Source organism: Streptomyces sp. NPDC025784 (assembly GCF_055558435.1).
Genome location: NZ_JBVHMN010000004.1, coordinates 244,377 through 301,797, shown reverse-complemented (window position 1 = coordinate 301,797; position 57,421 = coordinate 244,377). Strand labels below are relative to the sequence as shown.

The window sequence follows — 57,421 nt, the reverse complement described above, 5'->3', positions numbered from 1 at the left end:
CCGCCGACGGCATGCTCGGGGTCGCGGCCCCCGAGCGCGGGATCACGCCAACTGCACGACCTCTTTCGGGCGCACTTCGCGGGCGAAACGTGGAGTTAACCGCGCAAACGACTCGGCGGGTTAACGTACTTGTACGCGCCGACTCCCGGCGGCGCGAACCGCCGGAAGGGGGGCGCATGTTACGAGGCAGGACGGCCCGGACCCTGTTCACGGCGCTCGCCGCCGTGCTGATCCTCCTGCAACTCCTCGGCCCCGCCGACACGTTCGCATCCGCGCACAGGGGTGAGACCGTCGCCTGTGCCGAGACCGAGCATCCGCACAAGGCCGCTCCGGCCCCCGGCGCCCGTCGGCACGCCCGCGACGAGGACCTCGTACCCGAACCGCCGTCGCACCCCCTGTCGGTGGACGGCCCCGCGGCCACGCACTCCCCCGTCCCGGGCGCCGCCTCGCGCCCCGGCATGCCGAGATCCCCGGCCGCGCACTCCCCGGAGGGGCTTCAGGTCTTCCGATGCTGAGCGGAGCGATTCCCCCCACGCTCCGTTGTGCAAGCCGACGCGCCCACAGGGCGCGCCAGGAGGATCCGACATGCAACCCCTCATCGACCACGCCCGCTCCATCGGCCGGCGGCCCGAGGACTTCGCCTCGCTCGCCCACGGCCATTCACCGCGGGTCCTGTTCCCCACCTCCGACTCCAGGGTCGTCCCGGCCCTGATCACCGGCGTCCGTCCCGGGCAGCTGTTCGAGCTGCGCACCGCGGGCGGCACCGTCCCTCCCCCCACCCCGGACCGGCCGGCCCAAGCGGCCCGCACCGGTGCCGTACGCGCGCACCTGCCGGACAGCGACACCTTCGAGGCGCTGTGAGGCGCACGATGACCTTCCCCCACCTGCGGCAGGACTTCGCCGCGTCGGTCGTCGTGTTCCTGGTCGCCCTGCCCCTGTGCGTGGGCGTCGCCGTCGCCTCCGGCGTACCCGCCGAACTCGGCCTGGTCACCGGCATCGTGGGCGGCCTCGTCGCCGGGTCGATGCGCGGCAGCAGCCTCCAGGTGTCGGGGCCGGCCGCCGGGCTGACCGTCCTGGTCTTCGAGGCCGTTCGGGAGTACGGCCTCCCCGTCCTCGGGGTCGTCGTGCTCGTGACGGGCCTGCTCCAACTGCTCATGGGCGCCCTGAAGCTGGGGCGCTGGTTCCGGGCGATCTCGGTCTCCGTCGTCGAAGGCATGCTGGCCGGGATCGGGCTCGTGCTGATCGCCGGCCAGCTCTACTCGATGGCGGGCCTGAAGGCACCGGCGTCCGGGCTCGACAAGATCACCGGGCTGCCGGGGGCACTGGCGGACGCCGTGCGGAGCACCGAGGCGCTGACCTCGCTCGGGCTCGGCGCCGGCACCGTGGTCGTCCTGGTGCTGTGGCCCAGGCTCCCGCGGCGCGTACGCGCGGTTCCGGCGGCGCTCGGCGCGGTCGCCCTCGCCACTCTGGCCGTGTCCGTGTTCGGACTTCCCGTCGCGCGGGTGGAGGTGCACGGACTGCTGGAGTCGGTCCAGCCGCCGCCGCTCGACACGTTCGGCGAGCTCGGGCGTGTCGGTGTCCTCGGCACGATCCTCGCCTTCACGCTGATCGCGTCCGCCGAGTCCCTGTTCAGCGCGGCGGCCGTGGACCGGCTGCACGACGGACCGCGGACCCGGTACGACCAGGAGCTGATGGCCCAGGGCGCCGGCAACACGGTCTGCGGGCTCCTCGGTGCCCTGCCGATGACCGCGGTGATCGTCCGCAGTGCGGCGAACGTCCGGGCGGGCGCGCGGACCAAGGCCTCCCGCGTCCTGCACGGCGTGTGGCTGCTGCTGTTCGCGGCACTGCTGCCCGCCGCGCTCGGCGTCATCCCGCTGCCCGCCCTCGCGGGCGTCCTGGTGCACGCGGGCTGGCGGCTGATCCCGCTGCGCGAGATCGCGTCGCTGTGGCGCGAGCACCGGGGCGAGGCGCTGGTCCTCGTCGTCACCGCGGTGTCGATCGTCGCCGTCAGCATGTTCGAGGGAGTCCTGATCGGGATGGCGCTCGCCGTGGGCAAGACGGCCTGGGAGGCCTCCCAGGTCCGCCTCGACGTCATAGACAAGGGGGCGGGCCCCGTCCAGGTGTACCTCTCGGGCAACGCGACGTTCCTGCGGCTGCCGAAGATCCTCGACAGCCTGGAGGCGCTGCCGCAGGACCGGCCGGTCGAGCTGGACCTGTCCGGACTGCACCATCTGGACCACGCGTGCCGGACGGCGCTGGAGACCTGGTCGGAGCGGCACAGCGCGGCAGGGGTCGAGCCGGTGAAGATCACGCCGGGGCACTGAACCGCGCACGGGAGCCCGCCGCACGGCGGCCCGGCCCCACGACGTAAAGTGGACATGTTGGGCATACTCGACGGGTGTGCCGGGCGGCTCGGAAGGGGGTCGTCATGGTGGAAGAACTCGTCGTCGCGTGCGTGGCCACGGCTTCGGCCGGTGTGGTCTACCTCGCCGCGGCGGCCCGGGTCGTCAAGCAGTACGAGCGCGGAGTGGTGTTCCGGCTGGGCAGGCTCGCGGGGAACGTGCGCCCGCCGGGCTTCACCATGATCGTTCCGGTCGTGGACCGGATGCACAAGGTCAACATGCAGATCGTGACCCTGCCCGTGCCGGCGCAGGAGGGCATCACACGGGACAACGTGACCGTGCGGGTGGACGCGGTCGTCTACTTCAAGGTGGTCGACGCGGCGAACGCGGTCATCCAGGTCGAGGACTACCGGTTCGCGGTCTCGCAGATGGCGCAGACCTCGCTGCGGTCCATCATCGGCAAGAGCGACCTGGACGACCTCCTGTCCAACCGCGAGAAGCTCAACCAGGGCCTGGAGCTGATGATCGACAGCCCCGCGATCGGATGGGGCGTGCAGATCGACCGCGTGGAGATCAAGGACGTGTCGCTGCCCGAGACGATGAAGCGGTCGATGGCCCGGCAGGCCGAGGCCGACCGCGAGCGCCGCGCCCGGATCATCAACGCGGACGCGGAACTGCAGGCCTCCAGGAAGCTGGCGGAGGCGGCCGGGGTGATGTCCGAGCAGCCCGCGGCGCTCCAGTTGCGGCTGCTGCAGACGGTGGTGGCCGTCGCGGCCGAGAAGAACTCGACGCTCGTGCTCCCGTTCCCGGTGGAGCTCCTCAGGTTCCTGGAGAAGGCGCAGACGGGACAGACGCAGCCCGCGGCTCCCGCGGACAGGCCGCGCCCGGCCGGGGACACGGCGCCGGAGCGGTCCGGCGCTCCCGGGGAACTCACCGCCGAGCCCGACGGACTCCGGCCGCCGGCCGCCCCGGACGAACTCCCGCCCGCCGCCGAACCGAGTGGCTTCGGCCTCACCGCCGAACCGGACGAGCTCGAACTCACCGCCGAACCCGACGAGCTCGAACTCACCGCCGAACCCGACGAGCTCGGACTCGCCGCGGGCCCCGCCGACCCGAAGGATGACCCGCGCGGCATCTTCGGGCGCGACGACTCCGCCCGCCGTGACGTGCCGGGCGGCGGATAAATCCGGTGCGGCGCCCCTGCCGCCTTGTTAGGGTCGGGACCATGCAGCGTGCCGCCATGAACACGACGACGCCGGACAGTGTCCCGGCGCGCTGACTGCTGACTGAGTCCGAAGCCCCGGGGCGAGTGCCCCGGGGCTTCGTCGTGCGGGTGCTCGCCTCCCCCGAACGAGGAGAGCACCGTGCACGACCACCGCCGACTCGGCCGTGAACTGGACCTGTTCGACACCGACCCCCTGATGGGCGCGGGCCTGCCGTACTGGCTGCCGGACGGCGCGGCCGTACGGCACGTCCTGGAGGAGTACGTCCGCGACGCCGAGCGGCGGGCCGGCTACCGGCACGTGTACTCGCCGGTGCTCGGCAAGCGCGAGCTGTACGAGATGTCCGGGCACTGGTCGCACTACAGCGACGACATGTTCCCGCCGATGGACCTCGGCGGCGAGCAGGTCGTCCTGCGGCCGAGCCTGTGCCCCCACCACGCGCTCATCTACCGCTCCCGCGCGCACAGCTACCGCGAGCTGCCGCTCCGCATGGCCGAGTTGGGCGCCATGTACCGCTCCGAGCCGTCCGGCGTGCTCGGCGGGCTCACCCGTGTCCGGGCGATCCAGCTCAACGACGCGCACATCTTCTGCACCCCGGACCAGGTCGCCGAGGAGGCCGACGCCGCACTGGGGTTGATCCGCCGGGCCTACGGGGCGATGGGCGTGCGGGCGGCCCGCTACCGGCTGTCGCTGCCCGGCCCCGGCGGGAAGTACGTCGCCGACCCGGAGCTGTGGCGCCGGTCGGCCGCAGTGCTGCGCGAGGTCCTCGACCGCGCGGAGGTCGCCTACGAGGCCGTCGAGGGCGAGGCCGCGTTCTACGGCCCCAAGATCGACGTCCAGGTCGCGGACCCGGCGGGCCGCGAATCCACCCTGTCCACCGTGCAGGTCGACTTCCACCAGCCGGAGCGCTTCGGCCTGCACTACACCGGCCCCGACGGTGCGAAGCACCGTCCGGTGATGGTCCACCGCAGCGTCGTCGGCAGCCTGGAGCGGGCCGTCGCCCATCTCATCGAGGTGCACGGCGGTGCCTTCCCGGCCTGGCTCGCCCCCACCCAGCTGGTGGCCCTGCCGGTCTCCGACGCCGAGGCCGAGCGGGCCGCGGAACTCGTGCGCCGCTGTCGCGACCAGGGGCTGCGGGCCGAGGCCGCGGGCCCGGAACAGGGCACCCTGGCGGCGCGGGTGCGTGCTCACCGCCTCGTCCCCTACCAGGCGGTGATCGGTCCGAAGGAGGGCGCCGACGAGATCTCGCTGCGGCTGCGCGACGGCCGCCGTCTCGGGACCCGTCAGGTCGGGGAAGTGCTGAGCCGTCTGCGGCGGGCCGTCGACACCCGCGCGGCCGACCTGCTCGACGAGGCGGCCTGAGCCGCGACGACGCTCGGCCGCCCGCGCTTCCCCGACGCTCCCGGTCTCCCGGCGCGGTACGCGGGCTGTCGCCCCTTCGCACGGCACCACGGCCGCGTTCCCGTCGTCCCTTCCCGCAGGACCGACGGGCGCGCGGCCGTCACCGGGACGCGTGCGCGGCTCCAGCCGGGTGACTTCGCGGCCGCGGGCGCACGACACAGCCCCATAAGGAGCAAATAGTCACATTTACCGAGATAATTTCATCATGTGACCATTTCAGTACGACAATTCGCCGTGACCTGTGCCGCCGGAGCCCTCGGAGCCGCGCTCGCCGCCTGCGGTGGCCCCTCCCCCCAGCACGCCGCCCGGCCCGGGCAGTCCGCCTCGGCCGCCGCCGCGCCGTCGAAGCCGCCCACACTCGCACCGGGCCCTGCCGGACTGACCCCCGTCTTCACGAACGGGCCCCGGACCCAGGACAAGACGGTCGCGCTCACCTTCGACGCCGACATGACCGCCGACGAGGGGCCGCGCGCGGAGGCCGGCGAGCGCTTCGACAACCCCCAGCTGATCGACACGCTGCGCGGTTTCAAGGTCCCGGCCACCGTGTTCATGACCGGACGGTGGGCCGAGGAGTATCCGCAGGAGGCCAGGACCATCGGACGGGACCCGCTGTTCGAGGTCGCCAACCACTCCTACAGCCACTATGCCTTCACCGGAAACTGCTACGGGCTTCCGACCGTGGGCGAGGCGGACATGCGGGGCGACGTGGAGCGCGCCTACGCCGCCTTCAAGAAGGCCGGGGTGCCCAAGGCGATGCCCTACTTCCGCTTCCCGGGCGGCTGTTACGACCAACGGGCGCTGCGCGCCCTCAGCGCGGTCGGCGTGACCGCCGTGCAGTGGGACGTGGTGAGCGGCGACGCCTTCGCGACGGACGCGGACGCCGTGGCCCGGCAGGTGCTGGAGGGCGTGAAGCCCGGTTCCGTGGTCGTGATGCACTGCACGCGCAGCGCCGCACCGACCACCGAGCAGGCTCTGCGGACGATCGTCCCCGAACTGCGCAAGCAGGGCTTCCGGTTCGTGAAGGTGTCCGAGCTGATCGGGCAGACGGCCGCCGGTCACCGCTGACGGGTCCCGCGAGGTGCGCCCTACCCTGGGGGCATGAGCGACTACTGCGGCACCCAGGCGGACCCGGCCGCCGAGGCTCCCGCGGCCGTCCCCACGGACGGCCCCCACGCCGAGTGCGTGCTGTGCCGGAAACCCACGGAATACCCGGAGTCGCACAAGGGGATCACGCTGTGCCCGGTCTGCGAGTGGCAGGAGGCACAGCGCACGGCCTGCTCCGGCTGATCGTCCCCGCCGGCCGCCGGTTCACGGCGACCGCCCGTTCACGGCGACCGGCGGGAGGTGAGCGCGCACGCCACCGCGAGGGCGCCCGCCGTGACGAGGACCGCGCCCGTCAGGGGCAGCAGCGGCACGGGGACCGTACCGGTCCGAGAGCCGGTGATCAGCCCGGTGAGCGCCGCGTGGGCGGGCGAGCCCGTCAGCACGAGCGCCAGGAGAGCCGCGAGGAGCATCGCGGGGACCGCGCGGCCCGGGGAGCGCAGCAGTGGCCAGGTCGTGAGCGCGCCGACCGCCGTGCCGAGCAGTGCGCACACGAGTGTCGCGAGCAGCCCGGCGCCGCCCGCCGCGGCCCACGGCACCCGACGGTGGTGGTCCGTGCTCGTCGGATCGCTGATCACCGTGACGACCAGCGTGGCCGTCACGCCGAGGATCACGGCCGCCCCGAGCGCGACCGAGAGGCAGGCCAGATGGGCCCGCGCCGGGCCGACGGCCGCCGCGGCACAGGCGCGCGCCGCCGGGGGCTCGCCGCTCGCGCAGACGCGGACCAGCCAGGCGGCGACGGGCAGCAGAGCGGCGGCCGTGTAGCCGAGCGAGTCGAGGACCGGCTGCCCGCTCTGCACACCGATCGCGAGGAACGCCGCGTACAGGATGAACGGCGGGAGCCAGCGCTGGGAGCGGAGCAGGAGCATGGTCTGATAGCGCAGGAGTGCGGTCATCGGCTGCTCTCGCTCTCCCGCGGGACGTGGAGCGGCAACGCGGCGCCCTTGGCGGGGTCGTGCCGGAGCGCGGCGCCCTCGGAGGAGTCGTCCGGGACCTCGGCACCCTCGGAGGAATCGTGTCGGAGGGCGGCACCGTCGGACGGGCCGCCCAGGACCCCGGCGCTCTCGGGCGCGTGCTCCCGGAGTGTCGCCCCGACGCTCACCACGTGCCACGGCGGCCGGGCGCCCAGCAGTGCCCTGAGCAGTACGTCGGAGTGGGACGCGGGCACGGTGAAAGAGATCGTCCCCGGGCCGGTGCGGTGCGTGACCGCCGACAGCGCGGTCGCCTCCGCGGGAGGTTCCTCGTCCGGCGGACCCTGCGCCTCGACCAGCACCCGCGGTCCGGCGACGCTGCCGCCGGCCGCCGGGTCCGTACGGCGGCGGAGCGCGCCCCCGGTCACCGTGTACGTCGCGTCCGGTACCCCCGCGAGCCGGCGCGGGTCGTGGTCGACGAACACCACGGCACCGCCGGCGGCCGTGCGCTCGGCGACCGCGCGTTCCAGTTCGGCGCGGGCGGCGGCGTCGAGCCCTGTCCAGGCCTCGTCGAGGACGAGGAGGTCCGGCTCGGCGAGCAGCGCCTGCGCGACGGCGACCTTCTGACTGCTGCCCTTGGACAGCTCCGCCATGGGCGTGCGGGCGTATCCCGCGGCGCCGAGCCGCTCCAGCCACTCGTCCGCAGCGCGGGCCGCGGCCGTACGGGACAGACCGTGCACGGCACCGAGGTGCCTGAGGTATCCGGACGCCGTGAAGGGCAGCGCGGCGGGGAAGCGCTCGGGGACGTACGCCGTGCGCGGGCGGCCGGTGATCCGGCCCTCGGTGGGCGCGTCGATTCCCGCGAGCAGCCGCAACAGGGTCGACTTGCCGGTGCCGTTGGCGCCCTCGACGCGAACCAGTGTGCCGGGTGCCGGCGCCAGGTCCACACCGCGCAGCACCCAGGGACCGCGGAGCCCGTAGCGGCGGCCGACACCCGCCAGCCGTAGATCGTCTCGCATGGTGACCCATCTTCGCCCGGGCCGGACGATGCCCGCAGAAGAACCGATCTTCCGCCTGGCAGACTGGAGGGCGTGAGCAGCGACCCGACCCCCGCGACCCCGGCCTCCGAGGCCGCCCCCGTCTCCCCGGCCTCCGAGGCCTCTGCCGACGAGAGCCCCTTCCGTACCGAGCGCATCGCGCGCGACGAGGCACCGCAGTTCGTGCTGCCCCTGGTCGTGCGGATCGAGAAGGCCGCTCCCCCGGCACGTACGGACGCCCTGGAGACCGCGGCCCGGGCCGTGCTGACGATCCTCGCGGACCGGCGCTCCCTGGACGACGGGGAATGGGCGCAGACGATGCGGGACTGGCAGGACGCCCGGATCCGCAAGGTGGTGCGGCGAGCGCGCGGCGCCGAGTGGCGGCGGGCCGCGGCGCTGCCGGGGATCACGGTGACCGGGAAGTCCGCGGAGGTGCGCGCCTTCCCGCCGGTCCCGCTGGACGGCTGGCCCAAGGACCTGGCCAAGCTCCAGGTCTCCGGCACCGATCTCGACGACCCCGAGCCCCCGGTGGACGCCGATCCGTCGGCGCCCGTGCTGTGGCTCAACCCCGATCTCGACATGTCCGCCGGCAAGACGATGGCGCAGGCGGGGCACGGCGCCCAACTGGCGTGGTGGGAGCTGTCGGACGAGGAGCGCGCGGCCTGGCGGGACGCCGGGTTCGCGCTCGCCGTGCGCACCGCGGACCCGGGCCGCTGGCGAGCGCTCACCTCGTCGGGGCTGCCGCTGGTGCGCGACGCGGGCTTCACGGAGATCGCACCGGGTTCCTGCACGGTGGTCGCGGACCACCCGGCGCTGCGACGCTAGGGCTTGCCCCAGCGGGGCCCGGGACGGGCCGCGGCCCGCGTGGACGAGCATGTGGAGGTCACGATGACCGGGTCCCGGCCGGACGGCAGGGTCGAACGGGGCAACCGTACGCGGCAGTCGGTGCTGCGCCGCACCGTCGACATCGCCTCGGTCGAAGGGCTGGAGGCGCTGTCCGTCGGCCGTCTGGCGACCGACCTCGGGCTCAGCAAGAGCGGGGTCTTCGCGCTGTTCGGCTCCAAACAGGAGCTGCAACTGGCCACGGTGCGGGAGGCGGCCCGCATCTACGTCGAGCAGGTCGTCCGGCCCGCGGCGGACATTCCGGCCGGGATCGGCCGTGTCCGGCGGCTGTGCGAGCTGTGGCTGACGTATTCCGAGGGCCGGGTCTTCCCGGGCGGCTGCTTCTTCTACGGCGTCATCGCCGAGTTCGACGCCCGGTCGGGGCCGGTGCACGACGCCCTCGCGCGTGCCCAGCGGGACTGGACGGACCACGTGGAGGGCGCCGTCGCCGAGGCCCGCGCGGCCGGCGAGCTCCACCCGGGCACGGATGCCGCCCAACTCGCCTTCGAGCTGATCGCGTTGATGGAGGCCGCGAACGCGGTGTCCGTGCTGCGCGACGAGGCGGACGCGTATCGCAGGGCCCGCGTCGCGGTCTCCGCCCGGCTGCGCGCGGCGGCCGTCGACCCGTCGCAGGTGGCCGAACTCTCCTGACCCGTAAGGCCGTCGACGCGGCGACGGCGCCGACGAGACGCGGGAAAACAAGTAGCACGACCGTTCGCTCAGTTTTAGTCTCGGGGCATGACCACGACCGGAACGGACATCGTCGAGCTCGACCGGATCGCCGTGCACGAGTCGCTCAAGGTCCTGGCGAGGGCCGGAGCGACGGACTGGGAACGGGACACACCCTGCGCGGGGTGGACCCTGCGCGCGCTGGTCGCCCACATGACCGCCCAGCACCACGGCTTCGCGGCCGCCGCGCGCGGGACGGGACACGAGGAGGCACACTGGCGGGAGCCCGCGGGCACGGACGACGACCCGGGGCGGACGTACCGGGAAGCGGCGAGCGCGGTGCTCGACGCCTTCGCCGAGCCGGGCGTCATGGAGCGGGAGTTCGTCCTGCCCGAGCTCGGCGGCACGTTCCCCGGGCGGCGGGCCGTCGGCTTCCACTTCATCGACTACGTGGTGCACGCGTGGGACGTGGCCGCCACGCTCGGCGTCGGCCTCGAGCTGCCCGGCGCCGTCCTCGACGCGGCGGCGGCAGTCGCCCGGCGCGTCCCGGCGGACCCGGCGCTCCGGGGGCCGGGCTTCGCCTTCGCACCGGCCCGCGACGTTCCGGCCGGTGCCGACGCCCTGGACGCGGCGCTGCGGCTGCTGGGCCGCGATCCGGAGGCATGGCCGCTCCCGGGCCGGTGAGCGCCGCGCGGAACCGACCCCGGCACCGACAACACCACCGGCAGCCCGACGACCGGTACCGGTGCCGGTACCGGTACCGGGAAGCCCGACCGGCGGCGACAGCGCGATCGGCACCGGCCGAGCGGACGCCACGGAACGGGACCGGCTGCCCGTCGGCCGCCCTGGAGAACCTCAAATGTTGCTCTGAACGTCCTCCGTGACGGATTCGGCCCCGTTTCCCGGGGCCATGACTTCGTCACACCGGGGGACACGGGTCCGTCGTGAGGAGACGACACGCAGCGTCTGGTCGAGACCGTGACGGAGGAGGGGCCATGAAGCAGCTGAGCCGACTGGGGACGGGAATCGGGTGGCGGCCGGAGATCGCCGAGGCCGTGGAGGGGATGCCCGGCATCGACTGGGTCGAAGCCGTCTCGGAGAACCTGTGCCCCGGGCACCTGCCAGAGTCGCTGGTGCGGCTGCGGGAGCGGGGCGTCACGGTCGTGCCGCACGGGGTCTCGCTGGGGCTCGGCGGCGCGGACCGGCCGGACACCTCCCGTCTGGCCGCGCTCGCCGAACGGGTCGAGGCGCTGGGCTCGCCGCTCGTCACGGAGCACATCGCGTTCGTGCGGGCCGGCGGACCGCTCACCGCGTCGCAGCCCCTGGAGGCGGGGCACCTGCTGCCGGTGCCACGCACCCGGGACGCGCTGGACGTGCTGTGCGAGAACGTCCGCATCGCGCAGGACGCGCTCCCGGTCCCGCTCGCCGTGGAGAACATCGCCGCACTGATCTCCTGGCCGGGTGAGGAGATGACCGAGGGCCAGTTCCTCTACGAACTGGCCGACCGCACCGGCGTACGGCTCCTCATCGACGTCGCCAACCTCCACACGAACCACGTCAACCGTGGCGAGGACCCCGCCAAGGCGCTCGACGAGCTCCCCGTGGAGGCCATCGCCTACGTCCACGTCGCCGGCGGTTTCGAACGCGACGGCGTCTGGCACGACAGCCACGCCCACCCAGTGCCCCCGCCCGTACTGGACGTCCTGGCCGACCTCGCCTCCCGGGTGTCCCCGCCGGGGGTCCTCCTGGAGCGCGACGAGAACTTCCCCGAGCCGGCGGAACTGGAGCGGGAGATCGGGGCGATACGGGAGACGCTCGCGAAGGCGTCGCGGGCGGACCGGGCCACGACGGGCTCCACCGCGGAGGTGGAGCAACCGGCGAACGGGCCGGTGGGGCCGCCCTCTTCCGGTTCCGACGAAGCCCGGGCGGACGAGGACCCGGCGGCCCGGCAGCGGCTGGCGCTGGCGCAGGCCGCGCTGCTGTCCGCACTCGTCGCCGGAACCCCCGTGCCCGAGGGCTTCGACCGGGTGCGGCTCGGCGTGCAGGCGCGGGCGCTCGCCGCCAAGCGCGCGGACGTGGTGGCGAAGGTGGCCGAGGAGCTGCCGGAGATCCTGGCGCGGGAGTACCGGCCGGCGTTCCTCGCGTACGCCCAGGGGCATCCGATGAACGGGGGCTACCGGCGCGACGCCCTCGACTTCGCCGAGCATCTGCTCCTCGCGGGGCTCCCGGAGGACACGGCCGCGCGCCGCCGGCTGCGCGCCTGGTGGCTGGAGCGCTCGGGTCCCGCTCCGCTGTCGCGACGCCCGGCCGCCCGACTGGCCCGCGCCACCCGCAGGGTGCTGCTGCGTCACTGACCCCTGCGCGCGGCGATCGCACCTGGCTGCCGCGGCGTTCCCGGGGGTGGCGCGCGGGGTGCGGCCGCTCGGCACCGCCGGGCCGTTGCGCGGACGTGCGGCAGGACCGGACCGGCCACCGCCCCGGGAGGCGTACGCACAGCGCCGCCGCGTCGCACGGCGGACGAGCGACGGAACCCGACCGGCCGCCGCCCCGAGCCGGGCGCGGGGCGCCGCCCTGCCGGTGGGCGGACGCGTGTCGGCAGGGCGTTGCCGCCGAGTGTGCCGGGATTAACACGCCCTCCAGCGAGCCCGCCGCGGACGTCCGGATTGCTCCGCTTCACAGGGGTATGGCGTATGCCCGAACCACCACATCCGTCGCCTTCCACCCGGCTCCCAACCCGAATCTCCCGTACGGCAGTTGGCGTACCGCCCGCAGTAACATGCCAACTCGCACCCGAAGCGCATTAGCGTGCGGTGCCGCAAGCAGGAGGCACCATGCGATCCATCAACCGCACCGGACTGATCAGTGGAACCGGGCTCGTCATAGCGGGGCTCACCGCGACGCTCGTCGCCCTGGTCTTTCCGATCTGGTCGTACGCGGACCGCTCCGGCACCGGCCTGGACACCCTGAACGCCCAGAGCGTGTCGACCCGCTTCGGGCCCTTGTCGGCGCTGGACCGGGAGTTCATCACCAAGGTGCGGCTGGCCGGACTGTGGGAGCTGCCCGCCGGTCAGCAGGCGCAGGAGCGCGGCACGACCCAGGCCGTACGGACGGCGGGCGAGCACCTCATCGAGGGCCACACCTTCCTGGACGCGCGGGTCCGCGACGTCGCGGCGCGGCTGAACCTGGAGCTGCCCAACCAGCCCAATCCGCAGCAACGTCAGTGGCTCGCCACGCTCGACGCTTCGCACGGCACGGAGTACGACCGGCAGTTCGCGAACATCCTGCGCAAGGCGCACGGCAAGGTCTTCTCCGTGGTCGCCCAGGTCCGCGCGAACACCCGCAACTCCTTGGTGCGCGACCTCGCCGACGACGCGAACACCACGGTGCTCGACCACATCAAGGTCCTGGAGGCCACCGGCTACGTCGACTTCGACGCCCTCGCCCAGGACGCGGCCACCGCGAGCCCGCCGCCGCTCACCAACTCCCCCGCCCCGCCCGGCCCGACGCAGTCCCCGGACTCACCGGCCCCGGTCACTCCGTCCGCGGATTATTCGCTGCCGCCCGCGGCCTCGCGCCCCGACCCCTCCGCCACCTCCTAGCAGAACCGGCGGAGCGGAACGTCACATACCCACAACACTCCGTCCACATAGTGAACAAACCATGGCGCCCACGCGGCCGTTCGCATAGAAAAACGCCATGTTCTGGGTCCTTCTCCTGCTCCTGGCCTGGGTCGCGGCCGGCACCTCGTGCACCCGGCTCTGTCTGGCCGCCGTCCGCGCGGCGGCGGCCGACGCGAACGCGGCACACGGTCACGACCTGACGCTCTACGAGGCCGCGTTCCTGTCGGGCGGCCCGGCCCGGGTCGCCGATCTGACGCTGGTGTCGATGGCCCGTCAGCGGCGCCTGCTGCTCGCGCACACCGGGTGGGCGACCGTCGTGGACCCGCGGGGACGCGACGAGATGGAGTGCTCCGTCATCGGAGCCATCGGCCCGGAGGGCCAGTCCCGGATAGCCCCGGTGCGCGCGACCGCCGCGGCCGCGGACTCGGTGCGCCGCCTCGCCGACCGTCTGGTCGCCGCGGGTCTCGCCGTGCCCGACGGTGCCCGCACCACCGTCGCCGGAGCCGTCCGCCAGGTCCAGGCCGCGCTGGTCGCCGTCCTGGCACTGGGGGCCGTGGCCCTGCTGCTGCCCGCCCAGAGCACCGGCAACGACGTACCGGTCGCCGTCTGGTTCGCGCTCCCGCTGATCCTCACACTGAGCTGCCTCGCCATAGCGAGGATCGAGGTGCACCCCTACACGCGCTGGGCCTCCCCCGCCGGACAGCGCCTGCTCGGCACCCTCGCCCGGCACACCGACGCCACCGGCGACGACCGTACGTACCTCACCTCCGTCGCCGTACGCGGCATCCGCGCGATCGGCGAGCCCGAACTGCGGGCCGCCCTCACGCACCGCGACCACGGCCCGAGCGTCTGACGCGTGGCCCACGGCCGTCCCCCCGGAGCCGACGAGGAGCTCGCGAACGGGCTGAGGGGCGCCCCCGGGGGCGCATCGGGGTCATTGGGGCCGACACAGGCGGCCGGTGCTTTACTTCCCCAACCCGCAAACGAAACATCCCCTCTGTCGCTGCCGCGCGCTGAAGGGATGCCCGATGAGAGCCGCCGTCCTCTACGGAGCCGCAGGGTCCGTACTCCTGACCGCCCTCGTCGGCGCCCCGGCAGCGGGGAGTGCGCCTGCCGGGCGGACCGCGGCCGGCTCCGCGGAGACGCGCGGCACCGCGGTCGCCGCCCAGCGTGCCGCCGCCGCGGGCATCCGCTTCGGCAAGTGCACCGAGGAACAGGGCCTGCCCGGCGGCGTCCGGTGCGGCACGGTCACCGTGCCCCTCGACTACGCCCACCCCGACGGCAAGAAGATCAAGCTGACCGTCAGCCGGGCCCGGGCCACCGGCAAGGACGCGAAGAACTCCAAGCGCAAGGTGCCTCGGCAGGGCGCCCTCGTCTACAACCCCGGCGGCCCCGGCGCGTCCAGCATGTACTTCCCGCTGATCGGCTCCCTGCCCGGCTGGCAGCGCGTCGCGGCGGCCTACGACCTGGTCGGCTACGCACCCCGCGGTGTCGAACGCTCCGCCCCGCTGTCCTGCGAGGACCCGAAGCAGTTCGTCAAGGCTCCCTCACTGGCGCCGACGTTCCCCTCGGAGTCGTACAAGAAGGAGCGCATCGCGGAGGCGAAGGCGTACGCACAGGGCTGTGCCCGGCGTTCGGGCAGTGGCCTGCGCCACTACACCTCGCTCAACAACGCCCGCGACCTGGACGTGCTGCGCGCCGCGCTCGGCGAGCCGAAGCTGACCTACATGGGGGCCTCGTACGGGACGTACTTCGGCGCCCTCTACGCGACGCTCTTCCCCTCGCACGTCCGCCGGATGGTCTTCGACTCGGTGGTGAACCCCGCCCCCGGCAAGATCTGGTACCGGAACAATCTCGACCAGTCGGCCGCGTTCGAGGCCCGCTGGACCGACTTCCGGACCTGGATCGCCAAGCACGACGACGTCTACGGGCTCGGCACCACGCCCGCGGAGGTGCTGAACAGCTACGAGAAGGCGCGCGCGCAGCTCGCCGCGCAGCCCGCGGGCGGCAAGGTGGGGCCGGCACAGCTGCAGGGCGCGTTCCTGGAGGCCGGGTACTTCGACGACTACTGGCCGCAGCGCGCCCTGGCCCTGTCCGCGTATCTGAAGGGCGACCCGAAGCCGCTGATCGAGGCGGCCGGCCCGCACCCGGATACGGCCGCCGAGCAGGAGAACGGCAACGCGGTCTACACGGCCGTCGAGTGCAACGACGCACCCTGGCCGACCGACTGGCGCACCTGGGACCGCGACAACACACGCCTCGCACGGGTGGCGCCGTTCGAGACCTGGGACAACGTGTGGATGAACCTGCCCTGCGCCTACTGGCCGGTGCCACGGCAGAAGCCGCTGGAGGTGCGGACGCTGCCCGGGAAGCTGCCGCCGACCCTGATCCTGGCCGCGGAACGGGACGCGGCGACGCCGTACGAGGGGGCGCTGGAGCTGTGGCGCCGACTGTCCGGCTCGGTGCTGGTGACGGAGCGGGACGCGGGGACGCACGGGGTCGCGGGCGGCTCCAACCAGTGCGTCAACGGTCACCTGGAGGCATATCTGCTGACGGGCCGGCTGCCGGAGCGGCACGCGGAGTGCGCGCCGCACGCGGAACCGAAGCCGTCGGAGCGGAAGTCCGCCGGGCAGGGCGGTCACGCGAAGGGCCCGCGGGACGCGCAGCACCCCGGCGGCCCCGCGCGCTCCGACGCGCAGGAGGCCGCCCGGCAGGCTCCCTGATCAGGCCAGACCCGCGACCAGCTCGGCGATGTCCTTGCGACGGCCGGTGTAGAACGGGATCTCCTCACGGACGTGCATCCGCGCCTCGGAGGCACGCAGGTGACGCATGAGGTCGACGATGCGGTGCAGTTCGTCGGCCTCGAAGGCGAGGATCCACTCGTAGTCGCCCAGCGAGAACGAGGCGACCGTGTTGGCCCGCACGTCCGGGTAGCCGCGGGCCATCTTGCCGTGGTCGGCGAGCATGCGGCGGCGGTCCTCGTCGGGCAGCAGGTACCAGTCGTAGGAGCGCACGAAGGGGTAGACGCTGACGTAGTTGCGCGGCGTCTCGTCGGCGAGGAACGCGGGGATGTGCGAGCGGTTGAACTCGGCGGGCCGGTGCAGCGCCATGTTCGACCAGACCGGCTCCAGCGCGCGTCCCAGCTTGGTGCGGCGGAAGAGGTTGAACGCCTCCTGCAGCTGGTCGGCGGTCTCCGCGTGCCACCAGATCATGAGGTCGGCGTCGGCGCGCAGGCCGGAGAGGTCGTACGTGCCGCGGATCGTCACGTCCTTGGCGGCGAGCTGGTCGAACAGCTCCTGGACCTCGTCGGCGTAGCCCGCGCGGTCCTCGGGCAGCACGTCCTTCAGCTTGAAGACGGACCACAGCGTGTAGCGGATGACCTCGTTGAGGTCCTTGGCCAGCTTGCCCTTGTTCGGGATCCTGCCGGGCTCGGTGGTGGGGGCGTCGTCACTCATGTGCCTATTCTCCCGCTCCGCCGTGCAGGCTCTGCACCGGGTTCGCCCTCAGCGCGTCCAGACCGGCGCGGTCGCCGCCGAGCTGGTCCACGGCCGCGTACGCGCTCGCGATGCAGGCCGGGATGCCGACACCGTCGTAGGCCGCGCCACACACCGCGAGGCCGGGGAGCTTGCCGATGTGCTCGCGGACGCGGGCCACGCGCGCGTGGTGCCCGACCGGGTACTGCGGCAGTCCGTCGTCCCATCGCGTCACCCGCGTCGCCACCGGCTGGGCGGCGAGGCCGATCGCCTCCCGCAGGTCATGCCGGGAGACCCGCACGAGGTCGGCGTCGTCCCGGCCGAGCACCTCCGTCTCGCCGTACCGCCCGACGGAGGTGCGCAGGACGAGCAGATCCGGGTCGTCCTCGCCGATCCAGCCCCACTTCTGGGACGCGAAGGTGGACGCCTTGATGGTGTGCCCGTCGACCGGCGGGACGAGGAAGCCGCTGCCCTCGGGAAGAGCTGCGTCCCGGCGGCGGTAGGCGAGGGTGACGAGCGCCATGGAGGCGTACTCCACGCCGGCGAGTTCGGACGCGGCGGCGGGTGCCTCGGCGCGCAGCAGGACGGCGGCGGGCGCGGCGGGCAGCGCGACCACGACGGCGTCGGCGTGCAGCACGCGGTCTCCGGCGACGACCCGCCAGCCGGCGTGCGGCCCGCCGGCGGTGGCCCCGTCCGCTGCGCCACCGGCCCGGCGCAGCTCCGACACGGCGGCCCGGGTGACGATCTCGCCACCGCGTGCGCGCACCGACTCGGCGACCGCCAGGGGCAGTTGTCCCACGCCGCCCTCGATGCCCATGAACACCGGTCCGGTCTGCTGCGCCGCGGCGGCCTTGGCCTGGATGTCGCGCACGGCTTCCGTGAGGGAGGTGTGGGTGCGGGCGGCGGCATAGAGCTGGGGCACGGCCAGGCGCATCGAGATGCGGTACGCGTCGCCCGCGTAGACCCCGCCGAGGAGGGGTTCGACCAGGCGATCGACGACCTCGCGGCCGAGGCGGGCCGCCACGTACTCACCCACCGCCACGTCGTCGCCGACCTCGGTGCGGGGCAGGTCGGCATCGCGTCCGATGCGGCGCAGGCCCTCCTCGGACAGGATGCCGGCGAGCGCGGACGCGGTGCCGGGGACGCCCATCACGTGTCCCTTGGGCATCGGGCGCAGGGTGCCGCGGTTCCACAGGGACGCCGTCGCGGTGGCGGGCGGCTGGAGGCGGTCGGCGAGGCCGGCCTCGCGGGCCAGTGACACGGCCTCGGGGCGGCGCGCGAGCATCGACTCGGCGCCCAGGTCCACCCGGACGCCCGCGATCTCGCCGGGCAGCAGCTTCCCGCCCACGCGGGCCGAGGCCTCCAGGACGGTGACCCGCGCGCCGCGGTCCAGCAGGCGGTGGGCTGCGGCCAGACCCGCGATCCCGCCGCCGACGACCACGACATGTCCCATACCCGTACGAGTGTCCTCTTCGCGCATGCCTCCACCCTCTCAGACCGCGCCGGCGCCGCCCGCCGCGCGTCCGGTGTCCGGCGCGAGTCCTGACCGTGACCGCATCGGGACCGGCCGGGACCAACGTCCCGGCCCGGTCGTGCGTCGAAGGAGCGTCAGTCGAGTCGACACGACCCTCGGGGGTAGGCCCACATGCGCATACGAAGCTCCGCACGTCCCGTCCAGGTCCTGGCCGGGGTGCTCCTCGCGTCCGCGCTCGCCCTCACGGGATGCAGCGGCGGCGACGACTCGGCGAGCCAGGCCGCCGGTGACGCCGCCGCCGCCGACAAGGCCGCCGCCCCGCAGGCGGGGCAGGAGGTCTCGGGCTCCACGGGCCGCGGCGGCTCGAACGGATCCAGGGCCACCGCGCCGCCCAAGGTGAGCGCGAGCCACATCATCCGCACCGCCTCCCTGACCGTGCAGGTCAAGGACGTGCCCAAGGCCCTCGACGACGCCCGTGCCACGGCGGAGGACGCGGGCGGATACGTCGGCAACGAGACCACGAACCGCGACGGCCGGGGCCACGAGCGCACGCGCGTCGTCCTGCGCGTGCCCACCGACCGGTACGAACAGGTGCTCGCCGACCTCGAGGGCACGGGCAAGGTCGTCGAGCGGACCGCCAAGGCGCAGGACGTCACCGACCAGGTCGTGGACGTGGAGAGCCGCATCGCGTCCCAGCGCGCCAGCGTGGCGCGGGTCCGGGAGCTGATGGACAAGGCGACCAAGCTCAGTGACGTGGTCACCCTGGAAGGGGAGTTGAGCAGCCGCGAGTCCGACCTGGAGGCGCTGCTCGCCCGGCAGGCGTCCTTGAAGGACCGCACCACTCTGGCCACGATCACGCTCTCGCTGTCCGAGACTCCGGTGAAGAAGGCCGAGAAGAAGGACGAGGACCCGGGCTTCGTGGACGCGCTCACCGGCGGCTGGCACGTGCTGGTCACGATGCTGCGCTGGATCACCCTCGCGTTCGGGGCGGTGCTGCCCTTCGCGGTGGGCCTGGCGCTGATCGTCCTGGTGTGGGTGCGCCTGGTGCGCCCTCGGCTGCCGCGGCGCACCGCCGCGCACCCGGCCCCGGCGGCGGGCGCCGGGTCCCTGCCCGCGGCCCGTCCGGTGCGTGCCGACGGCTCGGCGAAGGGTGGCGAGGAGGACTGAAATGCGCGGCCCCCGTAGCGTGTTCGCATGGACATGAGCCGTACGAGCAGCAATGGCGGGGCCCGGGAACGAATGGTCGTGATCGGCGGTGACGCGGCGGGCATGTCCGCCGCGTCGCAGGCACGCCGGCTACGGGGGCCCGACGAGTTGGAGATCGTGGCGTTCGAGCGCGGCCACTTCACCTCCTACTCGGCGTGCGGCATCCCGTACTGGGTGGGCGGCGACGTCCCCGAGCGGGACCAGCTGATCGCGCGGACGCCCGAGGAGCACCGGGAGCGCGCCATCGATCTGCGGATGCGCACGGAGGTCGTGGAGATCGACGTCGCGGGCGCCCGGGTGCTCTCCCGGGACCTCGACAGCGGGGCCGAGGAGTGGACGGCGTACGACAAGCTCGTGATCGCGACCGGCGCGCGTCCGGTCCGCCCCGACCTGCCGGGCATGGACGCCCCGGGCGTGCACGGGGTGCAGACGCTCGACGACGGCCAGGCACTGCTGGACACGCTGGCCGGCACGGAGGGCCGGCGGGCGGTGGTCGTCGGCGCGGGCTACATCGGCGTGGAGATGGCCGAGGCACTGATCAACCGCGGCTACGAGGTCACGGTCGTCAACCGCGGCAAGGAACCCATGTCCACGCTCGACCCCGACATGGGCCGCCTCGTGCACACGGCCATGGAGGGCATGGGCATCACCATGGTCGACGACGCCGAGGTCACCAAGGTGCTCACCGGTGACGACGGGCGGGTGCGCGCGGTCGCCACCGAGGACGCCGAGTACCCGGCGGACGTGGTCGTGCTGGGCATCGGCGTACGTCCCGAGACGACCCTGGCCGAGGCCGCCGGGCTGCCGCTCGGCGAGCACGGCGGGCTGCTCACGGACCTGGCGATGCGGGTGCGCGGGCACGCGGACATCTGGGCCGGCGGCGACTGCGTCGAGGTGCTCGACCTGGTCTCCGGACGCGAACGGCACATCGCGCTGGGCACGCACGCCAACAAGCACGGGCAGGTCATCGGCTCCAACGTGGGCGGCGGGTACGCCACTTTCCCGGGTGTCGTCGGCACGGCGGTGAGCAAGGTGTGCGATCTGGAGATCGCCCGCACCGGTCTGCGCGAGAAGGACGCCCTCCGGGCGGGCCTGCGGTTCGAGACCGTGACCATCGAGTCCACGAGCCGTGCGGGCTACTACCCGCGGGCCGCGCTCATGACCGTGAAGATGCTCGCCGAGCACCGCACCGGGCGCCTGCTGGGCGTGCAGATCGTCGGCCGTGAGGGTGCGGCGAAACGCGTCGACATCGCGGCGGTGGCGCTGACCGCGGGCATGACGGTGGAACAGATGACGGCCCTCGACCTCGGCTACGCACCGCCCTTCTCCCCTGTCTGGGACCCCATCCTGGTGGCAGCCCGCAAGGCAGTCACAGCCGTACGCGAGAACACCCGATAGTCCCGCGCCGACCAGCGAAGCGCCCGCCGGGGGCGCGAGGAACAGCGCGCCGAGCCGCAGACAACCCGCACCGCACAACACACGGCGCCCCGCCGGGGGCGCGAGGAACGGCGCGCCCGGCCACGAACCGACCCGCGGTCCACGACGGACCGCACCCCAGCGGCGCGGGGCCCGCAAGCCCGGCCGCCGACAACCCGCGGTCCCGTACGGACGCCGGACACCGCCCGCCGGCCCGCCCCACGACCCGACGCGCGGCGCCGCGCCTACGCGGACTCGTGCCCCGCGCTCCCGTTGATCCGGTCGATGGCCTGCCGAGCCTGCTCCGCGGGCGGCCGCGCAGGCAGCGACGAAATGGACGCGGACGGGACCGTGGACGACGAGACGGAGGCCGGCGCGCCGACCGCGGGCGGCGACTGCGCGGGCTTCGCGTGGGCAGCGGGCCTGCTGCTGCGCAACCGGTGGCTGACGGCCTCGTCGAGAGTCACCGGACGCTGCATCCGCGCCGCGAGCCGACCCGCCTCCTGGCCGAGTGCGGCGACGTCCTCCCAGGGCAGGTGCAGCACCAGGGCGATCTCCGCCTCGCCGTCGGGCAGGGCGTGCATCGCAGGAGTAACTCGGTCGTTCATCACCTGTGTCCTCACGTCTTCCGCGTGTCACGTCTGCACCGCGCCGCGGGCGGTTGAGGAGACATACGGACGAGAACACGGCGGCGTTCAGCCAGGACGCCCCGGCGACGCGCATTCGGCGTCGGCATCCAGGGCACTAGTTCCTTGTGGTCATCCCCGTCCATGACGTGAACCCGGTGCGCCGCACGCCGTATGTGACGTACGCGCTGATCGCCGCCAACGTCCTCGTGTTCCTCTACACTCCCGGCCTGGCCGGCTCGGCGGCGGGGGACAGCGGTCTGTCGCAGCTGTGCCATCTCCAGGCGTTCCTGGACCACCACGCCGCGGTGCCACAGGAGTTGATCCATCATCAGATGCCGCGGCTGGTGCCGACGGGGCAGACCGGTGCCGGGCCGCACGGCGTGGGCTGTGTGGTGGCTCCGCCGGACTACGACAAGTCGCCGCCGCTGTCGGTGTTCACGGCGATGTTCCTGCACGGAGGCTGGCTGCACCTGCTGGGCAACATGCTGTTCCTGCTGATCTTCGGCAACAACATCGAGGACCGCCTCGGCCATGTCCGCTTCACGCTGTTCTACGTGGCCTGCGGTTATGCGGCGGCCTACGGCTTCGCGCTGCTCAACGACGACTCGGGCGACCCGCTGATCGGCGCCTCGGGAGCGATCGCCGGGGTCCTCGGCGCCTATCTGGTGCTCTATCCGAGAGCCAGGGTCTGGGTCCTCGTCCCGTTCCTGGTCTTCCTGCCGCTGCGTCTGCCTGCCTGGCTCGTGCTGGGCTTCTGGTTCGTGCTCCAGGCGGTGTACTCGTCCGGGAGCGGCGTCTCGACAGCGGGAACGGTCGCGTACGCCGCCCACGTGGTCGGCTTCCTCGCCGGCATGCTGCTCGCCTGGCCGCTGCGTCCCGGCACACCGCCGCCGCCCGAACCGCGCCGCCTGCTGTGGGGCAGGCGGGCGCGGCACAGCTGGTGAGGCGGCGGGCCGTGAGCCCGGGCCGGTGAGCCTGAGGGAGTTGCCCCGGTCAGCGGGCGGTCTGGGTGTGCACGTACTCCACGAGGCGGGTCAGGGCGTCGGGGTTCATGCTCGGCAGAACGCCGTGGCCGAGGTTGAAGACATGGCCTTCGAGACCGGCGGCGGCGTCGAGGACCTCGCGGGTCTTGGTCTCCACGGCCTCGGTCGAGGAGAACAGCACCGCCGGGTCGAGGTTGCCCTGGAGGGCCTTGCCGGGGCCGACGCGGCGGGCGGCCTCGTCGAGCGGGACGCGCCAGTCGACACCGACCACGTCGGCGCCCGCCTCGCCCATGAGGCCGAGCAGCTCGCCGGTGCCGACGCCGAAGTGGATGCGCGGCACGCCGTACCCGGCGACGGCGTCGAAGACCTTCGTGGAAGCGGGCATGACGGAGCGGCGGTAGTCGGCGGGTGCCAGGGCGCCGACCCAGGAGTCGAAGAGCTGCACGGCGCTGGCGCCGGCCTCGATCTGCACCTTCAGGAAGGCGGAGGTGATCTCGGCGAGGCGGTCCAGGAGGTCGGCCCACAGCTGCGGGTCGCCGTACATGAGCGCCTTGGTGTGCTCGTGGTTCTTGGACGGACCGCCCTCGACGAGGTAGCTCGCGAGGGTGAAGGGCGCGCCCGCGAAACCGATGAGCGGGGTCGGGCCGAGCTCGGCCGTGAGCAGACCGATGGCCTCGGTGACGTAGTGGACGTCCTCGGGGGTCAGGTCGCGCAGCTGGGCGAGGTCGGCCCGGGTGCGGATCGGGTTCTGGACGACGGGGCCGACGCCCGGCTTGATGTCCAGGTCGACGCCGATGGCCTTCAGCGGGACGACGATGTCGCTGAAGTAGATCGCCGCGTCCACGTTGTGGCGGCGCACCGGCTGGAGCGTGATCTCGGCGACCAGCTCGGGCCGCATGCAGGACTCCAGCATGGGGATGCCCTCGCGCACCTTGAGGTACTCGGGCAGTGAGCGACCGGCCTGCCGCATGAACCACACCGGCGTGTGCGGCACGGGCTCGCGCCTGCACGCCTTGAGGAAGGCGGACTCGTACGTGGCTGTCGGCTGCTGCCCGGAGGGGCTGTGGTTGGCGCTCACGACGGAAAGTCTCGCACGGCGCACGGACGTCCAGGTCCCGGGCTCCGCCCTCCCCCGGCCGGTGCGGGGTCCCCGGCGCACGGCGCGCGGGCGGGCGCGTTCGCGCGGAACGATCCGGACAGTGGTCCCGCGCACGGGTGTCTCTCCCTGCGCGAAGGCTCCGTTCCCCTTAATCTTCCCCGCATGGCTGCGGCTCAGGGACGACTGTCGGACGGCGCTGGCGGAATGGACGACGCGAAGGAGGGGGACCGGAATGCGGTGGAGACGGCTCCCTTGCCCTTCCGGGCGGCCGTCGACGCGCTGAGGGGCGCGCGACTGCGGCCGGAGATCGAGATCGACCCGACGCGTCCCCCGCAGCGGCTGGCTCCGCACGCGTACGCGCTGGAGGCGGCGGTCGTCGCGGACGACGAGGACCTCGCCGACGGTCGGCTCGTCCTGCTCCACGACCCCGCCGGGCACGACGCCTGGCAGGGCTCCTTCCGTCTGGTGACCCTGATCCGCGCGGAGCTGGAGCCGGAGATGGCCGCCGATCCGCTGCTCCCCGACGTGTGCTGGTCGTGGCTGACCGGCGCGCTCCAGGCACGCGGCCTGTCGTACGGCGAACCGAGCGGCACGGTCACGCGTGCGAGCTCTCACTACTTCGGCGGCCTCGCCGAGCGCCCCGCCGCCTCGCAGATCGAGATCCGCGCCTCCTGGACGCCCCGCGAGGGGCGGGGCGGCGTCCCGGACACGGCGGCGCACCTCGCGGCGTGGTGCGACCTGCTGTCCCAGGTCGCCGGCCTCCCGCCGGCCGGGCCGGGCGACGGGTCGATCGTCACCCTTCCGCAGCGCCGGGGCCCGCAGTCCCGCTGAATGCTGTCTCCGTCCCGCCGTGAGCCGCCGCACCGCGGCCACGCGGGGCCGGCTCCGCACCCGTGCCACGCTTCGGGGCGGCTCCGCACCCGTGCCACGCTTCGGGACTGCTCCGCCACGCCTTCCCGCCGGCGCGGTCCGTACCGGTGCCGTCAGCGGTGACCCTGCCCGCCGGGCCTCGGCGCCGCACGCCGACGCGCCCGTCTCTCACCGCACGCTTACCGGTTCTTTGTCGATACGGCCACTTTCGGCCGTGATTTGACGCGGATCGACTCGGTTCGATCTTCGGATGATCGATCGCGTGTCCGAATTGCACGGATTGTTACTCACCAAATCGTGATCATTCTCTAAAGGACAAGGGGTTTGGTGCCGAAGACGTCTGTGACCTTGAAAGCACGGTTCGTCCCGGCTCCATCCCCAGAGCCGGTCCCGTCCCGCACCCCAGGAGGCCTGGTGTCCGTTCTCCTCGAGCAGCCCGCAAGCCTGGTCGCCTACCGCCCCAACAAGCCGACCGCCATGGTGGTCGTGGCCGACCCCCGGGTCCGCTCCACCGTCACCCGCCACCTGTGGGCGCTCGGAGTGCGCGACGTCATCGAGGCGTCGTCCGTCGCGGAGGCCCGTCCCCGAATCGGCAACCCGCGTGACATCTGCGTCGCCGACGTCCATCTGCCCGACGGCAGCGGGCTCACCCTGCTGTCCGAGACCCGAGCCGCGGGCTGGCCCAACGGCCTCGCCCTCTCCGCCGCCGACGACATCGGCGCCGTACGCAACGCCCTGGCGGGCGGCGTCAAGGGCTATGTCGTCACCGGCACCCGAACGAACGTCGGGCTCCCCACCCGGCCCGGCGCCGCACCGATCGGCTCGGCCGCCGCCCGTATGCACCGCCGCCCCCCGGGTGCCCCGAGCCACCCGGGCGGCTACCGCGAACTGTCCGGACGAGAGGTCGAGGTCCTTCGACTGGTCGCGGAGGGCCAGTCGAACAAGGCCATCGGCGTCTCCATGGGCCTGTCCGCACTGACCGTCAAGAGCCACCTCGCCCGCATCGCCCGCAAGCTCGGCACGGGCGACCGCGCCGGGATGGTGGCGGTGGCGCTGCGGACCGGCATCATCCACTGAACCCCGCCCCGCCCCCAGCCCGTCCCCGACCCGTGAACCGGATGTTTCACTGACCTGACTGGTTTACGACCCTCAGACGCCCGTCGACGGAACGTTCCGTCGACGGGCGTTGTCCATACACAGATACCCTTGACAGGTGACCGACGCCCAAGAGACCGCAGCAGACAGCTCACTGCGAACCACCGGAGGCGCCCCTCCGGACGACGTCGAATCGGCGCCGATCCCTTTGCTTGAGCCCCGAGACGGCATTCCGCCCGTGATCGCCGACGACGCCTCGCTCGCGCGGGTGATCGCCGCCTTCGCCGCCGGATCCGGCCCCGTCGCCGTCGACGCCGAACGCGCGTCCGGGTACCGATACGGCCAGCGCGCCTATCTGGTGCAGCTGCGCCGCGAGGGCGCCGGGACCGCGCTGATCGATCCCGTCGCGTGCCCCGATCTGTCCGGCCTCGGCGAGGCGATCTCCGGCGTGGAGTGGGTGCTGCACGCGGCCACCCAGGACCTGCCCTGTCTGCGCGAGATAGGCATGGTCCCCACCCGGATCTTCGACACCGAGCTGGCCGGCCGGCTCGCCGGGTTCCCCCGGGTGGGCCTCGGCGCCATGGTCGAGAGCGTGCTCGGTTTCGTCCTGGAGAAGGGACACTCCGCCGTCGACTGGTCGACCCGCCCGCTGCCCGAGCCCTGGCTGCGCTACGCCGCCCTCGACGTGGAGCTGCTCGTCGACCTGCGCGACGCCCTGGAGAAGGAGCTCGACCGGCAGGGCAAGCTGGAGTGGGCCCAGCAGGAGTTCGACGCCATCGCGCAGGCCGAGCCCGCCCCGCCGCGCAAGGACCCCTGGCGCCGCACGTCGGGCATGCACAAGGTGCGCCGCCGCCGGCAGATGGCGGTCGTACGGGAGCTCTGGGAGGCCCGGGACCGCGTCGCCCAGCGCCGGGACGTCTCGCCCGGCAAGGTCCTCGGGGACGCGGCGATCGTCGAGGCGGCGCTGGGCATGCCCGTCAATGTGCACGCCCTCGCCGGGCTCAACGGCTTCGGACACCGCATGGGGCGCCGCCAGCTGGAGCAGTGGCAGGCCGCGGTCGACCGCGCGAGGGCGCTGCCGGAGGCCGAGCTGCCGCAACCGGGCCAGCCGGTGACCGGCCCCCCGCCGCCGCGCGCCTGGGCCGACAAGGACCCCGCCGCCGCCGCGCGGCTGTCCGCGGCCCGCGCCGCGGTGTCCGCGCTGGCCGAGGAGCTCGGCATGCCGCAGGAGAACCTGATCACGCCGGACACGGTGCGCCGGGTGTGCTGGGAGCCGCCCGCGGCGCCGGACACGGCGTCGGTGGCCACCGCGCTGACCGGGTACGGGGCGCGGCCCTGGCAGGTCGAGCAGGTCGCCCCGGTGCTGGTGACGGCGCTTTCGGCGAAGGCCCCCAAGGGCTGACGACCGCCCGGGCCGAGGTGCCCCGGCCCCGGGGATGTCCGGGGCCCCGCGCGGGCCGGGCCGCGGACAGCGGCCCGGCCCGCGCTCATTTCGTCGCCCCCCGGGTGAAGCCGTTGTAGATGAACCGCTGGAGGAGCAGGAAGACGATCAAGGTCGGCAGGATGACGAGCACCGCGCCGGCCGAGATCGTCTCCCAGTGCGCCCCGAACGGCCCCTTGAACCGGAACAGCGACGTCGAGATCACGCCAAGATCCTCGGACGGCATGTAGAGGAAGGGGAGGTAGAAGTCGTTGTAGACGGTGATCCCCTTCACGATCACGACCGTGGCGACGGCGGGCCTGAGCAGCGGCAGGATGATCTTCCAGTAGATCGTGAAGGCGTTGGCGCCGTCGAGGCGCGCGGCCTCGTCCAGGGACACGGGGATGGACCGGACGAACTGCAGGAAGATGTAGATCGACACGATGTCCGTGCCCATGTAGAGCACGATCGGCGCCCAGCGGGTGTCGAACAGGCCGAAGCCGTCGACGATCTGGAAGGTCGCGACCTGTGTCGTGACGCCGGGTACGAGCGTGGCGATCAGGAAGAGCGCGACCACCAGCTTCTTGAAGCGGAACGTGAACCGGTCGATCGCGTACGCCGCCATCGAGCCGATGATCACCGTGCCGGTGACGGAGAAGAGCAGGATGAAGGCCGTGTTGCCGAAGGCCGCCGGCATCCCGCCGTCACGGAACGCCGTCACGTAGTTGTGGAAGTTCAGGAAGTCGTCGGGCAGCGCGAGCGCGCCGCTGCCGTCCGCCATCTCCTTCGAGGACTTGAGGGAGGTGAGCAGGACGACGGCGAGCGGGAGCAGCACGACGGCGGAGGCGACGGCGAGCGACAGGTAGGTGAGGGTGCGGGCGGCCCGGCGACGTCCCGCGGGCGTGGTTCCCGGCAGTGTCATACGAGATCCACCCTGTCGTCCGGGACCAGGCGCCGCTGCACCCACGTCACCGCCAGGATGATGAGCAGCAGCACGACCGCGGCCGCCGAGGCGAGGCCCGTCTTGTTGAACTGGAAGGCCAGCTTCACGGTCTGGATCACGAAGGTCTCCGTTCCGGTCGCGCCGCCGGTCATGATGAACGGCACGTCGAACGCGGACAGCGAGCCGGAGACGGAGAGGATCACCGAGAGGCTGAGGACGGGCTTGATGCCGGGCAGGACGATGTACCGGAACTGGTGCCATCGATGGGCACCGTCCAGCTCGGACGCCTCGTACAGCTCACCCGGGATCGACTGGATCGCGCCGAGGAACAGCACGAAGTTCAGGCCGGTGTAGCGCCAGACGGAGACCCCGGCCAGGGAGGTGTTGGCGGACACCGAGGTGCCGAGCCAGGCCCGGTCGGAGTGGTGTCCGAACAGGCCGAGGACGGAGTCGAGGGTGCCGCCGTCCTGGAAGAAGTAGAGGAAGACGAAGCCGATCGCGACGCCGTTGACGAGGTAGGGGAAGAAGAGCACGCCCTTGAAGAAGTTCCGGAAGCGGACGTCGAAGCTGAGGATCGTCGCGAAGTAGAGGGCGACGGCGATCTGTACGACCGAGGCGGCCAGGTAGTAGCCGCTGACGAAGAACACCTGGAACAGCTCGGGCCGGGTGAAGAGTTCGACGTAGTTCTCGGCGCCCGTGTAGTGCAGGTCGGGGCTCACGCCGTCCCAGTCGGTGAAGCTGTACGCGATCATGTTGGCGACGGGCGCGTACGTGAAGGTGATCAGCAGGGCGAGCGGGGCGGCGAGGAAGAGCCAGGGGGTCAGGCCGCGCCACACGCGTACGCCGCGTGGGGCGCGCCCCCGGGCGGCGGGCGGCGGGGCCGTCGCGGGCCCCGCCGCCGTGCCGGGGGCGTCCGTCATCACGGTCCCGGTGTCGTCGCCCTTCATCAGGACCCGGACCCGACGGTCTCGGCCGCCTCGGTCCAGCGCCTGCCGAGGTCTTTGAAGAAGTCGTCGAGGCTGCCCTTCCTGGCGCCGCGGGCGAGGTCGACGAGGTTCTGGCGGTAGTCGGGGGCGTAGATGCCGACCTCGGACTGGTTGTCGATGGCCTTGACGGTGGCTCCGTCGGTGTCGTCGAGTTCCATGAACTTCACGCCCGCGTCCTGGTACGGCTTCAGCACGTCCGGCAGCGGCGCTCCCTTGACCGGGGAGAGGGTCAGGTTGTCGTCCGCGTAGCCCGACCGGTCGGTGAACCAGTCGATCCAGGCGCGGGCGGCCTCCTTGTGGACGGAGTGGACGTTGACGGCCTGGTTGTAGTCGGGCGCCACCACGGCGCAGAACCGTCCGCCGACCTGGACGGGGAACGGCATGAAGCCGATGTCGTCGGGGTCGGTGCCGGCCTGCTCGGCGGCGGCCCGGAACTGCGTGATCGCCCAGGAGCCGAGCCACATGGTGGCGATGTCACCCTTCGCCAGCCGGGGTTTGGAGCCTTCCCAGTTGGTGGTCGTCGGGTCCTTCTCGGCGAGCCCGTCGTGGACGACGTCGTAGAGCAGGGTGTCGGCGACGCGCAGATCCGCGCCCTCGGCCCAGGGGTCGCCGTCGGCGAGGGCGGTGGTCGCCCCGGTGTCGCAGCTCGCGGACCCGTTGGCGGAGGTCCAGGACGTGAGCGGCCACTTGTCCTTGAAGTTCGTGTAGTACGGGACGGCCTTCGTCCTGGCCTTGATCGCCCGCAGGTCGTCGACGAAGGCGGCCGGGGTGGTGGGCCAGTCGGTGATCCCCGCGTCCTTCCACACCCGTTTGTTGTAGACGAACCCCGGGGTCACGCCGATCGGGCTCTGTCCGTAGACCTTGCCGTCGACCGCGGTGAAGTCCGTGAAGCGGTACTTCCTGGAGCGTTCGGCGGACGTGCCGAGCGAGGCGAAGAACTTGGGGTAGTCGCCCTTCTTGATCACGGCCGGGATCATGAGGACGTCGCCGTAGTTCTCCGTGTTCATGCGGATCTTGACCTCACCCTCGTAGTCGGTGATGGCCTCGAACTCGACCTCGACCTTCGGGTAGGTCCTGTTGAACTCGGCTGCGTACTTCTTCATCGTGCCGTCCTGCACGAGATCGGTCCGCTGGGTGAGGACCTTGATGGTCCCGGACACCTTGGCGGGGTCGTCGGGGGCCTTGGCGTCCGCGCCCTTCGACGCGCCTCCGCTCCCCGTGCAGCCCGCGGCCAGCAGTGCGGCGGCGAGCAGTGTTCCGGCGAATGACGTGCGGCGGTTCATCTGCACCAGCTCCGTTCACCTCGGTTGGCTGGTTCGGCACTCTGACAGCCGCCGCTAAACCGGTAAAGTCACTATTCCGCCAACGATTCCGAAATCTTTCGCAGCCACTGGTGTCTACTGCCTCAACCGGTTTAGGGAGTACGCATGCTGGACGTCACACCGCTCACCGAGGGATGGACCCTGCGGCACGAGGGAGCCGTACTTCCGGCCGCGGTCCCGGGCTGTGTGCACACCGATCTGCTGGCGGCGGGCGCCATCGCGGACCCGTTCCTCGGCCGGAACGAGACCGATGTGGCGTGGGTGGGCCGACGGGACTGGACGTACGACGTCACCCTGCCCGCCACATCCGGCCACGAGCAGACCGACCTCGTCTTCGACGGCCTGGACACCGCCGCACAGATCCGGCTGGACGGACGGCTCCTCGGCTCGGTACGGAACATGCACCGCTCCTACCGCTTCGACGTCACCGGGCTCAGCGGCCCGCTCTCGGTGCACTTCACCTCGGCGTACGGCGCGGCCGAGGCGGTGCGGGACCGGCTCGGCGAGCGGCCGAACGCCTATCCCGAACCCTTCCAGTACCTGCGGAAGATGGCCTGCTCCTTCGGCTGGGACTGGGGGCCGACGCTCGTGACCGCCGGGATCTGGCGGCCGGTGCGGCTGGAGCACTGGTCGACCGCGCGGATCACCCGGGTACGGCCGCTGGTGTCCGTCGAACGGGGCGTCGGACGCGTCGAGCTGGCCGTGGACGTCGAGCGGACCCGGGTCGAGGCCGGCCTCACCGTGGAGGCCCGGGCCGGCGGCGTGCGGGCCGGCGGGACGATCGACGGCACGTCCGGGACGGTCCTGCTGGAGATCCCGGACCCCGAGCTGTGGTGGCCCCACGGCTACGGTGAACAGCGTTTGTACGACGTCGAGTTGACGTTGAGCGACGCGCACGGCCCGCTCGACGCGTGGCGCCGCCGCATCGGCTTCCGCACGCTGGAACTGGACCGCCGCGCCGACGCCCACGGCAGCGGTTTCACCTTCGTCGTCAACGGCGTCCGGCTCTTCGCGCGGGGGGTCAACTGGATCCCGGACGACGCCCTCCCGTCCCGGATCACCCGTGAGCGCTACCGGCACAGGCTCCGCCAGGCCGCCGCCGCGGGCGTCGACCTCGTGCGCGTGTGGGGCGGCGGCATCTACGAGAGCGAGGACTTCTACGACGCCTGCGACGAGCTGGGGCTGATGGTCTGGCAGGACTTCCCCTTCGCCTGCGCGGCGTATCCCGAGGAGCAGCCGCTGCGCGGCGAGGTGGAGGCCGAGGCCCGGGAGAACGTCGTACGGCTGATGCCGCACCCCTCGCTCGTTCTGTGGAACGGCAACAACGAGAACCTGTGGGGCTTCAGGGACTGGGACTGGGAACGGCGACTGGCCGGGGACTCGTGGGGCGAGGGGTACTACCTCGGGCTGCTGCCGCGGGTGGTGGCCGAGCTGGACCCGACGCGGCCGTACGCGGCGGGCAGCCCGTGGTCCGGCTCCTGGGACCACCACCCCAACGACCCGGCGCACGGCACCCACCACTCGTGGGAGGTGTGGAACAGGACGGACTACGCCGACTACCGCCTCCATGTCCCGCGCTTCGTCGCCGAGTTCGGCTGGCAGGCACCACCCGCGTACGCGACGCTGCGTCGCGCGCTCCCCGGCGAGACGCTCGCCCCCGACTCCCCCGGCGTGCTGCACCACCAGAAGGCCGACGACGGGAACGGCAAGCTGGAGCGCGGACTCGCCCGCCATTTCCCGCCGCCCGAGGGCGACTTCGACCGCTGGCACTACCTCAATCAGGTCAACCAGGCCCGTGCGGTGGCCGCCGGGATCGAGCACTGGCGCGCGCACTGGCCGGTGTGCGCCGGCACGGTCCTGTGGCAGCTCAACGACTGCTGGCCGGTGACCTCGTGGGCCGCGATCGACGGCGACGGACGCGCCAAGCCGCTCTACCACGAGCTGCGGCGGCTCTACGCGGACCGGCTCCTGACACTGCTGCCCCGGACGGGCGGGCTGGTGCTCGCCGCGGTCAACCAGTCCGCCCAGCCCTGGCGGGGCACGCTCAGGCTGCGGCGGATGTCCGTCGAGGGCGTGACGACGGGCGAGACGACGCTCGGCCTCTCCGCCGCCGCGCGCGCGGTCGGCGAGGTTCCCGTACCGCCCGAGTTGCAGCCGGCCGGTCCGAAGGAGTTCCTGGTGGCCGACGCGGACGGGCTGCGGGCCCTGCACTTTCCCGTGCCCGACCGTGAAGTCCCCTACCCGAGGCCCCGGTTCGACGTCACGGTCGCGCCGGGCGCGGTGACCGTGACGGCGCACACCCTCGTAAGGGACCTGCTGCTCCAGGCGGACCGCCTCGACCCGGCCGCCGAGGCCGACACCGGCCTGGTCACGCTGCTTCCCGGCGAACGGGTCACGATCGGCGTACGCGGCTGGGAGACTCTGGACGAGCGGGCCGAGACGACCGCCCGATCCGCCCTGTACTGCGTGGAGCCGACCCGATGACCACAGTGCCGACCCCTCGCGTCACCATCAAGGACGTCGCGGCGCGCGCCGGCGTCTCGAAGGGTGCGGTGTCCCTCGCCTTCAACCGCAAGCCCGGCCTGTCGGACGCCACCCGCGACCGGATCTTCGACGCGGCCCGGGAGCTGGGCTGGGCGCCGAACCTCACCGCCCGGTCGCTGTCCAGCCAGCGGGTGGACGTGGTCGGCCTCGCGATCTGCCGGCCGGCCAAGCAACTCGGACTCGAACCCTTCTACATGGAGTTCATCTCCGGGGTGGAGGGCGTGCTGACCGAGCGTTCGTGCTCGCTGCTGCTGCGTCTCGTGCGGAACCTGGAGGAGGAGGTCGGGCTCCAGGATGCCTGGTGGAAGGGGAAGCAGATCAGCGGGTCGATCCTGGTCGACTTCCGGGCCGACGACCCGAGGGTCGCCGCGGTGGAGCGGCTCGGCATGCCGGCCGTCGCCGTCGGCCACCCGTCGCTGACGGGCTCCCTCACGTCCGTGTGGACCGACGACGCCACCGCCGTCACCGAGGCCGTGCGCTATCTCGCGGCGCTCGGACACCGGCGGATCGCCCGGGTCGGCGGCGCGGCACCCCTCGGGCACACGACCATCCGCACGGCGGCCTTCGACGAGGCGGCCCGGACGCTGGACCTCGCCGGGTCCTGGCAGGTGGCGACCGACTTCTCGGGCGACGCCGGGGCGCGGGCCACGCGCTCGCTGCTGTCGGCCGCGCCGCCGGACCGGCCCACCGCGATCGTGTACGACAACGACATCATGGCGGTGGCCGGGCTCTCCGTCGCCTCCGAGATGGGGCTGAACGTGCCGGGCGACGTCTCCCTGCTCGCCTGGGACGACTCCCAGCTGTGCCGGCTCACCCATCCGACGCTCTCCGCCATGAGCCATGACGTGCACGGCTTCGGCGCGGACGTGGCGCGCACGCTGTTCGATGTGATCACCGGTGAGGAGCCCGCGTCGCACCCGGTGCCCACCCCGGTGCTGACGCCGCGGGGGTCGACGGCACCGCCCGGGGGCGGCTCGCGGATGTGACCTTCGCCGCTCCCGCCTCCGGGGCTGGGCAGCATGGTTACCCGCAAGTAGCATGAGGGGGTGAGCGCGCGCTCAGTCGCGTGCGACGCGCAGCAGTGCCATCCCGCATCTGGAGGAGAGCCATCGTGCCTCGTACCGTCAGGGACGTCGTCTTCGTCGACGGCGTCCGCACCCCGTTCGGCAAGGCGGGCCCGAAGGGCATCTACCACGAGACCCGCGCCGACGACCTCGTCGTGAAGGCCATCCGGGAGCTGCTGCGCCGCAACCCCGGCCTGGACCCCAAGAAGATCGACGAGGTCGCCATCGCCGCGACCACGCAGATCGGTGACCAGGGTCTGACGCTGGGCCGCACCGCCGGGATCCTGGCCGGTCTCCCCCAGTCGGTGCCCGGCTACTCCATCGACCGCATGTGCGCGGGTGCGCTGACCGCCGTCACCACCACCGCGGGCTCCATCGCCTTCGGCGCCTACGACGCCGTCATCGCCGGCGGTGTCGAGCACATGGGCCGCCACCCGATGGGCGAGGGCGTCGACCCGAACCCGCGGTTCGTCAGCGAGAAGCTGGTCGACGAGTCCGCCCTGTTCATGGGCATGACCGCCGAGAACCTGCACGACCGCTACCCCACGATCACCAAGCAGCGCGCCGACGAGTACGCCGTGCGCTCGCAGGAGAAGGCCGCCAAGGCGTACGCCAACGGCAAGATCCAGCAGGACCTGGTGCCGATCTCGGTGCGCAACACCAACGCGGAGGTCGGTGAGACCGGCTGGGGCCTGGTGACCGCCGACGAGCCGATGCGTCCGGGCACCACGCTGGAGAACCTGTCCGGTCTGAAGACCCCGTTCCGCGTCCACGGCCGGGTCACGGCCGGCAACGCGGCCGGTCTGAACGACGGTGCGACCGCCTCGATCATCGCGTCCGAGGACTTCGCCCGCGAGCACAACCTGCCGGTCAAGATGCGCCTCGTCTCGTACGCCTTCGCGGGCGTCGAGCCGGAGGTCATGGGCTACGGCCCGATCCCGGCCACCGAGAAGGCCCTCGCCCAGGGCGGCCTGACGATCGACGACATCGGCCTCTTCGAGGTCAACGAGGCCTTCGCCGTCCAGGTGCTCGCCTTCCTGGAGCACTACGGCATCGCCGACGACGACGCGCGCGTCAACCAGTACGGCGGCGCCATCGCGTTCGGTCACCCACTGGCCTCCTCCGGCGTGCGTCTGATGACGCAGCTGGCCCGCCAGTTCGAGGAGCAGCCGGAGGTCCGTTACGGCCTCACCACCATGTGCGTCGGCTTCGGCATGGGCGCCACGGTGATCTGGGAGAACCCGCACCACAAGGACGCCGGAGGCGAGAAGTGAGCACCGCTGAACTCCTGAAGGGCGCAGCCGAGCTGTTCCCCGACGAGGTCGTGACGTCCGCGAACGTACGCCACCTCGACCTGCCCTTCGGCGCCGGGCGCTACGCGCTCATCACGCTGGACAACGGCTTCGACCACACCAAGCCGACCACCTTCGGCCCGGCCTCGCTCGCGAACCTGAACACCGCGATCGACCAGGTCGAGGCGGAGGCCGCGGCCGGCGACATCGTCGGCGTCGGCATCACCGGCAAGCCGTTCATCTTCGCGGTCGGCGCCGACCTCAAGGGCGTCGAGCTGCTGAAGAAGCACGAGGACGCGCTCGCCATCGGCAAGGGCGGCCACGAGGTCTTCAAGCGCCTGTCGGCGCTGGCCGTCCCGACTTTCGCGTACTACAACGGCGCGGCGATGGGCGGCGGCGTCGAGGTCGGTCTGCACTGCACCTACCGCACGGTGTCGAAGGCCCTGCCGGCCTTCTCCCTGCCCGAGGTCTTCCTGGGCCTGGTCCCGGGCTGGGGCGGCTGCACGATCCTGCCGAACCTGATCGGTGCGGACAAGGCCGTCTCGGTGATCATCGAGAACTCGCTCAACCAGAACAAGCAGCTCAAGGGCAAGCAGGTCTTCGAACTGGGCATCGCCGACGCCCTCTTCGAAGGCGCGGACTTCCTGGAGCAGTCGCTGCTGTGGACGGCCTCCGTCCTCAAGGGCGACATCACCGTCGAGCGTCCCGAGATCGACCGCGGCGAGGCCTGGGACCAGGCCGTCGCCAAGGGCCGCTTCATCGCCGACGGCAAGGTCCACGGTGCCGCCCCGGCCGCGTACCGCGCGCTGGACATCATCGCCGCGGCCAAGGACGGCGACCTGCAGAAGGGCTACGACGCCGAGGACGTGGCGCTCGCCGACCTGATCATGGGTGGCGAACTCCGCTCCGGCATCTACGCCTTCAACCTGGTCCAGAAGCGCGGCAAGCGCCCGGCCGGCGCGCCGGACAAGAACCTCGCGCGCCCGGTCACCAAGGTCGGAGTCGTGGGCGCGGGCCTGATGGCCTCGCAGCTCGCCCTGCTCTTCCTGCGCCGCCTGGAGGTGCCCGTCGTCCTGACGGACATCGACCAGGAGCGCGTCGACAAGGGCGTGGGCTACGTGCACGCCGAGATCGACAAGCTGCTCGGCAAGGGCCGCATCAACCAGGACAAGGCCAACCGCCTCAAGGCGCTGGTCAGCGGTGTGCTGGACAAGGCCGAGGGCTTCTCCGACGCCGACTTCGTCATCGAGGCCGTCTTCGAGGAGATCGGCGTCAAGCAGCAGGTGTTCGCGGAGGTCGAGGCGGTCGCCCCGGCGCACGCGATCCTCGCCACCAACACCTCCTCGCTGTCGGTCACGGAGATGGCCTCGAAGCTGAAGAACCCCGAGCGGGTCGTCGGCTTCCACTTCTTCAACCCGGTCGCGATCCTCCCCCTGCTGGAGATCGTCCGCGGTGAGCAGACGGACGACGCCTCGCTGGCCACCGCCTTCGCCGTCGCCAAGAAGCTGAAGAAGACCGCGGTCCTGACCAAGGACGCCCCGGCGTTCGTGGTGAACCGCATCCTCACCCGCTTCATGGGCGAGATCCAGAACGTCATCGACGAGGGCACCCCGGTCGAGATCGCCGAGAAGGCCATCGAGCCCCTGGGCCTGCCGATGTCCCCGCTGGTGCTCCTGGAGCTGGTCGGCCCCGCGATCGGTCTGCACGTCTCCGAGACCCTCAACCGGGCCTTCCCGGACCGCTTCACGGTCTCCGAGAACCTCGCGGCCGTCGTCAAGGCGGGCAAGCGCGGCTTCTACGTCTACGACTCCGGCAAGCCGGAGCTCGACCCCGAGGTCGCCGCGCTCCTCAAGCAGGGCGATGTCGTCCTCACCGAGGAGCAGGTCCGCGCCCGTGTCCTCGACGCCGTCGCCCAGGAGATCGGGCTCATGCTCGACGAGGGTGTCGTCGCCGAGGCCCAGGACATCGACCTGTGCCTGATCACCGGTGCCGGCTGGCCCTTCCACCTGGGCGGCATCACGCCGTACCTGGACCGTGAGGGTGTCTCCGAGCGGGTGAACGGCAAGCGGTTCCTGGAGCCGGGAGTCGCCAGCGTTCCCGCGTAGCGCTCTGCCTCGCGCCGGTGCCCCGCACGCCTGTCGGTGTGCGGGGCACCGGCCGTTCCTGCCCCGCTTCCACCGGCGCCCTCGGACCTGGGGGCTGCGCCCCCAGACCCCCATCGGCCTGGACGGCCTCGTCCTCAAACGCCGGACGGGCTGAAAATCAGCCCGTCCGCCCCGGACCCCGATCCTCGAACGCCGGAGGCGCTGTCAGACCGGGCGCCAGGCCTCCAGGGCCAGGCCCGGTTCGGACTTGCGGCGGGTGAGGAGGAGTTCGCCGGAGCCGGGCGCGAGGCTCGCCGCGACCACACGGCCGTCCTCGTCCTCCGCGAGCGAGACGACCGCGTCCCCCGGCAGTGCGGGCCCGGATTCGGCCCACCACGCTCCCGCGGCCTCGTCCTCCGTCGGATACGCGGCGAAGACGATCCGGCCGCTCGACGACCGCTGCGCGAGCAACGTGCAGTCGTGGCCGTCGAGTTCGCAGCGGATCGCCGCCACGGGGCCGGGCCCCGCGCCGGCGAGCACCCGCACGGGTTTCCCGCCCGCCCGCCAGGCGCACAGGTCGCCCGACTCGTCGGTGTAGAAGACGGTGGTGGAGTCGGGGGAGGTGGCGAGCGCGCGGAGTGTGCCGGGGCGGACCGGGGCCTCCAGCTCCTCCGCCAGGACCGGCTGCGCGCCGGGCTCCGGCTGGCTCCAGTGCAGGATGCCGTCCGGCACGGCGGCGTACAGCTCGACCCGGCCGGACTCCCCCGTCACCGCCGCCAGTTCGTCCCGTACGTCATGTCCCCCGAGGTCGCGCCACGGGCCCCAGCCGCCCTTCTCCTTCTGGGCGACCATGCTGACCCCGCCGCCCTTGTTGCGCACGAAGACATGGGCGCGTCCCTGGGCGTCGACCGCGACGGCCGGCGGGCCGGTCCGGCCGCCCGTCCTGTCGGGATGCCCGATCGGGTTCCAGTCGAGGGCGGCGAGACGCGGCCGGTAGTGCGTCGAGTGGACGAGGCCGGACTCGTCGCGGACGGTGGGGCGCCAGGAGACGAGGTGGGCGTAGCCGTCGGCGCCCTGGCCGACGGCGAGCACGGGGTGCAGGCGCTGGTCGCCGCCCACGGTGCGCGGAGGGTCCCAGGGGCCGCCGGGGCCGCGCTCCGCCCGGCAGCGGACGGCGGCCTCCGACAGCAGGTACACACCGAGTCTGCCGTCGCGGCCGCGTATGAGCCAGTCGCCGTTCACCGGTTCACCTTAATCGGGGGAGGGCCGTCCGCGGCGGCCCGCCCCCGTCCGAGTAAGCCGCTCACAGACGCTTGGCGCTGCGGAGCAGACCCGCGTAGAAGCCGTTGCCGTCGATGCGCGAGGCGCCGCCCTTGTCGCCCATGGTCGGGCCGTTGACCTCCTTGCGGCTGGAGATGAAGACGCGGTGGCCGTCGGTGTCGACGCCGAGGTACAGGGCGACGTGGTCGAGGTGGTTGCCGGTGCGGTGGTCCATCTTGAAGAAGAGGAGGTCGCCGGGCTGGACCACGTCGATGTTCTTGGGACGCGTGTACCAGGGGGAGGGACCGGAGAGCTTGATGATGTCGACGCCCACCTTGGAGCGGGCCATGCCGTCCGCGCTGCGGGGCAGCCCGTCGCCGATCGTGTTCGTGGCCATCAGCGGGTAGCGGGCCCGGTATCCCCACACCATGCGCATGAAGCCGGAGCAGTCCAGGGCGCGGTAGCGCTCCTTGCGGGCCTGCATCGTGGTGCCGTCACGGAAGGTGTAGTTGATGCCGAGGTAGTCGTAGAAGTCGTTCTGTTCGAGGCGGTCGACGCCGTCCTCCTTGAACGGGCCGAAGACCGCGTCGCCGGCGTAGGGGACGCCCTCGTCGTCCTTCTTCACCGGGGCACCCTGGACGTACTGGAAGGCGAACGCGAAGATGTCGTCCTCCTCGCTGCCGTAGTACTGCTTGAACCAGTCCTTGAACCACTTCTCCTTCTCGGCGCCCTTGCGCCACGCCTCCGGCATCAGCCGCACCCAGTCCTCCGTCACCACCCGGGACTGCGTGTTGGCGGGCTCGGTGAAGGTGCGGGAGGGGCCCCGGAGGGTCGCGGTGCGGGCGCCGTCCGTGAAGGTGGCGAGGATCTCGCCGTCCTTGCCGCGCAGCACCGAACGCGTCGGGTTGTTCAGGCGCTCCCAGGTCTGCTTCCCGGTGGCCTTGCCCGCCGAGTTCTCCAGGTCGGGCTTGTCGGTCACCGACTGCACGGCCGGGACCTTGGCCTCCGCGTCCTTGCGGAGTTCGACGGTGAAGTACGCGCTGCCCGCGAGCAGTGCGAGGACCGTGGCCGCGTGCAGGACGGGGCGGCCTTTGCTCTTCGGCATGGTGAAGGCTCCAGGGGTTCCGAGTGGGCAGCGGACTCAGGCGGTCGGCATGGCGCCGAGGAGGATTCCGGCGGTCAGCACGACATAGGTGGCGAGGGTGACCGAGCCGGTCGACAGCAGGGTGGCTCCCTTGGGCTGGCGCACGAGCTGGTAGCCGATCAGGCCCGGGACGATGAAGCCCAGGGTCTGGTTGGCGTACAGCAGCGGGAACTCCATCTGGAGCACGATGATCACGGTCGCCTGGATCAGCACGCCGGTGAGCACGACGGCCGCGAAGAGCCGCTTGCCGTAGAGGATCACGACGCGCTGGAGGAGCAGGGTGGTGACGTAGGTCAGGACGGTCACGCCGACGACGAGGGCGGCGCGCTGGAGGTCCTCGATGAGGGTGAGCGCGAGCCAGCCCGGGGTGATCATGCCGCCGGGCGAGAGGTTGGTGGTCAGGTAGCAGATCAGCGAGAACATCAGGCCCAGGCCGATGCCGATCGCGGCGATCTCGGGGGTGAGGACGGAGGGGATCAACGGGGCTCTCCTGGGCTGTGCCACTGCTGCTGGTCGTCGGCGGAGGGTGCGGGGGGTACTCGGGGCTCGAACAGGCCCCGGGACGGGGGCGGTTCGGCGGGGCCGAGGGGCGGTGGTGCGGCGGGGCCCGGCGCGATCGCGGGCCACTGCTCCCTGGTCCGCTCGGGGTTCCCCTGCCGCGGCTGTTCGGGGAGCGCGGGGCGCGGGTGCGCCTGCCGGCGGCCCTGCTCCCAGGAGGCCGGTTCGCCCTGCGTGTGGTGCTGGTGGGGCTGGTTGTGGTGGGCCGGGTCCTGGTGCGGGTGCGGGTGCGTCCGGGACTGGTGCGGGTGCTGGTGTGTCCGGTCCTGGCGCTGATGCGGCTGGGCCGGGTACGGGTGCTCACCGGTGCGCTGCACCGGGACGGCGGTCGTCTGGGGCGCGTACCGCGTCTCGTACGCCTCCGAATAGGGCTGGTACGGGTCGATGCGCGGGGCGTACAGCTGCATGGTCTCGACGTGCTCGGGCACGCGCGCGGGCGTCTGCCGTGCGCCGGTTCCGTCGTCGGTGCGCCCGCCGCGCTGGTCGTCGGACTCGTCGGGGGTGTCGTCCGCGGGCAGTTCGGCGAGGTGCTCCAGCAGGTGCTCGCCCTGGCCGTGGATGTTGCCGATGGCCACGAGGGAGGAGTCGGAACCGAGCCTGCCGATCAGCTGTCCCATGAACTCCTCGGGGTCGCGGCGGTCGCCGCCGAGGTCGACGGCGCGGTCGCGGTACGCGGCCGGGATCGCGTCGATGGCGCTCTTGGCCGGGTGCCCGATGACGAAGACCTGCTCGGGGTCGAGCTCCGGGATGATCTCGCCCATCTGGCCGTTGCGTTCGACGCGGTCGGGACGGCAGTTGATGACCACGTTGAGCGGCCGGTGGATGGCGCCGAGGTCGAGCAGCTGGTTGATGTTCATCAGCGTCGACTCGGGGTCGTTGGCCGCGAAGACGTTGGCGAAGCGCAGCCGCTTGCCGTCCTCGGTGACATACCGCTCGACGGACAGGACGCCGGGGTCCGGCGGCGCGTCGTACATGCCCTGCAGGGCGGTCTGCCGCTCCACGCCGAGCAGTTCGGCGACGGTGAGCGCGATCGCCACGTTCTCCTTGAAGGTGAACCAGCTGAAACCGCGCAGCTCCTCGTCCGTGACGGAGTCGGGGTCGGCGTAGATCAGCTTGCAGTCGCGGGAGTCGGCCTCCTCCTGGAGGATCGCGAAGCGCTCCTTCTCCGCAGTGATGCAGATGCCGCCCTCCGGCATGGACCGGGACAGCGAGCGGGCCACGTCGTCCAGGGTGGGGCCCATCTCGGCGAGGTGGTCCTCGCGGACGTTGCAGAGCACGCCGATGGTGGAGCGGATCAGCTTGGACTGGTTGATCTCCTGGAGGGCCGGCATGACGGCCATGCACTCGATGACCATGGCGTCCGGGTTATACGCGGCCGCACGCCGGACGATGCCGATCTGCTCGACGACGTTGGCGATGCCGAACTTGCGGTAGACCGGCTCCTCGGTGGCGTCGGGGTGGATGAACCGGGCCGCCGTGCCGGTGGTCTTCGCGACCGTGGTCAGCCCGCCGCCGCGCAGCGCGCCCGCGCACAGACGGGTGATGGACGACTTGCCACGGATGCCGTTGACCAGCACCCGGGTGGGGATGTTGTCCAGGTTGGTGAAGTGCCGCCGCTGCTCGATGACGCCCGCCACCAGCAGGATCACGCAGCACACCAGCAGAACGGTGTAGAGGAAGAGCACCGGTGATCAGTTCCTTACGTGCTGCTCGTGCGGGGCCCCGTGGGAGCTCCGGCGCGGCGTCGACTGCTGTTTGCGCTGTTCCTGGAGCTGCTGGCGGACGAGCTCCAGGGAGCGGGTGACGGCGCCGACCTCGTCGTGGTTGCGCGGGAAGAGGACGGTCTTGCGGTCGCCCTCGGCGAGTGCCTCGGCCTGGCCGGCCAGGACCCGCAGCGGGCGGGCCACCACGATGTGCATCCAGCCCAGGCAGGCGGCCGCCGCCGCGGCGCCCAGCAGCCCGGCGAGCATCGTGCGGTGCTGCACGTCGTACTCCGGGATGGCGAGGCGGTCGGCGGGCTGCCAGCTGACGACGGTCCAGCCGAGGGCCTTGGCCGGGCCGCCGCCGACGAAGGGGGCCGCGGCCGCGATCTGCACGCCGTTCTCGCGGTAGAGGACGCCGGCGGCGTGCGCGGACTTGCCGACCTTCTGGTTGGACGCGGAGACCAGGTCCTTCAGGCGGTCGTCGGGCAGCGACTGGAAGGCGATGTATCCGGTGTTGCCCGCGATGACATGGTTCTTGTCGTCGACGAGGCGCACGACTCCGAGGCCCGGCCGCTTGAGCAGCGAGTTGAGGAAGTCGATGCGGAACTCGCCGACCAGGGCGGCGCCGTCGCGTCCGGGGATCTCCGCGGTGCCGACCACGAGGGGCTTGGTGCCGCCCTGGCCGAGCAGCCGGATCGGGTCGGCGGTGGCGGGCTTGGACCGGACCTCGTGCGGCTTGCCGCCGGACCGGGCGATCACCTCGCCGGAGGTGTCGACGACGTAGAGCGACTGGTAGCGCAGGTGCTGGTTGAGGGTGCGGTCGAGGACCTTGGTCATGTCGGCGGGGGTGGTGCGGTCGCCGATCAGGGTGGCCACGGACTGGAGGTCCGCCTCGCCCTCGTTGAGCGCCCGGCGGACCCGGTCGGTGAGGGTGTCGGTGCGCTCGCGCTGGTCGTTGACGATCTGCTGGGGCACGACGACGGTGCCGTCGGCACGGTTGAGGGCGAGCAGCAGCGGCGCCGACCAGGCGAGCAGCAGGACCGCGCAGACGACGAGGAGACCGCGGCTGCCGATGCGGCGCAGGCCGCGCGGGCGCGGCGCGGGCTCGCCCTGTCCGGAGCTCTCGCCGAGGAGCTGGCGGCGCAGCCGTTCCAGGGCGGTGCCGATGCGGCGGGCCTCGCCGTAACGGGGGACGCTCACCGGGCGGGTGAGGTCGCCGCGGGTGAGGCGGCGCGACTCCAGGAAGAGCCGGATGAGGGGCCGCTGCACCGTGCCGAGCAGGACGGCGACGGCGATGCCGCCGACCAGCAGGAGGGCGCCGCCCGCCACGAGACCGAACAGCGGCGAGGTGGTCCGGGTGGGGTCCTCGGCGACCTTCACCATGGAGACCACGCTGAGACCCAGGTTGGTCGCGGTGGTGGTCTCGCCGGGTTCGGGCGCGGTGAGGGTGGCGTATCCGGCGACGGAGCGGTCACTGAGCCAGCGGCCGCCGAGCAGGCTGCCGCTGACGCCCTGATAGCCGCCGGAGCCGGGCTCCTTCGTGCTCTGGGGGTGCCGGCCGGCCTTCTCCGCGACCTTCTTGGCGAAGGCCTTGAGCTGCTTGTTCGATGCGGCGACCTCCTGGCGCTGGAGGTCGGTGAGCACCTGCTCGGGCTCCGGGATGCCGTCGCTGCTCAGGATCGTTCCGGAGCGGTCCACGACCGCGATGGAGCGGAACTGACCGAGGCTGATGCCGGGGAACTTGAGGCTGTTGGAGGCGACGAGGAGCAGCTGCGGCCTGTCCGGCCACGACAGCAGGGCGAAGGACAGCAGCCGGACCTCACCGTTCTGGAGCCGCACCATGCGGGGCGCGAGCCCGTCCTCGCCGCTGAGCGAGGAGCGGTCGAGGGAGGTCAGCGGGACGGTCTCACCGCGGGTGGCGACGAGCTTGCCCGACTGGATCTCGATGACCGCCGTGCCCATCCACTTCTGGTACGTGTTGCCCAGTTTGTCGAGCACGGTGTCGCCGGAGACCGGGGAGCCGGCGCTGAAGAGGGCCGCGGAGCGGTTGAGGTCGGTCACCGACTCGTCGATGGACGCCCGCAGGGCGATCGCGCCGTCCTCCGCGAAGTGCTGCTGCGACGTCTGGACCGCCTTGGGCAGGGCCGCGTCGTCGACCCGGCCGAGCACGAGAGCGGTGATGCCCGCGAGGGACAGCAGGAGCACCGAGAGGATCGCGATGGGCGGACGTATGCCGCCGAGTAGCGACATGTCGGCTCGGCGGCGGGCACGGTGCTGCCGAGCCGGGGGCGATGGCGCCAACGGAGGGGTCCTCTCAGGCGGTTGTACGGGCGGCGGGACGCATGGAGCGGCCTGCATGCGGGTGCGGGCGGGTGGTGCGGGCGTGACACGGAGACTCAGGTGAGAAAACTGAGACTCCGCGCGTCAGACCGGCGAGGGCGGATCAAAGTTGCACGATTTGAACGTGATCTGCGCTACACGATGTTTCATGCGATCACACACGGGCATGAGCGATCGATTCCGCTTCGGGCGGGTTCAGTCGGCCGCTTCCGGGGATCTCGACGCACGTCCGGCCCGGGTCGCACCCGGTCGCAGATGAAGTGAAATGGACAAAAAGCACACCATGCCGACATCGCGCCCGGCCCGCCGGGGATGCCGGGGGCCGGGCGCGGCTCGGACGTCACGCCGGTACGGTCAGTCCGGCAGCTCCGTGAGCGGCTTCAGGCCGTCCTTGGCGGCGCCACGGTTGAGCATGGTGCCCTCGGTCCGCTCGTAGGCCAGCCGGAGACGGGCCCGCTCCTGGTCCGTCAGGTCGTCGCGCTTGAGCTCGGCGGCCACGTCCAGCAGCCGGTAGTCCTGCACCTGGCCCTTCTTCGGCTCCACCGCGGTCTCGCCGGTGGTGACGTCCGGGTCCGGCGGGATGTCCACGAGGGTCGGCTCGTACCGGGCCTCGACGTCCCACTTGCCGCCGCGCTCGGTGAAGGTGAACCAGCCGATCACACCCTCCTCGGTCAGCCCCGTCGGCACGTCGTGCCGGGCGACCTGGTTGCCGAGGCCGTACGCGATCCACGTGCCGTCGACCTTCTCCATCGGCTGCACCACGTGCGCGTGGTGCCCGATGACCAGGTCGATCCCCGTCTCCCGGGCGAGCTGGCGGGCGAACTTGAGCTGCGGCGTCGAGGGGTTCGGGTGGTGCTCACGCCCCCAGTGGATGGAGAGGATCACGACCTCGGCGCCGGCGGCGCGGGCCCGCTTCTCGGCGGCCTTGATGCGACCCAGGTCGTTCTGGTTGACCAGCCACGGCTTGTCCTTGGGCAGCTCGTGGGCGTTGAAGCCGAAGGCGAAGGAGATCTGCGCGACCTTCACACCCTTGACGTCCATGATCAGCGGGGTGAGCGCGTCCTTCTGGGTGCGGAAGGAGCCCGTGTGCTTCAGACCGACCGAGTCCAGCGTGTCGAGCGTGCGCTTCACTCCCCCGTAGCCGTGGTCGATCGAGTGGTTGGAGGCGGTGGAGCAGGTGTCGTACCCGACGTCCTTGATCGTCCCGGCGATCTGCGGCGGCACGAGGAAGTTGGGGTAGCTCTCGAAGGGGCCGTTCGGCTTGCCGATCACCGGCTCCATGTGGCAGATCCCCAGGTCGGCCTTGCTGATCACCGGCTTGATGCCGGCCATCAGCGGTCCGAAGTCCAGGCCGTGCACGCCCTTGCCGGTCTCCTTGGCGTCCTTCCTGGCCTGGTCGATCAGCTGCGGGTGGATCAGGATGTCTCCGGCCGCGGCCACCGTGAACGAGCGTCCGCCCCCCTTCGACGAATCGCCCGAGTCGCCCCCTCCGACGAGACCGCATCCCGCCAGTGCGGCGACGAGTGCGAGAGGGGTCAGCAATGCGGGCAGGGCGCGGCGGCTACGACGTCTGGTCACCGGGATATCTTGATACAACCATGAAGGCATTCCGGGCCAGAACGATAACGATCGCAACACTTCTCCTGCTCCTCACCGCTCTGGCCGGTTTGGGAACGCTTGTCCTGCGCGGCACCCACGACACCGGCCGGGACGCGGGTTCCGGCCGCCCCGACGGCGACGCACAGAGCGTCGACCTGGCGCACGACATCGCCGGCTACACCGCCCGCTTCACCCCCGACGGCGGCTACCTGCCGCCCTCGCGCACCGAACGGCGACTGGTCGCCGACGGCGTCGCACTGCTTCTCGACGGCCACCGCGACCAGGCCGAACAGCGCCTCGCCGAGGTCGACTTCGGCATCCGCACCCTGGTGGACAGCGCGACCGGGCGACGGTTCGCAGAGGTGTACGACCGCGTCGACCAGGCACCTCACCCGCGCGGCTGGGGCCGCGTCTACGTGGACCTCGACCACCGCGCCCGATGGTCGGTCCAGGTCCCCCACCCGATCGCCGACCACGGCACGGAACAGCTGGGCGTGCGCGTCCTGCGCGGCACGCCGGGCGGTGTCCTGATCGTTGCTGGAGCACATCGCAAATCCGGTGAGGGGGACGCGTCCGACGTGGCGCACCGCCGGGACACCGTGTTCCACGCGGTCTGCGCCGAGCTCGTCCGGCGCGGCTTCCCGGGTGTCCAGCTGCACGGCTTCGCCGACGACTCGGCGCCCGACCACGACGTCGTCGCCTCCACGGGCAAGGGCTCCGAGGGCCGCGCCGACGGCCGCCGGCTCGCCGACGCGCTCCGCGACCGGGGCTTCGCGGTGTGCCGCGCCTGGGTCCGCTCGTGCCCGCTGGAGGGCCACGAGAACGTCCAGGGTCGTACCGCCGCGGACGAGGACGTGCCGTTCCTGCACGTGGAGTTCGCCCGGTCCGTCCGCTCCAGCGACGCGCGGGCCGCCGAGGCCGCGGCCGCCGTTCGCGTCGTCACCGCACGGTGGGACGCCACCTTCGGCGTGCGACGCTGAGTCCATGGACGACGACCACGACGGCCCCCTCCTCGTCATCGTCGACGGCGCCAACGTCGTCGGCTCCGTGCCCGACGGCTGGTGGCGCGACCGCCGCGGTGCCGCGGAGCGGCTGCGCGACCGGCTGGCCCGGGACGGACTGCCCGGGCACGGCGGGCCCGTGGAGCTGGTCCTCGTCGTCGAGGGCGCCGCGAGGGGCGTGGAGTCCGTCCCCGGCGTCCGGGTGGTGGCCGCGACGGGCAGCGGCGACGACGCCGTCGTCGGCCTCGTGGCCGGGGCCGCGGGCCGCACCTGCCTCGTCGTCACCGCCGACCGCGAACTGCGCGGCCGGGTCACCGCCCTCGGCGCCGACACGACGGGCCCGCGCGCCGTACGCCCGGACTGACGGCGTGCTCCCGCGGCCTGTCCGGCGCCGGAGCAGGGGCCGCCGGGCCCCGCGGCGCGCCCGGCTCCCTCACCGCGACCCCCTCTCCCGCACGTACAGCACCGCCCCGTCCACCTCCCCCGCCACCTCGTACTCCGCGGTGAGCAGCCGGCGCAGGGACGGGATCCGTTCCGGGGCGTAGGGCGCGGCTCGCGAGTCGTCGACGACGAGGACCGGCGGGTTCGCGCTCATCTCCTCCCGGAAGACGGGCCAGGAGCCCTCGACGCCGTACTTCTCGCCCACCTGGGGCCCGTTGCGACCGCCGCTGTAGTTGGTCAGGAGGCCGGCGGTCAGATAGCGGCTGGCGGGCGTCCGGTCGGCCAGCCAGTACGTCTCCGGGTGTATCCCCCAGACCAGGACCCGGTCACCGGGCGCCGTGCGGCGGGCCACCGCGTCCGCGAGCCGGGTGGCGTGCGCGAGGTCGGACCGGGGCGCCAGCAGCCCCCAGGCCAGGAACGCCGCGCAGCAGCAGGCAGAGGTGACCAGCGCCGTCACCAGCCGCTCCCGGGGCAGGATCTGCAGCGCCGCGGTCGCCAGCAGGGCCAGCGGCGGGATGAGTTGCAGGTAGTAGTGGCCGAAGAAGTGGAAGCCCAGCAGGACGGCGACCGCGGAGGAGGCGAACCACAGCCACAGGTCCACGGCCCCCGTACGGGCGACGCGCAGGACCCGGACGACCGGCGGGACGAGACCGGCGCAGGCCGCTGTCAGAATGGCCGTGTTGACCAGCCCGCGCGCCAGGACGTGCAGCTCGGAGCCGGTGAAGGAGGCGTACGCGGCAGAGCCGGTGACGGTCCAGAAGGCGAAGCCCGCCGGGTCGGTGGCAAGGGCGGCGCACAGCACCGGCACGACGATTCCGGCGAGGAGCCGCAGCAGCCCGCCGCGCGTCGCGCCCTGCCGGTGCAGCAGCCACAGCACGGGCAGCAGCACCGCCCCGCCGGTCTGCTTCGTCAGCAGGGCGCAGGCCACGGCCAGCCCGGCCGTGCCCCAGCGGCGGCGGTCGGCGCTCCACATCGCGGCTGCCGTGCACGGCAGTATGAACACCTCGAAGGTGGCGGCCTGCGCGTCCTCGGGGTTGAGCCCGACGGAGACCAGCAGATGGAGCACCCCGGCCGTGCGTCCCGCGCCGTCACCCCAGCGGCGCCTGGCCAGCGAGGCCAGCAGGACCGCGGTGAGCAGCTGGGCGAGCAGGGCCAGGACGCGGACGGATGTGAGGGACCCGGAACCGTGCACCGCGAACGCCCCCTCGTAGAGCCAGGGCACGAACGGCGGCTTGCGGTCCACGACGGTCTCGTACAGGTCTCCCCCGTCGGCCAGCATCCGCGCCTGCACGGCGAGGTACCCCTCGTCGGGGTTCCACAGGGGCCGGGCGAAGGAGGGCACCCGGGTGACACAGGCCAGCACCGCGAGCAGCGGCAGCAGCCGCGTCCAGTACGCCGTCCGTACGACTGCGGACCGTGGCGGGGCGAGCGGCGCGGCGAGCATGGGAAGCACGCTATCCGGCCCCGCAGTCCGTACCGAAGCGGGACATACGGGGCCGGGGTGATCGAGCCGTTGACGACCGATCGTCCACCTAGAGCTGCTTGCCTCCCGGGCCCTCGCCGGTGACCTGCTCGAGCGTCGTCTCCTCGTGCCGTCCGAGGCGGCTGTGCGACCGGCCGTAGAGGAAGTACACGAACGCGCCGATCACCATCCAGATCGCGAATCGCAGCCAGGTCTCGGTGGGCAGGTTCACCATCAGCCACAGCGTGGCGCAGACGGACACGATGGGCAGGACCGGCACCCACGGGGTGCGGAAGGAGCGCGGCAGGTCGGGGCGGGTGCGGCGGAGGATGATCACGCCGATCGCGACGACGACGAAGGCGAACAGGGTGCCGATGTTCACGAGCTCGGCGAGTTCGCTGAGGCTGGTGAAGCCCGCGACGATCGCGATGATCACGCCGAGCAGGATGGTCGGCCGGTGCGGGGTCTTGAAGCGCGGGTGGACGCGGGAGAAGAAGCGGGGCAGCAGGCCGTCGCGGCTCATCGCGAAGAAGACGCGCGTCTGGCCGAGCAGCAGGATCATGCAGACCGTCGTCAGACCGACGGCGGCGCCGAAGCTGATGACGCCCGAGAACCAGGGGTGCCCGGTGGCCTTGAAGGCGTCGGCGAGCGGGGCGTCCACCGACAGCTTGCTGTAGTGCTGCATGCCGGTGACGACGATGGCCACGGCCACGTACAGGGTGGTGCAGACGAACAGGGAGCCGAGGATGCCGCGCGGCATGTCGCGCTGCGGGTTCTTGGTCTCCTCGGCGGCGGTGGCCACGACGTCGAAGCCGATGAAGGCGAAGAAGACCACGGAGGCGGCGGTGAAGATGCCCATCACGCCGAAGTTGGAGGGTGCCCAGCCGAACATCAGCTGGATGAGGGGTGCCTTGAGGCTGCCGCCCGCCTCCACGGCCTGCGACTTCGGGATGAAGGGGCTGTAGTTGTCGCCGTTGATGAAGAAGGCACCCGCGACGATGACGATGAGGACGACGGTCACCTTGATGGCCACGACGACCTCGGTGACCCGCGCGGAGAGCTTCATGCCGAGGACGAGGATGCAGGTGAGGACGAGCACCAGCGCCGCGGCGAGGATGTCGAACCCGAATCCGTGCGCACCGTCCCGGCCCCCCAGCGAGTCCGGCATGTGCCAGCCCGCGTTGTCCATCAGTGAGCGGATGTAGCCCGCCCAGCCGACGGCGACCACCGCCGTGCCGAGCGCGAACTCCAGGACCAGGTCCCAGCCGATGATCCACGCGGGAAGCTCGCCGAGCGAGGCGTACGAGAAGGTGTACGCGGATCCGGCGACCGGGAGCGTGGAGGCGAACTCCGCGTAGCAGAGCGCGGCGAGTGCGCAGACGATGCCGGCCACGACGAAGGCCAGGGAGACCGCGGGGCCCGCGTTCTGCTTGGCGACCTTGCCGGTGAGGACGAAGATGCCGGTGCCGATGATGACACCGACGCCGAAGACGGTGAGATCCAGAGCGGACAGCGACTTCTTGAGTGCGTGCTCCGGCTCCTCAGTGTCCAAGATCGATTGTTCGACCTTCTTCGTCCTGAAGAGGGTGCTGCTCACGGGCGTACCTCCACGCTTGACGTCCTCGAAATGATCGAGGGGGCGTGGTAGCCGCTTGCCCCGGCCGGGAGAGAATCACGCAAATGGGCCGGTTTCACCACCCCTTCAGGGTGCTGAAACCGGCCCTTTGGACCTGTGGCCTTCCGGTCAGTCGCGCGCGGGCTCCACGGAGTCCACGGCGTGCGCCGCCGTGCGCTCGAACCGGCCGTCGAGCTTGGCGACCAGTCCGGTGACCTGGCGGGCGATGTCGGGCGCGGTCAGCCCGATCTCCGCCAGGACCTCCCCCCGCGAGGCGTGGTCGAGGAAGCGCGGCGGGATACCGAAGTCGCGCAGCGGGACGTCGACGCCCGCGTCGCGCAGGGCCTGCGCGACCGCCGAGCCCACGCCTCCGACACGGGAGTTGTCCTCCACGGTGACGACCACGCGGTGCTGCTCGGCGAGCGGGGCCATGGCCTCGTCGACGGGCTTGACCCAGCGCGGGTCGACGACGGTGGTGGAGATGCCCTGCTTGTCGAGGAGGTTCGCGATCTCCAGGCACATCGGTGCGAGCGCGCCGACGGAGACGAGCAGCACGTCGGGGGTGTCGGTGCCGGGCGCCCGCAGGACGTCCATGCCGCCGATCCGGCCCACGGCGGGCACGGCGGGGCCGACCGCTCCCTTGGAGAAGCGGACCACGGTCGGCGCGTCGGTGACCTCGACGGCCTCCCGGAGCTGGGCGCGGACCTGGTCGGCGTCGCGCGGTGCCGCCAGCCTGAGGCCCGGGACGACCTGGAGGATCGACATGTCCCACATGCCGTTGTGCGACGCACCGTCGGTGCCGGTGACGCCCGCGCGGTCCAGGACGAAGGTGACGCCGCACTTGTGCAGGGCGACGTCCATCAGCACCTGGTCGAAGGCGCGGTTGAGGAAGGTGGCGTAGACGGCGAAGACGGGGTGCAGTCCGCCGGTGGCGAGGCCGGCCGCGGAGACCGCGGCGTGCTGCTCGGCGATGCCGACGTCGTACACGCGCTTCGGGAAGGCCTTGGCGAACTTGTCGAGGCCGACCGGCTGGAGCATCGCGGCCGTGATGGCGACGATGTCCTCGCGCTCCTTGCCGAGCCGGACCATCTCCTCACCGAAGACGGACGTCCAGTCGGCGCCGGAGGACGCGATCGGCAGGCCCGTGTCGGGGTGGATCTTGCCGACGGCGTGGAAACGGTCGGCCTCGTCCTGGAGGGCGGGCTGGTAGCCGCGGCCCTTCTCGGTGAGGCAGTGCACGATGACCGGGCCGCCGAAGCGCTTGGCGCGGGCCAGCGCGGACTCCAGGGCCTCGATGTCGTGGCCGTCGATCGGGCCGACGTACTTCAGGCCGAGGTCCTCGAACATGCCCTGCGGGGCGATGAAGTCCTTGAGGCCCTTCTTGGCGCCGTGCAGGGTCTCGTAGAGCGGCCGGCCGACGACCGGGGTGCGCTCCAGGAGGTCCTTGCCGCGGGCCAGGAAGCGCTCGTAGCCGTCGGTGGTACGCAGGGTCGCCAGGTGGTTGGCGAGGCCGCCGATGGTCGGGGCGTACGAGCGCTCGTTGTCGTTGACGACGATGACCAGCGGGCGGTCCTTGGCGTCGGCGATGTTGTTGAGCGCCTCCCAGGCCATGCCGCCGGTGAGGGCGCCGTCGCCGATGACGGCGACGACATGGGCGTCCTTGCGGAGCACCTCGTTCGCCTTGGCCAGGCCGTCGGCCCAGCCGAGGACCGTGGAGGCGTGCGAGTTCTCGATGACGTCGTGCTCGGACTCGGCCTGCGAGGGGTAGCCGGACAGGCCGCCCTTCATCTTCAGCCGGGAGAAGTCCTGGCGGCCGGTGAGGAGCTTGTGGACGTAGGACTGGTGGCCCGTGTCCCACAGCACCTTGTCCTTCGGCGACTCGAAGACGCGGTGCAGGGCGATGGTGAGCTCCACGACACCGAGGTTGGGGCCGAGGTGGCCGCCGGTCTTGGAGACCGCGTCGACGAGGAAGGTCCTGATCTCGCCGGCCAGCTGGTCCAGCTGCTCCAGGCTGAGCCGGTCCAGATCGCGCGGTCCCCTGATGCGGGTCAGCAGCGGCACCCGTGCCTCCTTGCAGTAGAGCTGTTCGAGCTTTGCCGGGCCTGTCGAGTCTAATGTTCCGTCTTTGGCGCCCGTGCCCGGCCTCCACGTTGTACGTCACGCGTTCGGCCGTAAAACGTCCGTACACGCGTTCTCTTCGCCGTGATGCCGCCGGCCCCGCACGCGGACGTGGAAGTGCCCGGTACCGCCGTTGGTACCGGGCACTCCGTGCGGGGCCAGAAGGGCCGGACGCGCTAGGCGCGGCCTGCCGTCTTCTGGGTCTTGCGGGTGACCGCGTCGATGACGACGGTGGCGAGGAGCACACCACCGGTGATCATGTACTGGACCGGCGAGGCGATGCCCTCGAGGGCGAGGCCGTACTGGATCGAGACGATGACCAGAACACCGAGCAGGGCGTTCCAGGTGCGGCCACGGCCACCGAAGAGGCTGGTGCCACCGATGACGGCCGCCGCGATGGCGTTCATCAGCAGGTCGCCGGCGCCGGCGCCCTGGTTGGCGGAGGCGATCTTCGAGGCGATGAACAGACCGCCGATCGCGGCGAAGGTACCGGAGATCGCGAAGACCGAGATCCGGACCATCTCCACGTTGATACCGGCACGGCGGGAGGCCTCGACGCTGCCACCGAGCGCGAAGATCTTCCGGCCGTACGAGGTGCGGCGCAGCACGAAGTCCGTGAGCAGCAGCACCGCGATGAAGATCACCACGGCCAGCGGCAGGCCCTTGTACTGGTTGTACATGATCGCCACGGCGAAGGAGACGATCGCGAGCAGCGCGGTGCGCGCGATGGTCTCGCTCAGCGGCGCGGACGGCACACCGGCGGCCTCACGACGACGGTTGCCGAAGTAGGAGTTGAGGAAGTACACACCCGTCACGACGACGGCGAGCGCGTAGGCGGCCGCCACATCCGTGAAGTAGTAGCTGGTCAGCTTGGCGACCACGCCCTCGCTGTCCAGGTTGATGGTGCCGTTGCTGCCCAGGATCTGCAGCATGAAGCCGTTCCAGAACAGCAGACCGGCCAGGGTGACGGCGAACGCCGGGACACCGATGCGGGCGAAGACGAAACCGTGGATCGCACCGGCGACCGTGCCGGTCAGGATGGCCAGCACGAAGGCCAGCCACTCGTTCATCCCGTGTGTGACGTTCAGCACCGCGAAGGCGGCGCCCGCGACACCGGAGACGGAACCGACCGACAGGTCGATCTCGCCGAGCAGCAGCACGAAGACGATACCGACGGCGATCATGCCCGTGCCGACCATGGCCACGGAGATGTCGGAGAGGTTGCCCGCGGTGAGGAAGTTCGAGTTCAGGCTCGCGAAGATCGCCCAGATGATGATCAGACCGACGACGACCGGGAGGGAACCCAGGTCACCGGCCTTCATCTTGCGCTTGAACTCGGAGACGTAGCCGGCGAGGCCCTGCTCGCGGACCAGCAGTCGCGGGTCGACCGCGGTGACCGCCTTGGCGGCAGCCTCGGGGTTCTCCACGACGTGGTCCTCAGGGGTCGCGGAGGTCTTGTCGATGCTCACTTCTGAGCCTCCCCATTGCTGCGCGCCGCACGACGGGTCACGGCGTTCTCCGTGGCGCCCGTGATGGCGGAGATGATCTCTTCCTGGGAGGTCGACTTGACCTCGAAGACGCCGTTGTTGCGCCCGAGGCGCAGGACGGCGACCTTGTCGGCCACGGCCTTCACGTCAGCCATGTTGTGGCTGATCAGGATCACCGCGTGGCCGCGCTCGCGCAGCCGCTCGACCAGGTCGAGGACCTGAGCGGTCTGCTCGACGCCGAGGGCGGCGGTGGGCTCGTCGAGGATGACGAGCTTGGGCTCACCGAGCATCGAACGGGCGATCGCCACGGTCTGGCGCTGACCGCCGGAGAGCGAGGCGATCGGGATGCGGACGCTGGGGATGCGGATGGACAGCGTGTCCAGCAGCTCGCGGGAGCGGCGCTCCATCTCGACCTCGTCCAGGACACCGCGCTTCTTCAGCTCGCGGCCCAGGTAGAGGTTGCCGACGACGTCGATGTTGTCGCACAGCGCGAGGTCCTGGTAGACGGTCGCGATGCCCAGCGCCTGCGCGTCGTGCGGCCGGTTGATCTGGACGGTCTTGCCGTCCCACTCGATGGCGCCCTCATCGATGGGGTGCACGCCGGCGATCGTCTTGACCAGCGTGGACTTTCCGGCGCCGTTGTCGCCCACCAGGGCGACCACTTCACCGGCGTGGACCTCAAGCTCTACGTCGGTGAGCGCCTGGACGGCACCGAACCGCTTGGAGACCCCGCGCAACGCCAGCACAGGCGTAGCGGACACGTGAACCATCTCCTTCGCCGCCTGACCCGGCGGGAGGTTGTGCAGAAGTTTTGGAGGGGGGTGTTCCGTCCGGCGCCCCGCTTAGCTTTGCGGGGCTGATGATGCGGGGCGCCGGAGGGGCTTCGTCACGCAAGTCCCGATCCGGAATTCAAGAGTGAATTCCATTGATTGGAAAGGGACTTGCGGGAGATTACTTCAGACCGATCTTGTCGCAGGCCGCCTTGTAGGCGGAGGTGCAGATGTCGTCGATCGTGTAGACGCCGTCCTTGACGACGGTGTCCTTGATGTTGTCCTTGGTCAGCGAGGTGACGGCGACCAGGACCGACGGGACACCCTTGGTGGTCGGGCTGTCGACCTTGTCCTTGGCGACGGAGTCGAGCGACTTGCCCTGGGCGAGCGCGACAGCCATCTCGGCGGCGGCGTCGGCCTCGGGGGCGTACGGCTTGTAGACGCTCATGTACTGCTCACCGGCGACGATGCGCTGCACACCCGCGAGCTCCGCGTCCTGGCCGGTGACCGGGACCTTCAGGCCCTTGGCCTTGAGGGCGGTGATGATACCGCCGGCCATGCCGTCGTTGGCGGAGTAGACGCCGATGATGTTCTTCTTGCCGAGAGCCGAGATGGCGCCCTCCATGTTGGAGTTGGCGTTCTCCGGCTTCCACTCCTTGGTGTCGTACTCCTTGCCGACGTTCACCTTGCCGTCGAGCACCTCGTGGGCGCCGGCCTTGAACTGAGCGGCGTTCGGGTCGGTGACCGACCCGTTCATCATGACGATCTTGCCGTCCTTGGCCTTGGAGCCAAGAGCCTTCAGGAGGGCCTCGCCCTGCGTCTTGCCGACGGTCTTGTTGTCGAACGACGTGTAGCCGTCGATCGGGCCCTGCGCGAGGCGGTCGTAGGCCACGACCGGGATGCCGGCGTCCTTGGCCTTCTGGACCGAGTTCTTGATGGCGGCAGCGTCCACAGCGTCGACGATCAGCACGTCCACCTTGTTGGTGATCATGGTGTCGACCTGCTGGTTCTGCGTGCTGGCGTCCTGCTTGGCGTTGGCGTAGACGACCTCGCCCTTGTCGTTCGTGAGCTCCTTGATCTTCTTCGTGATCAGGGGCTTGTCGAACTTCTCGTAGCGAGCGGTCTGGTTCTCCGGAAGGAGCAGACCGACCTTGATCGCGTCGCCCTTCTTGGCAGAGCTGGAGCTGTCGCTCTTGTCGCCGGACTCCTTGGCACTGCCACAGGCGGCCAGCGAGACGGCCATCGCACCAGCGGCAACGGCAACGGCGGCACGACGCATACGCGTGTTCACTTCAGAAACCTCCCTGACGAGGCCGCGTCGTTGCGGCCGAGGTGGCTGGAAGTCAACTCGGCCACACGTGCGACGTCAAGAAGTAAATACTTAACGAGATGGCAACGGTGCCATGCGTTCTCTAAGTGAAGGCAGGGGCAGCCGCAGACAGCGAGCCGTCCAAAAGGGTCGAATCGCCCATCTCGCTGAGCGCGAGAGCGAGTGCCCCGAGGACCTCCGCACGGCCTCCAAGCGCCCCTGGAAGCACCGAGAGTTGACGTGCGGCGCTGGGGATCGCATAGCGCCCGACCGACTCCCTGATGGGCCCCAGAACCAGCTCCCCGGCCTCCGCGAGATCGCCGCCGAGGACCACCCGGCTCGGGTTCAGCAAATTGCAGAGATTCGCGACTCCACTGCCGATGTGACGACCGACGTCGGCGATCACCCGACGACAGCCCGGATCACCGTCCCGCGCCAGCCGGACGACACCCTCCATCGTCAGGTCCGTACCGTGACTGGACTGGAGCAGCGGCAGCACGTAACGCGCGGCCGCAAAGGTCTCCAGGCAGCCTCGGTTGCCGCAGCGACAGACGGGGCCGGATTCATCAAGAGTAATATGCCCGATTTCCCCGGCCGTGCCGCCGGGGCCGCGGTAGATCTTGCCGTTGATCACCAGCCCGGCGCCCACACCGCTCGCGACCTTGATGTACGCCAGATCCTTGGCGCCCCGGCCGCTGCCCCAGACCATCTCGCCGAGCGCGCCCAGGTTGGCGTCGTTGTCCACGTGCACCGGCACGCCGAGCCGCCCCCGCAGCTCCTCGGCGGGCTTCGCACCGGTCCAGCCGGGCAGGATGGCGGTGGAACCCAGGGTCCCCGACTCCACGTCGATCGGACCCGGCACGCCGAGCCCCACGCCCGCGATCTTGGAGCGGTCGACGCCGGTGGCCGCGATCAGGCGGCTGACCAGCTCTTCCGCCCGGTCGAAGCCCTGCGCGGCGGAGGCGTCCACGTCGAGCGGCTCGGACTCCTCGGCGAGCACCTGGTGGGCGAGGTTCCCGACCGCGACGCGCAAATGCGTGTGACCGAAGTCGACGCCGATGACGATGCCGGCGTCGCCGCTCAGGGACACGCTGCGGGCCCTGCGGCCGCCCGCCGACGTGGGAGTGACCTCGACGGTCCCCCCGTCCTTGAGTTCACGGACGATATTGGACACGGTCGCGGCGGACAGGCCTGTCGTCCTCGCGATCTCCGCCTGCGTGAGCGAACCGGCAAGGCGCACCGCACGTACGACGCGCTCGAGATTGGCTCGGTGCAGCGACGACTGCGACCCCGGAGTCTCCATTGACTCTCCACCCTTAGCCCCTGGCTCGCGTCACACCGGGTGACTGAGCCTTGTACAAGTTATGAACCCCAAACTCCGCTGGATGCACCTGTGGCGTCAAGCCCTTGACAGAAATCGGTTCCATCCGCCGTACACAGGGGTGGGGGGGGGGGGGGGGGGGGGGGGGGGGGGGCCCCCCCCCGCCGCCCCGGGGGGGGGGGGGGGGGGGGGCCCCCGCCCCCCCCC

General features: G+C 71.8%; 47 protein-coding genes and 1 pseudogene. 26 read left to right on the top strand and 22 right to left on the bottom strand.

The window, feature by feature from the left end:
• Window positions 1–176: 176 nt before the first annotated feature.
• The 7 genes and pseudogenes from ACZ4IF_RS13010 to ACZ4IF_RS12980 all read left to right on the top strand — a co-directional run bounded on the left by ACZ4IF_RS13010 (window position 177) and on the right by ACZ4IF_RS12980 (window position 6,253).
• Window positions 177–515, top strand: a complete 339-nt coding sequence (locus ACZ4IF_RS13010) for a hypothetical protein (protein ID WP_467562150.1) — start codon at window positions 177–179, stop codon at window positions 513–515.
• A 70-nt stretch (window positions 516–585) separates the two neighbouring features.
• Window positions 586–810 (top strand): annotated as a pseudogene (locus ACZ4IF_RS13005) (carbonic anhydrase); the annotation flags it as partial.
• A gap of 59 nt (window positions 811–869) precedes the next feature.
• Window positions 870–2,324 (top strand): SulP family inorganic anion transporter, encoded by a 1,455-nt coding sequence (locus ACZ4IF_RS13000; protein ID WP_467562148.1) that lies wholly within the window; start codon window positions 870–872, stop codon window positions 2,322–2,324.
• A gap of 104 nt (window positions 2,325–2,428) precedes the next feature.
• Window positions 2,429–3,526, top strand: a complete 1,098-nt coding sequence (locus ACZ4IF_RS12995; protein ID WP_467562146.1) for a slipin family protein — start codon at window positions 2,429–2,431, stop codon at window positions 3,524–3,526.
• 180 nt (window positions 3,527–3,706) lie between these two features.
• The gene (gene thrS / locus ACZ4IF_RS12990) at window positions 3,707–4,927 is read left to right on the top strand and encodes a threonine--tRNA ligase (protein WP_467562144.1); all 1,221 of its coding nucleotides are present in this window, start codon (window positions 3,707–3,709) and stop codon (window positions 4,925–4,927) included.
• A gap of 246 nt (window positions 4,928–5,173) precedes the next feature.
• Window positions 5,174–6,031: a polysaccharide deacetylase family protein gene (locus ACZ4IF_RS12985; RefSeq protein ID WP_467562142.1), complete on the top strand. Its 858-nt coding sequence runs from the start codon at window positions 5,174–5,176 to the stop codon at window positions 6,029–6,031.
• Window positions 6,032–6,064: 33 nt separating this feature from the next.
• Complete coding sequence (locus tag ACZ4IF_RS12980) at window positions 6,065–6,253, top strand: hypothetical protein (RefSeq protein WP_467562140.1); 189 nt, start codon at window positions 6,065–6,067, stop codon at window positions 6,251–6,253.
• 38 nt (window positions 6,254–6,291) lie between these two features.
• Here the strand turns inward: ACZ4IF_RS12980 and ACZ4IF_RS12975 are convergent, their stop codons facing one another.
• Together ACZ4IF_RS12975 and ACZ4IF_RS12970 are read right to left on the bottom strand one after the other, a co-directional pair.
• Window positions 6,292–6,963 carry an ABC transporter gene (locus tag ACZ4IF_RS12975; protein ID WP_467562138.1) on the bottom strand — a complete coding sequence of 224 codons (672 nt, stop codon included), beginning with the start codon at window positions 6,961–6,963 and terminating at the stop codon, window positions 6,292–6,294.
• Window positions 6,960–7,997, bottom strand: coding sequence for an ABC transporter ATP-binding protein (locus tag ACZ4IF_RS12970; protein ID WP_467562136.1), 1,038 nt, complete (start codon window positions 7,995–7,997; stop codon window positions 6,960–6,962). The genes ACZ4IF_RS12975 and ACZ4IF_RS12970 overlap by 4 nt, the downstream gene beginning before the upstream one ends.
• A 72-nt stretch (window positions 7,998–8,069) precedes the next feature.
• On the opposite strand from ACZ4IF_RS12970, the gene ACZ4IF_RS12965 reads away from it, so the two are divergent.
• From ACZ4IF_RS12965 to ACZ4IF_RS12935, 7 genes are all read left to right on the top strand, one after another.
• Window positions 8,070–8,840 carry an aminoacyl-tRNA hydrolase gene (locus ACZ4IF_RS12965; protein WP_467562134.1) on the top strand — a complete coding sequence of 257 codons (771 nt, stop codon included), beginning with the start codon at window positions 8,070–8,072 and terminating at the stop codon, window positions 8,838–8,840.
• A gap of 63 nt (window positions 8,841–8,903) precedes the next feature.
• Window positions 8,904–9,548, top strand: a complete 645-nt coding sequence (locus ACZ4IF_RS12960; RefSeq protein ID WP_467562132.1) for a TetR/AcrR family transcriptional regulator — start codon at window positions 8,904–8,906, stop codon at window positions 9,546–9,548.
• 87 nt (window positions 9,549–9,635) lie between these two features.
• On the top strand, window positions 9,636–10,250 hold the full coding sequence (locus ACZ4IF_RS12955; RefSeq protein WP_467562130.1) for a TIGR03086 family metal-binding protein: 615 nt from the start codon (window positions 9,636–9,638) through the stop codon (window positions 10,248–10,250).
• Between the two features lie 311 nt (window positions 10,251–10,561).
• Window positions 10,562–11,920, top strand: a complete 1,359-nt coding sequence (locus ACZ4IF_RS12950; protein ID WP_467562128.1) for an MbnB/TglH/ChrH family RiPP precursor modification enzyme — start codon at window positions 10,562–10,564, stop codon at window positions 11,918–11,920.
• Window positions 11,921–12,397: 477 nt separating this feature from the next.
• Window positions 12,398–13,165, top strand: coding sequence for a DUF4142 domain-containing protein (locus tag ACZ4IF_RS12945; protein ID WP_467562126.1), 768 nt, complete (start codon window positions 12,398–12,400; stop codon window positions 13,163–13,165).
• A 97-nt stretch (window positions 13,166–13,262) separates the two neighbouring features.
• Window positions 13,263–14,039 carry a TIGR04222 domain-containing membrane protein gene (locus ACZ4IF_RS12940; protein ID WP_467562125.1) on the top strand — a complete coding sequence of 259 codons (777 nt, stop codon included), beginning with the start codon at window positions 13,263–13,265 and terminating at the stop codon, window positions 14,037–14,039.
• Between the two features lie 175 nt (window positions 14,040–14,214).
• Window positions 14,215–15,909, top strand: a complete 1,695-nt coding sequence (locus ACZ4IF_RS12935; protein ID WP_467562123.1) for an alpha/beta hydrolase — start codon at window positions 14,215–14,217, stop codon at window positions 15,907–15,909.
• Here the strand turns inward: ACZ4IF_RS12935 and hemQ are convergent, their stop codons facing one another.
• Both hemQ and hemG read right to left on the bottom strand, forming a co-directional pair.
• On the bottom strand, window positions 15,910–16,641 hold the full coding sequence (hemQ, locus tag ACZ4IF_RS12930; RefSeq protein ID WP_359495854.1) for a hydrogen peroxide-dependent heme synthase: 732 nt from the start codon (window positions 16,639–16,641) through the stop codon (window positions 15,910–15,912). It lies immediately after the preceding gene.
• Between the two features lie 4 nt (window positions 16,642–16,645).
• Window positions 16,646–18,139 carry a protoporphyrinogen oxidase gene (hemG, locus tag ACZ4IF_RS12925; protein ID WP_467562120.1) on the bottom strand — a complete coding sequence of 498 codons (1,494 nt, stop codon included), beginning with the start codon at window positions 18,137–18,139 and terminating at the stop codon, window positions 16,646–16,648.
• Window positions 18,140–18,304: 165 nt separating this feature from the next.
• Here hemG and ACZ4IF_RS12920 point away from each other — a divergent pair, with 165 nt between their 5' ends.
• Both ACZ4IF_RS12920 and ACZ4IF_RS12915 read left to right on the top strand, forming a co-directional pair.
• Entirely contained in the window at window positions 18,305–19,300 is a 996-nt protein-coding gene (locus ACZ4IF_RS12920) for a DUF4349 domain-containing protein (RefSeq protein WP_467562118.1), read from the top strand.
• A gap of 27 nt (window positions 19,301–19,327) precedes the next feature.
• Window positions 19,328–20,737: an FAD-dependent oxidoreductase gene (locus tag ACZ4IF_RS12915; RefSeq protein ID WP_467562116.1), complete on the top strand. Its 1,410-nt coding sequence runs from the start codon at window positions 19,328–19,330 to the stop codon at window positions 20,735–20,737.
• A 263-nt stretch (window positions 20,738–21,000) separates the two neighbouring features.
• Here the strand turns inward: ACZ4IF_RS12915 and ACZ4IF_RS12910 are convergent, their stop codons facing one another.
• A complete protein-coding gene (locus ACZ4IF_RS12910; protein ID WP_467562114.1) occupies window positions 21,001–21,363 on the bottom strand; it encodes a hypothetical protein in 363 nt (120 codons plus the stop codon).
• Window positions 21,364–21,509: 146 nt separating this feature from the next.
• Here ACZ4IF_RS12910 and ACZ4IF_RS12905 point away from each other — a divergent pair, with 146 nt between their 5' ends.
• On the top strand, window positions 21,510–22,328 hold the full coding sequence (locus ACZ4IF_RS12905) for a rhomboid family intramembrane serine protease (RefSeq protein ID WP_467562112.1): 819 nt from the start codon (window positions 21,510–21,512) through the stop codon (window positions 22,326–22,328).
• Between the two features lie 49 nt (window positions 22,329–22,377).
• On the opposite strand, the gene hemE is transcribed toward ACZ4IF_RS12905, so the two are convergent.
• Window positions 22,378–23,445 carry a uroporphyrinogen decarboxylase gene (gene hemE / locus ACZ4IF_RS12900; protein WP_359495840.1) on the bottom strand — a complete coding sequence of 356 codons (1,068 nt, stop codon included), beginning with the start codon at window positions 23,443–23,445 and terminating at the stop codon, window positions 22,378–22,380.
• Between the two features lie 183 nt (window positions 23,446–23,628).
• Here hemE and ACZ4IF_RS12895 point away from each other — a divergent pair, with 183 nt between their 5' ends.
• From ACZ4IF_RS12895 to ACZ4IF_RS12885, 3 genes are all read left to right on the top strand, one after another.
• On the top strand, window positions 23,629–24,297 hold the full coding sequence (locus tag ACZ4IF_RS12895; protein ID WP_467562110.1) for a DUF3000 domain-containing protein: 669 nt from the start codon (window positions 23,629–23,631) through the stop codon (window positions 24,295–24,297).
• A 453-nt stretch (window positions 24,298–24,750) separates the two neighbouring features.
• Entirely contained in the window at window positions 24,751–25,413 is a 663-nt protein-coding gene (locus ACZ4IF_RS12890) for a response regulator transcription factor (protein WP_019073943.1), read from the top strand.
• Between the two features lie 136 nt (window positions 25,414–25,549).
• Complete coding sequence (locus ACZ4IF_RS12885; RefSeq protein WP_467562108.1) at window positions 25,550–26,833, top strand: ribonuclease D; 1,284 nt, start codon at window positions 25,550–25,552, stop codon at window positions 26,831–26,833.
• A gap of 85 nt (window positions 26,834–26,918) precedes the next feature.
• Here ACZ4IF_RS12885 and ACZ4IF_RS12880 read toward each other — a convergent pair whose 3' ends face one another.
• Genes ACZ4IF_RS12880 through ACZ4IF_RS12870 form a run of 3 tightly spaced genes read right to left on the bottom strand, consistent with a single transcriptional unit; the run spans window position 26,919 to window position 30,063 of the window.
• Window positions 26,919–27,773, bottom strand: a complete 855-nt coding sequence (locus ACZ4IF_RS12880; RefSeq protein ID WP_467562106.1) for a carbohydrate ABC transporter permease — start codon at window positions 27,771–27,773, stop codon at window positions 26,919–26,921.
• Complete coding sequence (locus ACZ4IF_RS12875; RefSeq protein ID WP_467562342.1) at window positions 27,770–28,714, bottom strand: carbohydrate ABC transporter permease; 945 nt, start codon at window positions 28,712–28,714, stop codon at window positions 27,770–27,772. Before ACZ4IF_RS12875 ends, ACZ4IF_RS12880 begins: the two co-directional genes overlap by 4 nt.
• Before the next feature lie 26 nt (window positions 28,715–28,740).
• Window positions 28,741–30,063 carry an ABC transporter substrate-binding protein gene (locus tag ACZ4IF_RS12870; protein WP_467562104.1) on the bottom strand — a complete coding sequence of 441 codons (1,323 nt, stop codon included), beginning with the start codon at window positions 30,061–30,063 and terminating at the stop codon, window positions 28,741–28,743.
• 144 nt (window positions 30,064–30,207) lie between these two features.
• Between ACZ4IF_RS12870 and ACZ4IF_RS12865 the strand changes: the two genes are divergently transcribed.
• The 4 genes from ACZ4IF_RS12865 to ACZ4IF_RS12850 all read left to right on the top strand — a co-directional run bounded on the left by ACZ4IF_RS12865 (window position 30,208) and on the right by ACZ4IF_RS12850 (window position 37,107).
• Entirely contained in the window at window positions 30,208–32,586 is a 2,379-nt protein-coding gene (locus ACZ4IF_RS12865; protein WP_467562102.1) for a glycoside hydrolase family 2 protein, read from the top strand.
• A complete protein-coding gene (locus ACZ4IF_RS12860) occupies window positions 32,583–33,632 on the top strand; it encodes a LacI family DNA-binding transcriptional regulator (RefSeq protein WP_467562100.1) in 1,050 nt (349 codons plus the stop codon). Before ACZ4IF_RS12865 ends, ACZ4IF_RS12860 begins: the two co-directional genes overlap by 4 nt.
• Before the next feature lie 125 nt (window positions 33,633–33,757).
• Window positions 33,758–34,984 carry a thiolase family protein gene (locus ACZ4IF_RS12855; protein WP_095937222.1) on the top strand — a complete coding sequence of 409 codons (1,227 nt, stop codon included), beginning with the start codon at window positions 33,758–33,760 and terminating at the stop codon, window positions 34,982–34,984.
• Complete coding sequence (locus ACZ4IF_RS12850; protein WP_467562097.1) at window positions 34,981–37,107, top strand: 3-hydroxyacyl-CoA dehydrogenase NAD-binding domain-containing protein; 2,127 nt, start codon at window positions 34,981–34,983, stop codon at window positions 37,105–37,107. The genes ACZ4IF_RS12855 and ACZ4IF_RS12850 overlap by 4 nt, the downstream gene beginning before the upstream one ends.
• A 204-nt stretch (window positions 37,108–37,311) precedes the next feature.
• On the opposite strand, the gene ACZ4IF_RS12845 is transcribed toward ACZ4IF_RS12850, so the two are convergent.
• The 6 genes from ACZ4IF_RS12845 to ACZ4IF_RS12820 form a co-directional block, all read right to left on the bottom strand.
• Window positions 37,312–38,328 (bottom strand): PLL family lectin, encoded by a 1,017-nt coding sequence (locus ACZ4IF_RS12845; RefSeq protein ID WP_467562095.1) that lies wholly within the window; start codon window positions 38,326–38,328, stop codon window positions 37,312–37,314.
• A 61-nt stretch (window positions 38,329–38,389) separates the two neighbouring features.
• A complete protein-coding gene (locus tag ACZ4IF_RS12840) occupies window positions 38,390–39,451 on the bottom strand; it encodes an NlpC/P60 family protein (protein ID WP_359495819.1) in 1,062 nt (353 codons plus the stop codon).
• A gap of 36 nt (window positions 39,452–39,487) precedes the next feature.
• Window positions 39,488–39,970 (bottom strand): poly-gamma-glutamate biosynthesis protein PgsC/CapC, encoded by a 483-nt coding sequence (locus tag ACZ4IF_RS12835; RefSeq protein WP_359495817.1) that lies wholly within the window; start codon window positions 39,968–39,970, stop codon window positions 39,488–39,490.
• On the bottom strand, window positions 39,967–41,733 hold the full coding sequence (gene pgsB / locus ACZ4IF_RS12830; protein ID WP_467562093.1) for a poly-gamma-glutamate synthase PgsB: 1,767 nt from the start codon (window positions 41,731–41,733) through the stop codon (window positions 39,967–39,969). The genes ACZ4IF_RS12835 and pgsB overlap by 4 nt, the downstream gene beginning before the upstream one ends.
• Before the next feature lie 6 nt (window positions 41,734–41,739).
• On the bottom strand, window positions 41,740–44,001 hold the full coding sequence (locus tag ACZ4IF_RS12825) for a HAMP domain-containing protein (protein ID WP_467562091.1): 2,262 nt from the start codon (window positions 43,999–44,001) through the stop codon (window positions 41,740–41,742).
• A 444-nt stretch (window positions 44,002–44,445) separates the two neighbouring features.
• Window positions 44,446–45,669, bottom strand: a complete 1,224-nt coding sequence (locus tag ACZ4IF_RS12820; RefSeq protein WP_467562089.1) for a CapA family protein — start codon at window positions 45,667–45,669, stop codon at window positions 44,446–44,448.
• Between the two features lie 89 nt (window positions 45,670–45,758).
• Here ACZ4IF_RS12820 and ACZ4IF_RS12815 point away from each other — a divergent pair, with 89 nt between their 5' ends.
• Window positions 45,759–46,670 carry a hypothetical protein gene (locus ACZ4IF_RS12815; RefSeq protein ID WP_467562087.1) on the top strand — a complete coding sequence of 304 codons (912 nt, stop codon included), beginning with the start codon at window positions 45,759–45,761 and terminating at the stop codon, window positions 46,668–46,670.
• A gap of 4 nt (window positions 46,671–46,674) precedes the next feature.
• A complete protein-coding gene (locus ACZ4IF_RS12810) occupies window positions 46,675–47,055 on the top strand; it encodes a PIN domain-containing protein (protein ID WP_467562085.1) in 381 nt (126 codons plus the stop codon).
• 69 nt (window positions 47,056–47,124) lie between these two features.
• On the opposite strand, the gene ACZ4IF_RS12805 is transcribed toward ACZ4IF_RS12810, so the two are convergent.
• The 7 genes from ACZ4IF_RS12805 to ACZ4IF_RS12775 all read right to left on the bottom strand — a co-directional run bounded on the left by ACZ4IF_RS12805 (window position 47,125) and on the right by ACZ4IF_RS12775 (window position 57,196).
• Window positions 47,125–48,576: an ArnT family glycosyltransferase gene (locus ACZ4IF_RS12805; RefSeq protein ID WP_467562083.1), complete on the bottom strand. Its 1,452-nt coding sequence runs from the start codon at window positions 48,574–48,576 to the stop codon at window positions 47,125–47,127.
• A gap of 88 nt (window positions 48,577–48,664) precedes the next feature.
• Complete coding sequence (locus tag ACZ4IF_RS12800; protein WP_467562081.1) at window positions 48,665–50,191, bottom strand: amino acid permease; 1,527 nt, start codon at window positions 50,189–50,191, stop codon at window positions 48,665–48,667.
• A 147-nt stretch (window positions 50,192–50,338) separates the two neighbouring features.
• The gene (gene dxs, locus ACZ4IF_RS12795; protein ID WP_467562079.1) at window positions 50,339–52,270 is read right to left on the bottom strand and encodes a 1-deoxy-D-xylulose-5-phosphate synthase; all 1,932 of its coding nucleotides are present in this window, start codon (window positions 52,268–52,270) and stop codon (window positions 50,339–50,341) included.
• Window positions 52,271–52,503: 233 nt separating this feature from the next.
• The gene (locus ACZ4IF_RS12790) at window positions 52,504–53,796 is read right to left on the bottom strand and encodes a sugar ABC transporter permease (protein ID WP_467562077.1); all 1,293 of its coding nucleotides are present in this window, start codon (window positions 53,794–53,796) and stop codon (window positions 52,504–52,506) included.
• Complete coding sequence (locus ACZ4IF_RS12785; protein ID WP_028802202.1) at window positions 53,793–54,584, bottom strand: ATP-binding cassette domain-containing protein; 792 nt, start codon at window positions 54,582–54,584, stop codon at window positions 53,793–53,795. Before ACZ4IF_RS12785 ends, ACZ4IF_RS12790 begins: the two co-directional genes overlap by 4 nt.
• Before the next feature lie 181 nt (window positions 54,585–54,765).
• A complete protein-coding gene (locus tag ACZ4IF_RS12780; RefSeq protein ID WP_467562340.1) occupies window positions 54,766–55,863 on the bottom strand; it encodes a substrate-binding domain-containing protein in 1,098 nt (365 codons plus the stop codon).
• Window positions 55,864–55,996: 133 nt separating this feature from the next.
• Window positions 55,997–57,196, bottom strand: coding sequence for an ROK family transcriptional regulator (locus ACZ4IF_RS12775; protein WP_345648415.1), 1,200 nt, complete (start codon window positions 57,194–57,196; stop codon window positions 55,997–55,999).
• Window positions 57,197–57,421: the final 225 nt, after the last annotated feature.

Excerpts from the sequence above, each read along its gene's own strand:
- ACZ4IF_RS13010 (WP_467562150.1), top strand. The coding sequence starts at position 177 with ATGTTACGAGGCAGGACGGCCCGGACCCTGTTCACGGCGCTCGCCGCC.
- ACZ4IF_RS13000 (WP_467562148.1), top strand. The coding sequence starts at position 870 with ATGACCTTCCCCCACCTGCGGCAGGACTTCGCCGCGTCGGTCGTCGTG.
- ACZ4IF_RS12995 (WP_467562146.1), top strand. The coding sequence starts at position 2,429 with ATGGTGGAAGAACTCGTCGTCGCGTGCGTGGCCACGGCTTCGGCCGGT.
- ACZ4IF_RS12980 (WP_467562140.1), top strand. The coding sequence starts at position 6,065 with ATGAGCGACTACTGCGGCACCCAGGCGGACCCGGCCGCCGAGGCTCCC.
- ACZ4IF_RS12975 (WP_467562138.1), bottom strand. The coding sequence starts at position 6,963 with ATGACCGCACTCCTGCGCTATCAGACCATGCTCCTGCTCCGCTCCCAG.
- ACZ4IF_RS12970 (WP_467562136.1), bottom strand. The coding sequence starts at position 7,997 with ATGCGAGACGATCTACGGCTGGCGGGTGTCGGCCGCCGCTACGGGCTC.
- ACZ4IF_RS12960 (WP_467562132.1), top strand. The coding sequence starts at position 8,904 with ATGACCGGGTCCCGGCCGGACGGCAGGGTCGAACGGGGCAACCGTACG.
- ACZ4IF_RS12955 (WP_467562130.1), top strand. The coding sequence starts at position 9,636 with ATGACCACGACCGGAACGGACATCGTCGAGCTCGACCGGATCGCCGTG.
- ACZ4IF_RS12950 (WP_467562128.1), top strand. The coding sequence starts at position 10,562 with ATGAAGCAGCTGAGCCGACTGGGGACGGGAATCGGGTGGCGGCCGGAG.
- ACZ4IF_RS12945 (WP_467562126.1), top strand. The coding sequence starts at position 12,398 with ATGCGATCCATCAACCGCACCGGACTGATCAGTGGAACCGGGCTCGTC.
- ACZ4IF_RS12940 (WP_467562125.1), top strand. The coding sequence starts at position 13,263 with ATGTTCTGGGTCCTTCTCCTGCTCCTGGCCTGGGTCGCGGCCGGCACC.
- ACZ4IF_RS12935 (WP_467562123.1), top strand. The coding sequence starts at position 14,215 with ATGAGAGCCGCCGTCCTCTACGGAGCCGCAGGGTCCGTACTCCTGACC.
- hemQ (WP_359495854.1), bottom strand. The coding sequence starts at position 16,641 with ATGAGTGACGACGCCCCCACCACCGAGCCCGGCAGGATCCCGAACAAG.
- hemG (WP_467562120.1), bottom strand. The coding sequence starts at position 18,139 with ATGCGCGAAGAGGACACTCGTACGGGTATGGGACATGTCGTGGTCGTC.
- ACZ4IF_RS12920 (WP_467562118.1), top strand. The coding sequence starts at position 18,305 with ATGCGCATACGAAGCTCCGCACGTCCCGTCCAGGTCCTGGCCGGGGTG.
- ACZ4IF_RS12915 (WP_467562116.1), top strand. The coding sequence starts at position 19,328 with ATGGACATGAGCCGTACGAGCAGCAATGGCGGGGCCCGGGAACGAATG.
- ACZ4IF_RS12910 (WP_467562114.1), bottom strand. The coding sequence starts at position 21,363 with ATGAACGACCGAGTTACTCCTGCGATGCACGCCCTGCCCGACGGCGAG.
- ACZ4IF_RS12895 (WP_467562110.1), top strand. The coding sequence starts at position 23,629 with ATGGCTGCGGCTCAGGGACGACTGTCGGACGGCGCTGGCGGAATGGAC.
- ACZ4IF_RS12880 (WP_467562106.1), bottom strand. The coding sequence starts at position 27,773 with ATGACACTGCCGGGAACCACGCCCGCGGGACGTCGCCGGGCCGCCCGC.
- ACZ4IF_RS12875 (WP_467562342.1), bottom strand. The coding sequence starts at position 28,714 with ATGACGGACGCCCCCGGCACGGCGGCGGGGCCCGCGACGGCCCCGCCG.
- ACZ4IF_RS12870 (WP_467562104.1), bottom strand. The coding sequence starts at position 30,063 with ATGAACCGCCGCACGTCATTCGCCGGAACACTGCTCGCCGCCGCACTG.
- ACZ4IF_RS12865 (WP_467562102.1), top strand. The coding sequence starts at position 30,208 with ATGCTGGACGTCACACCGCTCACCGAGGGATGGACCCTGCGGCACGAG.
- ACZ4IF_RS12860 (WP_467562100.1), top strand. The coding sequence starts at position 32,583 with ATGACCACAGTGCCGACCCCTCGCGTCACCATCAAGGACGTCGCGGCG.
- ACZ4IF_RS12840 (WP_359495819.1), bottom strand. The coding sequence starts at position 39,451 with ATGCCGAAGAGCAAAGGCCGCCCCGTCCTGCACGCGGCCACGGTCCTC.
- ACZ4IF_RS12825 (WP_467562091.1), bottom strand. The coding sequence starts at position 44,001 with ATGTCGCTACTCGGCGGCATACGTCCGCCCATCGCGATCCTCTCGGTG.
- ACZ4IF_RS12810 (WP_467562085.1), top strand. The coding sequence starts at position 46,675 with ATGGACGACGACCACGACGGCCCCCTCCTCGTCATCGTCGACGGCGCC.
- ACZ4IF_RS12805 (WP_467562083.1), bottom strand. The coding sequence starts at position 48,576 with ATGCTCGCCGCGCCGCTCGCCCCGCCACGGTCCGCAGTCGTACGGACG.
- ACZ4IF_RS12785 (WP_028802202.1), bottom strand. The coding sequence starts at position 54,584 with ATGGTTCACGTGTCCGCTACGCCTGTGCTGGCGTTGCGCGGGGTCTCC.
- ACZ4IF_RS12780 (WP_467562340.1), bottom strand. The coding sequence starts at position 55,863 with ATGCGTCGTGCCGCCGTTGCCGTTGCCGCTGGTGCGATGGCCGTCTCG.
- ACZ4IF_RS12775 (WP_345648415.1), bottom strand. The coding sequence starts at position 57,196 with ATGGAGACTCCGGGGTCGCAGTCGTCGCTGCACCGAGCCAATCTCGAG.